The following is a 57,671-nucleotide window of genomic DNA, read 5'->3' on the forward strand; positions in this document are numbered from 1 at the left end:
TGCATGGAATCGAGTACAGCGAGCAGACCGATGTTGATTTTGAAAGTACGCTGTTCTTCTGGATCAAGCTGTGGAAATTGCTGCGCATCTTTGGACATTGGGATCTCATCTGCGATCCAGTAGTTCAATAAGAGTACTTTGTACAATTTATACATATGCGGCATCCGAATGTCATTCCAGTTCAGGATCCCGGAGCTTTCTCCGTTAATGATACGTGTTGATTTATTTGGCGCTTCTGTATTGAAAATATTTTGGACTTTCATGGTCATGATACTTCCTCCTTAAGATTCGCAAGATTCACATTCGTTCTCAATCGTGAGTGCACGGCTTCGTACATAGTAAGTGGATTTAATACCCGCTTTCCATGCATGAAGGTGAAGTTCCAGGAATTCTTTTGCCCGAATATCAGGGCGAACGTACAGGTTAAAGCTTTGTGCTTGGTCAATGTGGCGCTGGCGTGCAGAAGCCATATTAATGGAAGCATGTTGATCCAAGTTAAATGCCGTTTTGTAATACCAAATCGTTTTTTCGGAAAGATCTGGCGCCGGGTTCGCGATTTTGTAAGTTGTTTTCTCTTCATAAGAGAGAAGTTCGTACAGTGGATCGATACTAGCGGTAGAACCAGCAATGATGGAAGTCGATGCATTTGGAGCAATCGCCATCATCCAAGCATTCCGCACCCCATGTTCTTTAACTTCAGCAGCAAGCTCATTCCACTGTGCTGTCGTTACAAATTTGCCTTCACGAGATCCATCCGTATAGTTACGTTGTGTGAAGTAGTTGCCATTTTCCCAATCAGAGCCTTCAAACTTCGGATATTTTCCTTTTTCTTTGGCAATTTCCATACTGGATTTGATGGCAAGATAGCTGATTTTTTCGTACAGATTATCATTGTATGTGACTGCTTCTTCCGATTCCCAGCGAATGCCTTCGAGAGCAAGCAGATGATGAAGTCCGAATGTACCGAGACCAATCGCACGATACTGACTGTTTGTATATTGTGCTTGCAACACTTGAATGTTATTGATGTCAATTACATTATCGAGCATACGCATTTGAATCGGAATCAAACGATCCAGCACATCATTTGGTACAGCGCGAGCAAGATGAATGGAGTTCAGGTTACATACAACGAAGTCGCCTGGTTTTTTGGTAATTATAATCCGTGTCTCTCCATCTTTCGTAACCAGTTCTTCTTGTTCGATAACTGTAGCTGATTGGTTCTGCATAATTTCCGTACAGAGGTTGGATGAGTAGATCATTCCGCTGTGACGGTTTGGATTCGCACGGTTTACGGTATCGCGATAGAACATGTACGGTGTACCCGTCTCAAGCTGAGACTTCATTACACGTTTCATAATATCAATCGCAGGGAGCGTAATCCGGGACAATTCCGGGTGATTCGATGCTTCTTCATATTTATCACGGAACGAGCCTTTGCCGAATTCTTCATCATAGAAGTCTTCGAGTCCGAGGGCACGGCCATGTTTGTCTTTCCAGCCCATCACTTTTTTCACTTCATGAGGGTCGAACAAGTTCCATTCTCCGCGCTGTTCTACACGTTCCATGAACAAGTCGGGAATTGTGATGCCGTGGAAAATATCATGTGCACGCATCCGCTCGTCACCGTTATTCAGTTTCAAATCAAGGAACGCTAAAATATCTTTATGGAATACATCAAGATAGACAGCGATAGCGCCTTTACGTGTACCCAGTTGGTCTACGCTTACGGCAGTATTATTCAGCTGGCGAATCCAAGGGATGACACCTGAGCTGGTGTTTTTGTGTCCGCGGATATCAGAACCTCTAGAGCGAACTTTACCTAGGTAAACACCGATACCGCCGCCCATTTTACTTAGGCGTGCTACGTCTGTATTGGAGTCGAAAATACCTTCAAGCGAGTCATCAACAGTGTCGATGAAGCAGCTGGAGAGTTGTCCTGCTACTTTTTTACCTGCATTAGATAAGGTTGGTGTAGCTGCTGTCATGTACAGGTTACTCATTGCCCAGTAAGCTTCTTTAACAAGCTCCACTCGTTTTTCTTCTGGTTCTTTGTGCATCAGATACATGGCGATAACCATATATCGCTCTTGCGGAAGTTCCATTACTTTTCCATCAAAATCATGTGCGAGGTAACGCTCTGTCAGCGTAAGGAGTCCGATGTAATCAAACAACAAGTCATTTCTCGGTTCAATCGTGCGTCCAAGATCTTCAATTTGTTCTTTGGTGTAGCATTCTAGCAGTTCTTCGCGGTAGATGCCTTTTTTGACCATACTGGCGATCAGGGGCTGAAAAGCACCATAAGGCTTATCTGTATATGCTTTGTATCTGCGATTATTCGCAGCTTTTTTATATAAAGAAGTGAGCAGCGAACGGGCTGCAGCGAACTTCCAGTTAGGTTCTTCTTTAGTTACAAGTTCAAGGGCGGACATAGAGAAGGCACTACTAATCTCTTCACCGGAAACTTCTTCACGGCGGAGTTTGGAATTTACACCGCGTAAGAGTTTTTCTTTGTCGAGCATAGGGAGATCTGCCAGGATACGATCTGCATATGTAGAGATACGATTTTCGTCAAATTCGAGTTGACGGTTGTTTGGTTTGGAAACGACTTGTGGCATGGAGAGCCCTCGCTTTCTTCTTCAAAATAATAGATATAAAAATGTTAAGTCCCATTACATTTGCGGATGGACTTTACATGCTGTCAACCTTTTTCACAAAATTGAACAAGTCCGACTGAAAAAAGAGCCTGACTTTCCATAAGATTGAAAAAACCAGGCTATAAACCAGCCTATTTTTTTCACAAGATTGAACAAGTCCGGCTTTAAAAAAAGCCGGATTTGTTCAATCAAACAAAAAGCATTTCCCAACCCAAAGGTCAGATAAATGCCAATAAACCTTTATTTCCCGGCTGCTATCCACCCATCATCTCACGATGAATCGGTAAAAAGGAGCACTGATGTTGTGTAAGAAAAACAATAAAAACAAACTTTGTCAATTACATTCTTCTTTTAGGCCGATGCCAATAGTTTGTAATAGATCGGGGTTTTTCCTATTAAAAATAACTTGACAAAAATAATAGTGTTGTTTTCGCCGAATTTAGCTGTCACACTACATTTGGATATGTATATAAACAGTACCCCAATATATTGTGTTTGTAAACAGTCTAGTAACATTGAAATGCAATTGCGATTATAGCAAAAAAGCCGAGATACCGCAAAGGAAAAGGGATGGAGGATTTGTGTCCAACCTCTAAAAAATTTTTTTGTGCGTGGTTTCGACATGATACAATATGCTTATCGTTTATAAGGGGATAATCTAAAAGGAGGTTTGTTGAATGGCAATAGCAGAAGTAACAATTATTCCGATCGGAACGGGAAGTACGAGTCTTAGCAGTTACGTTGCTGAACTGCAACAAGTGCTTGCTGAGCAACCTGGCATTACCTACGAACTAACATCAATGAGCACGATTATTGAAGGTGATATTTCAGATGTACTCGCTGCGATTGCAGTGCTGCACGAGACCCCTTTTGCAAGCGGAGCTCAGCGCGTCTCCACCTCTGTCAAAATTGATGACCGAAGAGACCGGGTATCATCCAGTAGGCAAAAACTGCAGTCTGTCAGAGAGAAACTCCAATAAAGGAGAACCACAGTTTCCTTATATGTCCAATATCTAAACGTGGCTTCATGAGCCCAATTCTTACCTTTTCCCCTTTGAACCCAGTCATCTTTGCGAAAGAAGCATAAGATACACTGTACCAAAGGAAAAAGGAGGAATTACAATGAGTGAAGTTGGATACGGAAGTTATGGTGGAGGAAACTATGGCGGTGGAAACTACGGTGGTGGAAACTACGGCGGTGGAAGCTGTGATGGAGGAAGTTACGGTGGATTTGGTGGAGGTTTTACATCCACAGCTGGGATCCTCGTATTGTTCATCCTTTTGGTAATCATCTCTAAAGCATTTATGTCTTACTAAAATTTGATTATGTCTTTCCCGGAGCCCGTTCTGCTATTTGCAGAATGGGTTTTTTTATTGAAGCGAGCTGAACTTTGTCCGATGGATGTGGGAGCTGTACAGCATTAAGAAGACAGTCTGAAATAAACGATGGTAAGACTTGATTCAGATCTGCTTCTGTGCTAGATTATAGGGAATTCAATAAGAGAAAAGTTTTCTAGGGTTCCGCAGATGAGGAAAAATGATCTGGACTGGTCCGAGGGAAAACGCACGAATATAGTAGGATTCGTGTTATCACGGAGGGACAAAAGCCCGGGAGATCTTGTCATTATGACGAGTCTCCCGGGCTTTTTTTGTTTCAGTATTTGTATGAATCCTCCGGATATTTTCTTGTTAAGGATTAATCCATCAACAGAAAGGATGAAGAAAATGAACTCAAACTGGCTAAAGGTGCTAACAGCTGTAATCTTTGAAATTGGCTGGGCTTCAGGTCTTAAACATGCAGAGCTTTGGTGGGAGTGGGGCGCAACAGCCATAGCTATCTTTCTAAGTTTCTATTTACTTATCTCTGCGACCCGAGTTTTGCCTGTGGGAACAGCCTATGCCATCTTTGTCGGACTAGGTACGGTAGGGACGATGCTCGTTGATGTCTTGATTTTCGGCGTGGATCTGAATGCTGGGAAAATTCTATTCGTGATCACACTGCTTACAGGTGTTGTAGGTTTGAAACTTGTAACTAAAGATCATGAAAAAAAGGAGGTCTCTTAATATGGACTGGGTATATTTGATACTGGCTGGACTGTTTGAAATGTCAGGTGTCGGTATGATTAATCAATGGAACCAGAAGCGCAGTGCACGTGCAATGTTACTGTTAGTAGGAAGTTTTGCAATCAGCTTTGCCTTCCTTGCACTTGCGATGATGACGCTGCCCATGGGTACGGCCTACGCCGTATGGACTGGAATTGGAGCATCAGGGGGAGCGCTGCTTGGGATGATATTCTATGGGGAGGCCAGGGATGCTAAGCGTATCTTGTTTATTGCAATGGTATTAGTGTCTGCTGTTGGTCTAAAGTTTGTTTCGTAAATAATATTTGTTGAAATAAAAATATTGCCAGAATTAAGCTATTCACAAACAATAGCTGATTCTGGCAATAAAGAGGATCATGTCATCTATGTAATTTATACTGCTTTGTTAGTTTCCTTCCAAGTTAGAAGTGTGCCGATACAATGGTAGAAGCGTGTTTAATATGATCAAGCGGCACCGGGATCTTCCCCTGATCGCAAGTAATTACAAGATTCTTAGTATCATTGTTGATATCTATCTCGCCTACATAGGTGTCCCCGTTCTGCAGTACGAGACACACCGTATAGCCTTTCTTCTCAGCGTATCGCAACGAGTGTAACAGCATGTGATCCCTCCATCTCAAAGATACAGACTGCAATATATCTCAACCATCTGGTCGTATATGATAATAATGGAACATAAATCAGCCAGTGGATAATATTTACAATATATAATGTAACATCTTTATTTTTGTGAAGTAAATGAAAAATTTAAATAAAGATGAAAACGTTTTTACCTTAGTAGGTTGATATCTTCGCTTTCATTATAGTTGGGATCGTTACTATTAAACTGTTTCCAGGCCACGTATAAACCTATCCCAGAGACAATAAGTCCAAGAATCGCGGCAATGAGGGTAAGCTGGTCCAAGGTAACAAGGTTGGAATCTACATTGTTGTTATTTTTTCTGCTGGCGTTTTTGTTTTTGTTTTTGACAGTGGCCTTCACTTCGTTCACCTTCCCGCATCCCAGGTATTCTTCCTTCTATATCTTATGTTATGAAATGGTATGAGTTCGTAAAAAGGGTAATTCCCTACGCCTTGAAATCAAAAGCGGTGCCTGCTCATTTGTAGTCAGATTGTGGGTTGTGAAGGACAGGAATCGAAGGATAGGGTGAGAGCCCAAAAAGAAGAAAGTTGGATAAGTGCCCGGTCCAAACCGGCCTGAATGACATAAGTTAGAGTGTAGGAAGCGGAAAGGAGGAGTTAAAATGAGTGGATACGAATATTGTGGTGGCAACAATGGTTGTGGAAATGTTGGCGGATCTGGCCACGGAGGCTGGACATCGATAGGAGCAATTCTTGTACTCTTCATTCTCTTGGTTATCATTTCTAAAGCATTTACTTGTTACTAATATTCTCTTGTTTTCAGTAAAAAGAAGCTGCCCTGATATTAGGGCAGCTTCTTTATTTGCGTCTTGTACACGGTCCCAAACAAAATATTCAAGTTCAAGGCAAGAGCCCGGACGTCGGAAATCCTTTTTACATATGTATAGGGAGAAGCCTAGTAGGCGATATAAAGGGAGGAATATTTAATGAATGAACAATATAGTTGTTATCCGATGAATTCCAATTATATTTCAGGGTACCCTGTATCCGGTTACGAACGGATGTATCAAACTTACGGAGGCAAGTGGGAGGAACCCGTGAATTCCTATGCCATGCCGTACTGTGGGACTCCATATGTTCATAAATCCCCCGACTATTTGGCGGGAATCCTGCTCGTATTATTCGTCTTGCTTGTTATTATCTCAAAGACCTTTTTCTAGAGCGCGCTAAAATTGGATAGCCCCCGTACCTAGGGTCCGGGGGCTGCTATGTGCAAGGTCGCCCGCGTCATGTCGATCGCGAACAGCTTGCGATTATTTAATTGATTTAACCTGTGGTTGCTAAATGCAGTAGCTACAGATAGCTAACGATTCCTCTGGTGAACGATGTCGTTCACGCTTGCCGAGAATAACTGACTTTCATACAACAAAAGCCCTACCTCTCTTTTGTCCTTGCGGCTCCGAAGACCGCGCCAGTTTGAATGAAAATAAAATCTAAAATCTTTGTTTGGGTTATAACGCGATTCTTACTTCATGAGGTTAAATGAAGGAATTATTCTACTTTGAGGAATATGAATGGGGTTAAATACTACATTACTTCTTATTATATCATAGTACAAGCTATAACACAAATATATACTATGTGATACACCGATATGATGTATTTCCGGATTCATGGAAATCTCTCCTGGTTAATAATACAACAAGCAAGTAACAACATCCCTAGAGCTCAGGGTAATGGATTACAACAGTGAAAAACGACAGAAACATTACTATAAATGACGAGGAGATGAACGATCATGGATAACAACGTATTTAAAGGAAAATGGACGCAAATGAAGGGTGAAGCTAAAAAACAATGGGGTAAACTGACAGATGATGATCTGGATGTAATCAATGGTGAGAAAGACAAATTGATTGGTAAACTCCAAGAAAAATATGGTCACACGCGTGAACAGGCGGAGACTGAGTACAACAACTGGAGCAATACGAACGTACGCTAATAACTTAGCTTACTTACAATGAAGAAGAGGATTGATTCTGCGGAATCGGTCCTCTTCTTTGTTTATGTAGAATTAAATCTCTACATGGTATGATTTCTTGTAAACAGATCAGACATATTCATATGCTGATAAAGAAGGGACCGATGAATTTTGCTGGAACAGACTCGTAAAGCGATCGTTATTGGAGCAACCGGGATGGTTGGTCAGCAACTGGTTACTGGGCTGCTTGAACAAAAGCCTTACACGGAAGTCGTTATTTTAGTGAGAGAATCACTAGAGTTTACTCATCCCAAGCTGAAACAAGTGGTCGTAAATTGGGATGAGCTTGAGAAATATGAATCCGCCTTTCATCAAGCAGATGATTTATTCTGTTGTTTAGGTACAACAATCAAAAAGGCAGGATCACAGGCAGCTTTTCGCAAAGTAGATCTCGAATATCCCGTTACTGCCGCGAAGATAGCGGAGCGCCATGGAATAAAACAATTTATTGGGATTTCTTCGATGGGTGCCGATGCAAAATCGCGTGTTTTCTATTCGCGTACGAAAGGCCAGTTCGAAGAAGAGATTAAGAAGACGGGAATCCCTTCCGTACATTTCGTACGTCCTTCACTGCTTATCGGAGATCGCAAAGAACATAGAACAGGGGAGAAGATGGGTGAAATTCTCCTTGGGCTCTTAGATCCATTATTAAAGCTTGGAAAAGGGCAGAATTATCGTGCGATACCAGGATCACTTGTAGCTACTGCCATGATTCGTATTGCCTTACAGGAACAGAAGGGGATACATATCTATTCCAATCAAAAGATTAGGGAGATCGCAGAGGCTGAGCCACTGTCTCAGAAATAGACAAGCCTCGCACATTTGACTACAATAACGTATAGAAAAGTATGGAAATATTAAAGGAGGTTCATCCGTATGAGCAAAAACACGATCACAACCGAAAAAGCACCGGGTGCCATTGGGCCTTACAGCCAGGCTGTAGAAGCAGGCGGATTTATTTTCACATCAGGACAACTTGGTATTGATCCGGCGACGGGAGAGTTTGGAGCGACTGTAGAAGAGCAGACCCGTTTGTCTCTGGAGAATGTAAAAGCGATTCTTGAAGCGGCTGGGGCAGGACTTACCCAAGTTGTGAAAACAACGGTCTTCTTAAAAGATATGAATGATTTTGTCCGTGTGAATGAAGTGTACAGTTCATTTTTCGAACAGCCATACCCAGCGCGTAGTGCAGTAGAAGTAGCTCGTTTACCAAAAGATGCGCTTGTTGAGATCGAGACGATTGTAGTAAAAGGGTAAGACCTTATACAAATGATGTTATTACTGAATTAATTCAAAAAGAGACCAACGCTTTGGCGAGGCCACTGAAAAAGTCCACTCATAAAAAAAGGTACTGATCCTCAAAAAAGTTGAGGATCAGTACCTTTTTTTCGCTTATAATTAATGCATCATTAAAAGTAGGTGAGCGGATGATTCGACAACAACAAACCTTGGTTCTGAGTCCTTATGCGGCACTGTATGACATTGTTGTACCGAAGGACAATATGCTTCGTCAAATCAATGAATTGGTGGACTTCACTTTTATATACGAAGAGTTGGAAGCAAAATATTGCTTAGACAATGGACGTAACGCCATTGACCCGATTCGCATGTTTAAATATTTATTACTGAAAGCTATATTTGAACTCTCTGACGTAGACATTGTTGAACGCTCTAAGTATGACCTGTCGTTTAAATTTTTTCTTGGCATGGCACCAGAAGACTCGGTAATCGATTCAAGTTCTCTAACGAAATTCCGCAAACTACGTTTAAAAGATATGAACCTACTCGACATGCTTATCGGGCAGACCGTAACCCTTGCGATTGAGCAGGGTATCTTAAAGAGTACTTCTATTATCGTAGATGCCACGCATACGAAAGCTCGCTACAACCAGAAGTCACCGCAAGAAATCCTGCAAGACCGTGCGCGGAAGCTGCGCAAAATGGTTTACACGATGGATGAATCGGTCAAAGCCAAAATGCCAGTAAAGAACGTGAACCATGTGCTCGAAGACGAAATTGTGTACTGTCAAAAACTTGTCGCTTTCATCGAAGAAGAATCCGGAATCGCACAGGTGCCAAAAATTGTAGAGCCGCTTAATCTTCTGAAAGAGACGATTGAGGATGATGTAGAGCAACTGCGCCTTGCAGCAGATCCAGACGCGCGCGTAGGACACAAGAGCGCAGATAGCGCCTTTTTCGGTTACAAAACACATCTAGCGATGACCGAGGAACGACTAATAACGGCAGCTGTCATTACGACGGGCGAAAAAAATGATGGCAAGCAATTACAGACACTGATCGAAAAAAGCCAAGCCGCCGGGATGCAGGTCAAAACGGTAATTGGTGATACGGCGTATTCTGAGAAGGATAACCTGATCTACACGAAACAAAACGAGATTGAACTTGTAGCGAAACTTAATCCACTCATTACACAAGGTGCTCGTAAGAAAGAGGACGAGTTTCTGTTCAACAAAGATGCTGGCATGTACGTTTGTCCAGCCGGACACATGGCGATTCGAAAAGCACGACAAGGGAAAACAGGCATCAGTAAAAACCAACAAGACACCTATTTTTTCGATGTGGAACTCTGCAAACGCTGTCCGTTTAAGGGAGGCTGTTACAGAGAAGGAGCCAAGAGCAAAACGTATTCCGTGACAGTAAAATCCGATGAACACTTGGAACAGAAGGCGTTCCAGGATACAGAATATTTCAAAACAAAATCGAAGGAACGCTACAAAATTGAAGCAAAGAACAGTGAACTCAAACATGGGCACGGGCATGATGTAGCCACATCCTCGGGTCTGCTTGGCATGCAACTGCAAGGTGCTATGACCATATTCGCTGTAAATCTCAAACGAATACTGAAATTAGTAGACTAAGAACTACTAGTGAATACAGCATTATGAAGACAAAAAGAAGACATTCACCTCCAAAACGCGGAGTGAATGTCTTCTTTTTACACTATTTGCACAGCCTCCGAAGAAAAGCGCAAGTTCTTCAGTGGCCTCGCTTTGGCGATGGTCTCTTTTTGCGTTATTATTTTTTCTTCCGTAAGAAAATCCATACTGCAAATAAGAAAATGACAATGGCGAGCCCAATTGCTGTATAGGAAACAGCAAGGATATCCGATTGTTTTACTCCGATAGCAATATAGGCCCATACGAATACAAGCGGCATGATGAAGTCGTTATATCGGTAGCTAACTGCAAAGGCAACGATGCTGCCAAGCAGAAGCAGAATGATAGCCCACGTTTGATCTCCCAGGTTAAATCCGCTCCAGCCGAGTTTACTCAGCCATACGGTCACGTTTATCAGCGTCGCTACACTAACCCACCCTATATAGATGCTAAATGGAAGTTTGACAAACCAAGTTTCTCCGAGCGTAGGGGAAGGGATGTCTCGTGTACGCAAATACATTTGAATAAGGGAGAACAATAAAATGAATATGACAAGTACGGACCATCCGATCAAAAGGTTCTGCCAGAGGATGATCCAGCCTGCGTTTGCTAAACAGCTAATGAAGAACCAGATTCCGACACGAGCTGTTGTATTCCGATTTTTTTGAGAAGGCAAAAACTGAAAAATAACAAAGCAGGCAAGGAGGATATAAATGACAGACCAGATGATAAATGCATATCCAGCCGGAGTAATTAATACCGGATAAAGTTCAGATACTTCCTGTGTTGTTCTTCCCCCGATCGGTAATATATTCGCGAGTGCGTTGACTACAATAACAAGAATCAAGCCTACTACATTTAACCATTTGTAAGAGTTGTGTTTGCTGTTAATTTGCATACGATAACCTCCTGTAATTAATTTTGAAGAGGGTGAATATGTACTGACCAACGAGTCATGCAATACTTACCCTTCTCTTACATTTTTCAATCAAAAGAATATGCACTCCCTGGAGGTACCCCTATGAAGAATAAGGCGGCAAATCACTTCAGAAACAGGCATGATCCTGCTCCATTTTCTATATTATGTAATTATATCCCTAAAATATCATTCAATTTCCTTTAAGTGGGTTATATATACAATAAAGTGGTTAAAGAAAGGGGGGTTCATCCATGAACCGAAAATCTTCACAGATGATGCAGCAATTTATTTTTGTGGGTCCTGCTCTATTTTTCTTTATGCTCATCATTGCAGCACCGTTTCTGCTGGGGATGTATTACTCCTTCACGGAATGGAGTGGTGCCTCAAAAGATCCCGTTTGGGTGGGGTTCGCTAACTTCACCAAAATATTTACAGATGACCCTGCATTTTTGAAATCGTTTACATTTACAGCTTTGTTTACAGTGGTAGGGGTCCTGCTCACCAATCTTATTGGATTTTTTCTTGCTTACTTTTTAACGAAGCCGCTGAAGACTAAAAATGTGCTGCGGACCGTATTTTTTATGCCGAATGTCATCGGTGGACTCTTGCTCGGATTTATCTGGCAATTTATATTTGTCCGCGGTTTCGCTTCTGTGGGTGAAGTGACAGGGCTTGCTTTTTTTAATCTGCCTTGGCTAGGGGATGAAACGACTGCTTTCTGGGCCATCGTCATTGTGTTCGTATGGCAGACCGCAGGCTATTTAATGGTAATTTACATATCTTCACTGAATAATGTACCGACAGATGTTTTGGAGGCTGCTCAGATTGATGGAGCCACCCGGGGACAGATGTTAAGAAGTATTATCGTTCCGCTCATTATGCCGGGAGTAACAGTCTGTCTGTTTCTTGCCATCTCTTGGTCGTTCAAGATGTTTGATCTAAACCTCTCGCTGACCAAAGGAGGACCGTTCCGCTCCACGGAGTCTCTTGCGCTGAACATTTATAATGAAGCATTCGTGAACGGAAGATACGGACTTGGTACAGCGAAGGCACTCATTTTCTTCATCGTGGTTGCGATTATTACCAGCATCCAGGTTCGTCTGACGAAGAGCCGGGAGGTGGAAGCCTAATGGAAACGAGTAAAAACTACCGTTTTACTACACTCCTCACCGAAATCATTATGATCTTGATCGCTTTATTGTTTCTCGTTCCGTTCTATTTCCTGTTTGTGAACTCTGTTAAAAGTTTTGGTGACCTGCTGACGAATGCGGCAGCATGGCCGAAAGTTTTTGAATGGGGCAATTATCAGCGAGCGTGGGAGATTACCAAATTTCCAAAAGTATTATTCAACTCTCTGTTTGTAACGATTGTCAGCAATTTATTGCTTGTCTTGTTTAGTTCCATGACAGCCTACCGGATGGTAAGGCACAACAGCAGGTTTAACCGCGTCCTCTTTACGCTGTTTGTTGCTGCCATGGTCATTCCTTTTCAGTCGATTATGATCCCGCTCGTTAAGGTGACAAGTACCGTTGGGCTGATGAACAGTCACTATGGGCTTATAATTTGTTATCTCGGTTTTGGCATACCGATATCTGTATTTCTGTTCCATGGTTTTGTGAAGTCCGTTCCTATTGAGATTGAGGAAGCAGCGAGGGTCGATGGAAGTAATGCGTACGGGGTGTTTTTTCGAATCGTATACCCGCTTATGCGACCGATGTATGTGACGATCATTATACTGAACACGCTTTGGATCTGGAACGATTATCTATTGCCGTCGATACTTCTGCAGAATAGTTCACTTCATACCATTCCAATTGCCACGTATGCTTTTTTTGGGCAATACACAAAGCAGTGGGATTTAGCTCTGCCTGCGCTAGTGCTCGGCATTACACCGGTCATTATTTTCTTCCTGTTAATGCAAAAGTACATTATCCAAGGAATAACCGCAGGATCAGTAAAGGGATGACAGCTAATTTTATAAGATACAGGAGGGGTTTATATTGAGAAAAAAAGGGATGTTTGCACTCACTTCATTATTACTCTGTTCACTGGTTGTTGCCGGTTGCGGTGGAGGTAAAGACGGCGGTTCTGCAGATGGAAAGAAAACAATTAAAATCTTTCAATATAAGGTAGAGATTGCGGAAGCCTTTAATCGTCTGATTGCTGAGTATGAGACGGAGCATCCAGATATCAATATTGAGATCGAAACGGTGGGAGGCGGCAGTGATTATGGGGCTGCGCTAAAAACAAAATTTGCCGGTACCGAACATCCGGATATTTTTAATGTGGGCGGTTACCGCGAACTAGATACCTGGATCGATAGTTTGGAAGATCTTTCAGAAGAACCGTGGGTAAGTGATGTGCTTGATGTGGCCAAAGAACCCATGACAAAAGACGGCAAGCTGTATGGTCAACCTTTGGGACTTGAAGGATATGGATTTATATATAATAAAGATTTATTTAAACAAGCCGGGATTACAGAATTACCGAAGACGCTCAGTGAGCTACAGGCAGCAGCCCAAAAGCTTCAGGATGCGGGAATCACTCCATTTTCGAATGGATATCAGGAATGGTGGGTACTTGGCAATCATAATGTAAATGTAGCGTTTGCGAATCAAGCGGATCCTGTCGCTTTTATTCAAGGATTAAATGAAGGAACAGAGAAGATTCCAGGTAACCCCGTGTTCGAGGATTGGATGAAGATGCTGGATCTGACACTGCAGTACAGCAATAAGAATCCGCTGACAACGGACTATAATACCCAAGTTACGACCTTTGCTACAGGAGAAGCAGCGATGATGCAGCAGGGCAACTGGACACAGGTACAAATTGACGGGATTAATCCAGATTTAAACTTAGGTATACTGCCGATGCCGATTGGAGAAGATGCAGAGGCATCTGATAAACTTTTTGTTGGTGTACCCAATTTCTATGTGGTGAACAAAGAGTCTAGTGTGAAAGACGAAGCAAAAGATTTTCTTGAATGGCTTGTGACTTCGGAGACAGGGAAAAGATACATGACGGAAGAGTTTAAATTCATTCCTGCATTTAAGAGTATTACGGCAGATTCCGAAGCGCTTGGGGATCTTGCTGCTGACCTAATTCAATATAGTGATGATGATAAAGTGCTTAGTTGGAACTTCAATCGCTTCCCAGAAGGAGTGCCGCAAGAGTTTGGTGCCGTGATGCAGGCCTATGTGGCGAAGCCGGATCCTGTGAAATTACTTGAGAATATGCAGAAGAGTTGGGACAGCCTGAAAAAATAAAATGAAGGAAGATGATCTCGGCTTCGTTCGGGATCATCTTCCTTTATAGCGTTTTTATTTCTCCTCCTTGAACATACTAAGCTTATCCATTTTGTTCTAAAGCAGGAGGAGAATATAAGATGAGAAAGTTTGTTTGGATAGGTGTGATTGTAGTGCTTTTATTCATGCAATCCGCTAATGTCATGGCAGAAGAACGTACGACTCATACAAATTTTTTAAATCCAGCACTTGTGAACTTACTGCGTCAGGGCGGATATATTTTGTATGTAAGGCACGGAGAGGCAACGGTTGGAGAAGATCAGCCTAATTACGTACTCAGTGATTGTGCGACTCAGAGAAACCTTTCAGCACAGGGTAAACAACAAGCTACACTTTACGGACAGAAGGTAAGGAATTTACAAATTCCATTTCAAACACCGGTGATCGCAAGTCCTTTTTGCCGAACAAGAGAAACTGCCGAACTCGCTTTTGGAGCTGGAAATGTTCAAGTGGACCCTTTTTGGACGAAAGTTTATAAACTAAGCGGTCAAGTAAACGCGGAAGAACGCGAGAGTACACTATCAGGCCTGACTTCTATTTTAGAGAAGAATCCTCCTGAGGGTATGAATAAAGTGATCATAGCCCATAGTTTTCCGCCGGGGATTGGGCTTGGGGAGATTCCTTTCTTAGGAACGGTCATCATCAAACCAAAAGGGCAAGGAAATGGATACGATATCGTAGACCTAGTTTCCTTTAATGAGATATTAGGTTTATAATGTAAATTTACAGCATTTCAATGTAACTCATAGATATCACATAAAAATCGGTTCAAGCTTACAGGCTATAACCGATTCTTTTTTTGTCTCCTATAGAAAAAAAGTAAGGTTTTGATTTTTAAATTGAACGATTTTCGTATATGATGAAGAGTAACAATCTAAAAGGGCTAACGGGTGACTTGCGATGAATCAACCACTATATGGAATTTGGCTCGGAGACGTATTTTTTTGTTTTTCTGGAGAAACGTCGGAACCCAGGGTCGATGCCTGGAGCCATGGAATACGTAAAATGAAATTAAAAGGCGGTACCTACCGTCCGTTTCAACATGCAGCCTTGCGTCTTGCAGAACTAAGATGGCAGACCAACAAGGTACAGACCTCAAGTGCAGATACAAACAAGAAAAAACGAATGGGAATGGGACGGACGCTGGAAGGACTGGCGCTTAACCCGAAAGACGCATTCGAATTATTAATACACTGGAACAAAGAAGAGGCAGCCGGAGCAGGATTTGAAGCCGGAGAAGAAATGGAATATTGGTCTAAAGCAGCTTTATTTGCTTTGGAATTACTGCTCCGAGGTCAGATTGCTCCGGGGGTCGCTCCGGTGACAGCAACAAGCGGAAGAAGACGAGGGAATCAATCTGCCGTAAAAGGTGCTTGGCACCCGAGACTTACAGAGAAAGAAGACATAGAACGTTTTGCTATCCTTGCGGAATCCATTCCTCCGATCGCTCTGACAGCTACTATTGTTTATGCGGATACGGAAGCAGGGTCTGTTAAAGAAGCGGGCGGTGCCGTGCTTTACTCTTTCCTTAGTCAAATGATCCATGCAGCGGTTTCTTCTGAAATTGCTGCGGTAGAAAGCAGTTTGTCTAAATATCGTGTGAATTATCGCAGAGGATATTCCCCATTATCGGAACTATGGTGGAATAGTCTGCTTACCGGCTCGCGAGAACTAAGCGTGCAAGGAACAATTCAAGAAATCGAAGAATTGTCAGATGCGGTTAGTGAGGCAGGAGAAAGTTCTCCTCCGCTTATAGAGAGTGAATCTTCTGGACCTGCGGCCGGGAAACTTCGACTGGGGCTCCGGTTAGAACCCTCAGAGGCGGGTTCCGAATGGAACGTTAGTTTTTGGGCTGAAAGTGAAACAGAGTCCGATTTTCGGGTTCCGATTGAAGCGATATGGTCTCACCCTTCTCAAGAAGTAGACCGCGGTTCAACCGTGTATGAATCCATACAGGAACAGATGTTAATGGCGTTTGGCAAAGCATGTGAACTGGCTCCTGCTCTAGAATCAGGATGGAGTGGATGCCCCACATCTGTCAAAATGAATACAGAAGTGTTCTATGATTTTATGGCGCATGCTGTCCCTAAACTGCAGAAGAGCGGCGTGACGGTGATGATGCCTTCAAGATGGAGTAAGGATGGGAAACGAAAAACAGGACTTAAATTAAAGATGCTTCCACACCCAGACCGCGTCGGATCTGTAAAACGAACCACAACACTCGGGATGGAGCAGCTGGTTGCTTTTGAAGCAGAGGCCATGCTGGATGGGATTCCGGTTTCACAAGAAGAACTTGCCAGACTTGCGGCATCTACGTTTCCTTTAGTGGAATTCCGCGGAGAATGGATTGAGATTGATCCTAAAGAAATCCGTCAGGTACTTCGCTTCATGAAAAAGAATGAAGAAGGTACGATGGCATTATCGGAGTGGATGCATCTAGTCGCAGAGGATGAGGAAGATGCGAACTGGAAAGGCCTTTCTATCTTTGGTGCAGAGTCCTACGGGATGTTGTCTTTCTTGCTTGAAGGGCAAGTATTAAAAGGAATAGAGCCTAAATCGGTACCTCCTTCTCTGCATGGTAATTTAAGACCTTATCAGGAACGGGGTTTCCAGTGGCTGTCTGCTATGCGGGATCTTGGTTTTGGGGTTTGTCTTGCCGATGATATGGGACTTGGAAAAACCATTCAGGTCATTACCTGCCTGCTTGATTCCAAGCTCGCAGCGAAGGAGATCAGAGAAGCAGAACGTAAGCTTGAAGGAATAACAGAAGATGAATTTGATACAGAAGGTCCTGCACTCATCGTGTGTCCTACTTCACTGCTGGGCAACTGGCAGCGGGAACTCGCACGATTTGCTCCAGACTTCAAATTATATATCCATCACGGCACCCAGCGTTTGCATGGCGACCGCTTCCGTGAGCAGGCAGAAGAACATGATATTGTCCTGACCACGTATCATTTGGCTGGCAGGGATGGGGCGGATCTCGCTTCCATCCACTGGTCTTCTGTGGTGCTTGATGAAGCGCAATATATTAAAAACTATCGTACGAAGCAGGCGCAAAGTGTGATGAAACTGTCTGCTCCGCACCGCATTGCGATGACGGGAACACCTGTGGAGAATCGGCTTAGTGAGCTGTGGTCTATTTTTCAATTTCTTAATCCGGGATATCTCGGTACGGCAGCTTCATTCCGGCAGCGTTATGTAGCTGGCGGTGAGGAAGGGGCGCAGTCCCTTCGTGAACTGCATAAGCTCGTGTCTCCGTTTATGCTTAGAAGGCTCAAGAGCGATCCTGATATCCGTAAGGATCTTCCGGAGAAGCTGGAACTGAAATCATATTGCTCCTTAACTGTGGAGCAGACGGCCCTTTACAAAGGGGTAGTTGATCAATTGCTTACAGGTATAGAAGGGCAAACTGGTTTTACGCGGAAAGGTGTGGTTTTGTCCTCTCTAACTAAGCTTAAGCAGATCTGTGATCATCCTGTACTGCTGGAGCCGAATCGTAAAGAACAGAGTGGGCGGGTGGAACTGTCAGGCAAGCTAGAACGTTTGATGGAGCTTACCGATGCGATTCGGGATAATGGAGAATCGGCACTTATCTTTACGCAGTATGTCTCCATGGGAGATATTCTGGTGAATCAATTGACTCAGCGCTACAATGAGAAACCTTTCTTCCTTCATGGAGGAATCTCCAAAGCAGAGCGTGATGCGATGGTGGATAGTTTCCAAAAAGGCGAAGGTCCGTCTATCTTTGTTCTTTCCTTACGTGCGGGGGGTGTCGGTCTTAACCTTACCCATGCGAGTCATGTCATTCACTATGATCGCTGGTGGAATCCAGCCGTAGAGAATCAGGCAACAGACCGTGTATTCCGGATTGGACAGAAGAGAAACGTTCAAGTTCATAAATTGATCTGCCAAGGTACGCTGGAAGAGCGAATTGATGAATTGATAGAGAGTAAGAAACAGCTGTCCGAGCAGGTCGTAGGTTCAGGTGAGAACTGGCTTACGGAAATGTCTGACGATGAACTGAAAGGGCTTGTTACCTTACAGGGAGAAATGTGGATGTAAGTCGTCGAATTTGATTTAGGAAAGGGTGAGGTGAAGGTGAACATCGAAGTGAAGGAATTTCAGCTGGAGCCTCACGGATGGAAGGCAATCGTATCTAGTGCAGTGAGGGATTCAGAAGATAACGATGTGGAATGCAAAGGGCATGTGAACCCCCTTGATGACAGTGAGAAAAAAACGTTGCTTGAGCAGTTAGCAGAGTCTGCATATCTTGTGTACAAACTGATGGAAAATAAGCCTTTACCGCCTGCAGAAGCGGAAACGCTGATTCCCTTCGCTACTGAGATGCAGGTGACCTGCAGCTGTGAGAGCGAAGCATGCGAACATGCAGAAGCGGCTAGAATAGCCGCCGCTTCCTGGGCAGCCCGTGAGCCACTGGCATTCTTAAGCCTACTAGGCATTACACGCACGGCGCTCCTTGACAGTGTATTCGGCTCTTGGGCAGTCGAATCAGAAGGAAAAGCACTGCCGGGGGCAGCGCTGTTGCAGCGTCCGGCTGCGCGAGCAGGTGGCAACGTCTCTGCGATCATGGATTACATCGCAGAGAGTGTCCAAGACAGCGCGCTCCACAAACCTGGCCATAGGCTGACGGAGGTGGAGCTGCGCCTGAAGGCACCTTCCAAAATGGTGCCTCCTCCAAAACTTGCATCTTTGCTGCCTCAGGCACCTACGGAAGCTGCACTGACCCATTTACGAGAACAGATGTCTAAGCGTGCAACAGAATGGGCACCCAGTTCAGCTCAGGTAAAGTCTGGGAGCAAGACGAAGTAAATAGGATCATGACAGAGCATAAGAGATCTGTGTCTCATGACAAGCATTGTCAGGGGGCGTCAGCGTTCTTTTGCTCTGTTTATTTTTAGTCTACAATAGAGCATGGACAAGCTATATGTGGATGGGGGAGTAATAGATGATAACTACGAAGATGAAAAGACACCGCTGGACAATTGCTCTGCTGTCTACACTGTTGGTCAGCACCGTTCTACTCACGGGCTGTGAAGTAGGTGGACAAGGTCAGCAGGAAGGACAGAACCTGAATGCTCCGGCGACAGGTGATACTTCTGAGGAAGTAACCCCAGATGGAACAGATGAGAATACGGACGGTATAGAAACCGGTGAAGATAATACAGAAACAGACAGCATCATGGCTTTGCGTGCACAAAGTTCACTGCAGAGCAGTATACAGCAGGAAGGCGACCGAAGTGTTGTAACGAATGCTGAATCAGTGACGGTCATTGTGAATAAAGAGCGAAGTCTGCCGGAAGGATATGAACCGGATGATTTGGTTGAACCAAATGTGCCGTTCTCTTTTGACGGGCCTCATGAGAAACGTCATTTACGTAAGGAAGCTGCGGCTGCCCTAGAAGAATTATTTGCTGCAGCAGAAGAAGATGGTATAGAGCTTCGAGCTGTGTCAGGGTATCGCTCTTACGAACGACAAGTGTCTGTGTATAACAGCAGTGTAGAGCGCAACGGTGAAGAATATGCAGCGCGAGTAAGTGCGAAACCAGGTTACAGTGAACATCAGACGGGACTTGCCATTGATGTCTCTAGTCCAAGTGTCGGCAATGTGATCGAAGAGGTGTTTGGCGACTCAGAAGAAGGCAAGTGGCTGGAAGAGCATGCGCCGGAGTACGGCTTTGTGATTCGTTATCTGCAAGATCGGGAAGATATCACTGGTTATGTATACGAGCCATGGCATATCCGCTATGTAGGTAAAGAGTTAGCACCGGATATCGCAGAGAGTGGTCTTACACTGGAAGAGTACTTTGATGATGCGAATATTAAACTGTAAGTTGAATAAGAGATAGAAGAAGGCAGCCCTGAGGGGCTGCCTTTTTGAATATGATTTTCCTATTCAGCTGCTTGTTCTACAACCAGTTTCATCGCGTTCGCAATAGGAGGAAGGCTGCGAGTCGTAATGCCGTTATAAACGCCAATTACATAGTCTTTTTCCTTCAATGTAGAAGGATCAATTGCTTCCCCTTTAGTATCTACTACTTTCGTTTCTGAACTGATGTTGAATACGATGCCGCTAGATGGCGCTTCGTCTACACCTTGACCTTTAAGAAGGATGCTGCGTTCGCCAGTATCCGAAGTCGTTACTTCACTAATCGCACCTTCCGCGATAACAAGATCCGCTTTTGCTTGCTCGGTTACGGTGATCTTGTATACCGGAGATTGTGGAGGAAGGCTGAGAGTTGCAAACATCGCGTGTTCAGCTTCAACCTGATCGCCAACTTTGAGATCTTTAAATTCAAGAGCATCACCGCTTGCAAGTGCAAACTTCGTATCTTCACTCACATTAAGAACGATTCCTTTTGCACCATTTCCATTGATATGAACGGAAAGCTTACCTTCTTCAGAAGACAACGAAGTGATGATTCCGCTTGCTTTTGTTACTTCTTGTTCAGAAGCACTGACATTATCTGTAGTAATTGTAATTTGACTCCCTTCTACCGTTACGTTGCCGTACAGAACTTCGCTGACAAAGTTCAGAGGAACATATTGCGTATTGTTCATTATTTCAGGAGCTTGACCGAGACGGACAAGCATCTTATTTACATTATAAGCATCTTCCCCTGTCATAATGGAAGTCCATACAATACCTTTAGTAAGTTCACTTGCTTTGGTGTCTGGTACCCATTTTACTTCCATTCTAAGTGCTTCTGCTAGAGAACGTACAGGAATCATCGGTTGAGCAGCGGTTGATACTTGGTAACCATCCTCGATAGCCTGTCCATTCACCGTAATGGTAAATGTTTCTTTAAGATTACTTGAGATTGGCACTGGAGTACTCGCGTCCGCATATGCGTAGAGGGAACTACCGCCTAAAGCAATAGTTAAAGCTGCAGCAGCTACGCCGGTTTTCATTCTTTTGTTCATGTGTCTTCTCTCCTTCACTGTTGTTTTGTCATAAGATGATGACATCTTCTAGACGAAAAATACGGAGTAAGGTTGCACTCGAGCAAAGGGTCTAGTACGTCAAATCTGGTTCCTGTCATACCTAGTATGTATTTAACCTGCTCAGAAATAACGAACAGAAATTTAGATAAAAATATAAAAAAGGTGACCAACGATTAAGCTTAAGGAATATAAAAATTTAGCATACCTCAATGGCAATAAAGTAAAACTGCACAAGGTACATTAATTACTAATGGTACTGAAGGTTAGGGTTCAATTTTCACATTAGTAGCATACCAATGCCCATTCTTAAGCTTCAAATCCATGGTCAGCGGTTCCTTAAATCCGAAGTCAGTCTGATTGTATTCGTGAGTTACAAATACTTTAGAAACAAAAAAGAAATGGAGCGGAACCACGATACCTGCTTTGTGTTTGGAAGAGTCATAGGAAAAGTCTGCCGTAGTCGCTCCACTTGTAATCGGATTTATTCTATTAAAGACAGACGGATCCATGTATTCTTGATCATTACGATCTGCTGCCATAGCTTTATTCAGAATAATTTTAGTATCCTTCGCAATCCAAAACCCAAATAGAATGTACAGTAGTGCAAATGAAGCGATAAAGATTGTGATCCACAGCTTTTTATTCATTTTTTTCCCTCCTTAATGATTAGTAGATATTATAGTCCTTCACCAACTTTTAGTGAATTATAAACTATTTTATAAAAATATGGGTATAAGACTTTATAACGATCTTGTTTGAAAAATAGATTAATGCCACAAAAAAAGCACCATCAACGATTAAGATACAAAAAATAAGGGAGCCTGGGCTTACAGCCCAGGTTCCCTATATTTATTTTACAGTCATAGAACGCTATGGCTCCCAAACTACCGTGGTATAAGGAAGTGTGTCGTTACTGCTGGCCCAATAATACCCAGGAGACATAATCCGGCGAGGCTGGAACCCGATCTCTCCAGAAGGAGCACTTACCGTTTCGGAGGAGGATTGGAATATTCCATTTGCGGTAGTCTTGGCGGTAACATATTTTCCGGCCATTTGTGTGAATCGACCGCTAACCGTAGCACTAAGCGGTGCCCCGGTTTCAAGATCCACAACTCGTAAGGTTACGTTAGCTTTGCCATCCGTATATTCAAATGTCATTTCATCGATAATCATTGGTTTCAGCGTAGAAGAGGTCGTTGTCGCAGAGATGGCTTCGCTAGGGGAACTTTCATTTCCCTGCAAATCGACCGCTGTGATTTTGTAATAATAAGTGGTATCTGCAAGCAATCCTTTATCTTTGTAAGATAATCCTTTAGCTGTTCCTGCATAAGTAAGAGGTCCCGTTGTAAAATCAGGTTCTGTGCTTCGGTAGATTCGGTAGTCGTTCACTGCTGAATTGTCGTATGCCATCCCATAACGCACATCAATCCGTTCGTGATCAAAAGTTATCGCTGAGAGGTTGCCGTTGACTGTGCTTGGAGGTTCCAGATCCGATGGAGGAGACCACTTGATTCCACCAGGTCCCCACTTACTTGGGAAGTCGATGAACGAGGTGTAGTGGTGAATGGCGATTCCGCCAAACGCCGGGCTTTCTTGCATAGCCGCATACACTTTATTCAGTTCATCCTCCATAAAGGTTCTGCCTTCCTCATGGAAGCTGATCGTTTCGGGATCTCCGCCATCGGCAATATCTTTGGTTTCTACACCGATAATGACGGAGTTTGGCTTGCCTATGGATTCCGCGTATGCAATTTCCCCAAGTGCTTGTTGGATAATACCTGCACTTCCGTCTGCCTGATCACGGTAATTCATAATAGAGATATAATCAGCCGTATCCTGAATGTGTTCGGACAGCCATTTTGTTGATCCATTCCACGGAATCGCACTGGCATCAGCTGAACTGTCATACCATCTTGGAATGGCTGCGCCTACTGGGAAAGTAATACCCGCAGCGTGTTTCCGTTCCATTAGTGCAGCGAGCATATCAAGATACTGGATCTGGACAGACGGTTTTTCTGTCTTAAAATCAGGCAGGATATACGGCTCGGTATCGAGATTAATGCCATCAAACTTAGCGGAAGCTTCAGAAGCCATATTATAGTTCAGTACTTTTTCAAATTCCCGAACCGCTTGAGTGCGATATCTCTCGTATGCTCCATAATAGGGTGGTGTTGTACCGCCAGCAATCAGCGCCTGTACCTTATACCCGTTATCATGAGCCCAAGTGACAAACTGCTGTACTTCTTCACGGTAGTCTTCTAGCATCGAAGCTCCATTATACCGGTCAACACCTAGATAGAGTGTAGTGATGGGACGGTCACTAAAGGTGGTTGTATCGGAAGTGAATTTGGCAAAAGTGTCCCAGGAATTTGGATTCAGTATCAGATGATAGGATGCCGTTTCCCAGATCCAGATCGCTCGATCTTGAATGGGAAGAGGCTCAGTTTCTCCATAGGTGCTGTTTGTTACCGTTCCGGGATCTCCAGAATTAGAGGAGGAGTTACCTTGACCGATGGATTGTGGATTGGGCGCTAGATAAGTAGTGAGGCTGTATCCAGTGTTACCGTTTTGATCTGTTGCCTTTGCCTCCAGGCTATACTTTTGTTTTTTGTTTAAATGAGCAACTTCCCAAGCATATTTATAAAAGCCTTCTGCTTCCTTGTAGACAGCAGGTTCCCAAGGACCTCCGTTAATTCGAAGTTCAACCTGAGTTATCGTATTTTTGCCTTCTGCAGAAATATGAATGGGAATCGCACCTTTGTCACGAGGTAAGGGAGCATCCGTCTCAGCCGGACTTACAATCCGTACTTCAGGTACACTCGCGGCTGGATTATCTACGTTGAGATGAATAAAAGGGGACCAAATCCCGTATCTCGTTCCGATATCTTTGGATTTGAGCGCAATTTCAATAGAACCGTCTAATGAGGACGTATCTAATGAATAAGACCATGTTCCCTTGTTATCAGCATCAGGATCATCCATGTGAACGTCATTTACCAATTGACCATTGACCACAATTTCGACGTCGAATACATCTGTGTACGTACCATGAAGTTCCTCGACTCCTGGGGAAACGTTCTGTTCATCTTGATGAGAATCAAAGGTCACACGGGCGGCAGCTTTTACGGGAAGAGAGGGGAGGAGCATCGTAAATAGGAAGAACACCAAACAAAGTAACCCACATTTTCGCGAAAATGAAGTCATGTTCATCTCACATCCTTGTCAGTATGATGTAAATCTTATTGACGACATCTACTGGATAAAACACGAATACGACGAAGATGCGAATCCAAGTGTCAACTTAAAGCGGTTACTTTTAATTATTACAAGAAAATAGGGATTAGAACCGACTGGGAGATTCATGGCAGGTTATTTTTGCGGAAACATGAAAAGACCCGATTCATAATCATGAACCGGACCTCTTTATTCTTCTCATTTATTTCCCTACTTATTAAGGGGGGAATCTTCATAACCCGTATCCTTGTAATCCGTGTGATCTAGCTTATTCAGCACCTTTTGCTGACGAATCATTGCCTTCGTTTGCTCCGTTCCCGTGTCATAAATAAGCTGATACAGTTCTTGAATGCGGGCGGTAAATTGCTCATTTGCATCATCATGATCTGCTGATTTGTATGGAACCGGTGTTCGCTGGAATGTATATTCGTCCTCTTTGCTAATCGATGACATCAAATCCTGCATCTGAGCAAGTTCATCTTGAGACAGTTTTACCTCATAGTCGCCAGATTCAATCGGTTCTTGATGAATGAGCTGCTGTGTAACGGAAACATAATAAGTGTCCATTGCTCTTTTCCCCTCCCTATCTCATAGATATCCAGATAAAAGATGATTTACCTGTTTTATACACTAATAGAACAGGGGATGAATCATTTGCATAGATAGATTACTTAAGATGTCTCGGTAAAGCAGGCACTTCCCGCATTGCTTTTTTCATTTTTGATTTGCAGAGCGGGCAAGGGGGTGCTTCCTCCTTCGGTTTGCCGGAATGCTGACGAATCCAGGCAGGACAGGTATCTGATGTACATGACCATACCGGAACGGTTTCCATTCGCTGCGAGCTTCCTTTTATACGAGAGGAAGAAGAGTTTTGTACCTTGCTTTTCGAGTGGAAGCGGTCTGTATCCGTATTTAAACGTTCTTTGGCACTCTGTTTCTTGTGGCCAGTATCTTTAACACCGAAGGCTTCCAGCAGAAATCTGGAGACAGGAGCAGGTTTACCGTGCTGGCTAGCAGGAGAGGTAATAAACAATCGCTGCTTCGCACGCGTGACAGCAACATAAGCAAGTCTGCGTTCCTCTTCAAGCAAAGCTTCGTCCACTTCTTTGGCAGCTGCGCCCGTCAGTGCTGCTTTTCGGTCTTCGGGCACTTCTTTGGTCAGAGCGGAACTATGCGGCAGAATCCCTTCACTTGCACCAATCCAGTATACACAAGGGAATTCAAGACCTTTGGCCCGGTGAATCGTCATCAGCTGTACCGCATCCTCATTGGCTGCTTGAAGAGCTTCCATTTCTTTATGTCTTCTGGACAGTTCGTCTGCAAAAGTAACAAAACTCTCCACCGTCTCAAACCGTTTTACTGATGCCTCGAGCTCATCGAGTGTTTCCATGATCGTTTCTTTATAGTGCGTGTAGATGCTTGGATCGCCGCTCTCAAGATACGAATCGTAGAACTGCCTGCGCATTTCCTGAATCGCCGCAAGCGGCGTCATTGTTTGTAGCTGCTTAATCAGTTTAATCCGTTCCTTGACCTGTTCTTGTTGAAAAGGTTTCAGACGATCCCATCTCGAAAAATGAATGAGCGGATATTTTTTAGGTTGTTGTTTCTCTTGCCCTGCCAAGTATTCGAGACCTGCTTCGCGCGAGATATATAAAGGTCCAAGTGTACTTGGGATGGCATCGAAATTACGCGGGTGAAGAGATAATCTTAGGTGGTCCATCAGCGGCTTCACTAAAGTCTGATCATAGAAGACAGGCGTAGCCCCGTATTGTACAAAAGGAATTTCTTTTAGAACAAGTTGTTCAAAAATAGCACGGCTGCTGCTTGCTGTCCGGTGCAAGATCGCAATATCTTGGTACGAAAGTTGTCCTTCTTCTATAATCTCCTGAATATGGCTGACGACCATCGCTGCCTCTTCTTCCACTCCTGAAGGAGTAGCAAACAACGGTTGATACCCAGGCTTTCCAGCGGAGACCAGCTTTTTATACCGGCGTTTCTTGTTATACCGCACAATTTCTGTGCCAAGACCAAGAATGCGAGCGTCGGAACGGTAATTAATATCCAGCGTAACGATAGATGCCCGAGGATAGATTTTATCAAAATCAAGGATCGCTTCTTGTCTTGCTCCATTAAAGGTGTATATCGTCTGGTCGTCATCACCGACTACCATCAGGTTCCGGTGGGAAGCTGCGAGTTTACGTACAATCTCGTACTGAAGACTGTTGGTATCTTGAAATTCATCCACCATAATATATTGGAATCGTTTCTGAAGCGGACGCAGAATGGCAGGATCATTTAACAGTTCCGCAGCCCGCAGCAAAATATCATCAAAGTCCATCTTGTGACGTTCTTTCTTCCATGCTTCATATCCGGTAAGAATCTGTTTAACGTCTCTTTCTTCCTGTGACGTCTCAGGAAGATCTTCGGTCCGTTTTCCTTCCATCTTCCAGGAAGAAAGGGAAGAGAGCAGGCTTTCCGGCTGAAATGCATCGCTTAATCCATGTTTACGCTGAATCATTTTAATGACGGTATGCTGTGCTCTCGTGTCACCAAAAATATCTTCGGTTACCCCGTAGTGACGCAGCAACATCAAGGCGAAGGAGTGGAAGGTCCTCGCTTGTACTGCTCGCGCAGCAGCAACGCGAATGCCAGGAAGCGTCGAGATACGAGATTTCATCTCTGCAGCGGCTTTACTAGTAAAAGTGACGAGCAGAATACTGCCGGCAGGTACATTTCCAACTTGAATGAGGTATCCGGCTCTTGCAGCAAGCACGGTCGTTTTACCGCAACCAGCTCCTGCCAGAGTTAAAATAGGACCGTCGCCATGCCTTACGGCTTTAATCTGTGGACCGTTCAGCAGAATACCGGCTTCCTCCAAAGATCGGAAGTATTCGGCATCCGGGTCCGTATCACGAACGAGTTCAAGGCTTGTTTGTTTGGGCGCTTCTTTCGCCTTGGGAAGCCGGGCACTCGATGGGACCCCTAGAGGGCGAGGGTAAAATATAGGATTTGTGCTATACATAAATGGTGTACACCTCATCTAAAATCAAAGTAAAACATTGCCCTTTTCACAAGAGGGTTGTAAATTTGGTATGATAGAGTCATAAAAACATCTGATGATTGATAAACTTTAGGATAGATTACATATAAGATGAATCATAGTCTGCATGTAACAAACTGTTCTCTATTATACCGAAACTATCAATTCAAGCGAAGTATACGGTATAATTTGACGATAAAGTTTAGCATAGGGTGTTATTGCTGTAATAAGGTACTGAAAGCTTTAAGCTGCGATGTCTGCAAAGTGCAGCTTGTTACATGGAATGAGGAGGAATTAATCGCATGAACTTTTTACAACGAATTAAAGACGGGGCAGGCCGTGCGACTGAAAAGGCGCAGCATGCTGTAGAGATTAACAAAATCAATTCGCAAATTGCGAACATCAAGCACGACATGTCCGTGAACTATACAGAAATGGGCCGCATCTTCTACGAAGGGTATCGTGCACAAGATATGTCTTTAGCAGAAGAAAGAATGATGGAACTTTCGGCAGATTGCGACACGCTTCAGGATGAGATTGATGAACTGCGCGAGAAGATTGCTCTGCTGAGAAACGAGCGGGTTTGCGTCTGTGGTCATGTGTCTGACCTGGATGCTAATTTCTGTCCAAAATGCGGCCGTGCTTTAACAGGAAACGAGAAGTCGGCTCCGATAGCGCATGCACAAGCAAAACCGGAAGCAGCAGCAACCGTTGCTGAAGAAGAAATACAGGAAGAAGAGGAAGAAGAGCTTTTCCCGGATTTGCTCTTGTCCGAGGAGGAAGAGATTCCTAGTGAAAATTACGATCTAGGAGACTTCCTGCCAGAAGAGAAAGAAGAGTTTGACGCAGAGTGGGAACGCAGACGCTTGGAAGAGATGCAACGCGAAAGCGAGAGGCAACATGAGCTGGATGAGCGTATAAGGTACTGGAAAGAAAACAATCAGCACCAAGAAACGGTAGAAACTGAACTTCCGCGAGAAACTGTAAAGTGTCAGATTTGTGCAGCTGAGCTGCCAAAAGGCTCTAAATGGTGTCCACATTGCGGAACAGAACAGATTTAATCTGCGGGTGACCTGATAAACATAAGCATCAACGTTCCTGAACAGCATGGGAGGACAAAGGAATATGGACCAGTTGCTGCAGCATCTAAGAAGTCTTGGATTTACAGAGATGGAATCAAAAATCATGGTGCACTTGTCAAAGGAAGGGGCTTCTTCCGGATACGAAGTGTCCAAACGACTTGGGGCATCTCGCTCTAATGTATACGCAGTGTTGCAGCGGCTGCATGCGCGCGGAATTCTCTGTTGCAGTGACAGTGAACCTGCGAAGTATACCATGCTGCCGGCAGATGAGTTCACACTTATCATTTCTAATCATGTACAAGAATCGCTTGGGTATGTTGAGCAGGCAATGCCAAAACAGAAGACGAGCTCCCCTGAGTTTGCAACGCTGCAAGGAGATCGCCCAATCATGGAGATACTTGCCAAGGAAATAGCCACGGCCGAATATGAAATTATCATTGATCTTTGTTCGGAGGAAGCTTCCTTATTTCATGATGTGCTGAAGGATGCAGAAGAGCGAGGGGTTAGGCTGCTATGGTCTTGTGATGCAGGGAATGGAGAAAACAATCCCTTCTTTGGATGGCATCCATTTACAGATCAAGAGACTCCGTCTCTATTCAAAGGTCGAACCTTTTCATTTATTATCGACCGGAAGTGGAGCCTGCTTGGCAGCCGCGGGAATGAAACGGATACGATAGGGCTTGTAACGGAACATCCCGTAATGATTCGGCTTCTTCTCGGATATTTTGCCCAGGAACTCATTATGTATGAATTGGAACAAGATTTAGGTCCGGAGATTCAAAGTAGATATGGTCCTCATTATGAACAGATTTGGAATAAGTATAGATAACGTCTAAAAAACCCTTCTTTTCTATCCGAATAAGGATAAAGAAGGGTTTTGCCTGTTCTGTGCAGTTGACTAAGTTACCTTTTCATTTCCTTTAGTTTCTCAAATATGGTGAGATAGTAACTAGGCTGCCTTGTCACAAACTGTTCTGCTTTAATGGTTTCCATGAAGAGTGCTTCTGGATTACCTTCGTTCTGACTATGAATTCCAATTGCTTGCACTTCGGATACTTTGTTCTGGAACAACTCCATCAGATCGGATAGAAGAGCTTCGTAAAGACCTTGTACTTCACTTTGCTGCAGATGATATTGATATAGCGGCTGAGCATGATGATAACCAAATACGGTGCTGATTTCTAGATCCTTGAAGGGAATCCCGTTTACTTCGCCATATAACTCCTCCTTTACCTCAAGCAGAGGGGTAAGCTGAGAGTAGGGAACGGCAAGTCCCAGTTCTTCTTCTAGTTCTCTTGCGGCATCTTGTACCGTTTCGCCTGCAGAGAGGTGTCCTGCTGCGGTAATATCATAGCAGGAAGGAAAAGTATCCTTACCGCTTACCCGTTTTTGAAAAAGAAGTTTACGCCCTTCTTCTGTATCTCGTATGAGCCAGCAGTGAAACGATTTATGCCAGTATCCTTTTGCGTGTACTTCAGAACGGGGGGCGGTGCCGATCCACTTTCCATCTTCATTGTAGATATCAAATTGCTCTTCTATTATCATGAGTTTTGTACCTCCCGTGTAATAATAACGTCTTACTACAGATTTACTCAGTTTTCTGTTAGCATGATTACATACAGTTTGGGGAAATGTAGTTATCATATAGGTTTAAACGAATAAGGGGGAGATAAAGAATGGAATGCATCGTTCGTTTTCAGGTCATCTACAAAAATGAAGAGACCAAGCACTTAAGAGGTCTTATTATGCTCGGAGATAAACAGGAAGCATCTACAGAACAATTGATCCCAATGTTTAAAAAAATAGGATTTGATGTCATGGTTGAAAACAAAGATGATCTTACTTTTAAACCGGTTCGTCCGGATGAACCGTATACTCGAATTCGTGTCACAGAACTCGATACCGGGGAAGAAGTCTACCGGGAAGATGCAAATCTAAGACAGATCCTCGAAAATCTCATTCCCAGATCTCCCGGACTTTAAGCTTTTGCCTTTTCTGTCCCAAGGATTGGTTCAACCAAGGATGTACAGTGTGAACAGCGTGTCGCTTCAAGCGGTATATCAGATATACAATAAGGGCATGCCCGCGTCGTTTTCTTCGGCTCGGGTTTTTCTTCTTTACGTTTAAATCGGTTAATCGCCTTGATAAACATAAAGATGCAGAAAGCCACAATCATAAAATCGAGAACAACATTAATGAACTGACCGTACCGGAGCACAGGGATTTCTTCTGCTTCTGCCATTGCAAGCGTTGTATATGTACTTCCTTCAAGGGTGAAAATTCCTTTTTCCAGCGGCAAAAACAGCTGCTCAAAACTGCGATTTCCTAGGATCAGCCCGATCGGCGGCATGAGTATATCATTAACGAAAGACGTTATAATTTTTCCGAATGCCCCACCAATAATGACACCGACTGCCAAATCAATGACATTCCCTCGTACGGCAAATTCTTTAAATTCACTTATGATTCCTTTCAAGCAGATACACTCCTAACATCGAATTATCGCTACCTTCATCTATTTAATCATCTGATGGACTCTCTTGGAAAGCGATATGCGAAAAAAATTCGGAAAATAACACTTTCTTTTGCAGTATCAATTCGGTATACTTCTACCATCGACCTAACATAAGCTGTCCGTACCTGAATCCAGGTAGATAAAGAGACGGCTTACATTAATTACTAAATACACTTACGTTATCTCGTATATGTGCTGGAATAGGCCAGCATGTCTCTACCCGATCACCGCAAATGATTGGACTACGGGAGAATCAATATAAGGTTACGATAGATAGAGACTTTATCGCTATTTTACCGTCACTTCTGACGATAATTAGAGATGATTTTTTTGATTGTATCAGATACCTATGTTCTTCTCCCTTGCTTTTCTGCCGGTTGGGACGGTGGAAGAGAAGGGACTTTTTTGCGTTTAGAGATAACAAAAACGATAGCACCGAGGAGGAACAGATGATGAAACTATTAAAAGAAAAAGTATTGAATGAAGGAATTGTATTGTCGGATCAAGTATTAAAGGTGGATTCTTTCCTGAACCATCAGATGGATCCGATCCTGATGAAAGAGGTAGGCCGTGAGTTTACTCGGAGATTTGAAGGAGAAGAAATTACTCGTGTACTGACGATTGAATCCTCCGGTATTGCACCTGGCATTATGACAGCACTTGAACTAGAAGTACCGCTTATCTTTGCACGCAAACAAAAATCACTGACTCTTCGTGAAGATATTCTGGTTGAGAAGGTATACTCCTTTACAAAACAGGAGTCCAATGAAATCACTGTTGCTAAAAAGTTCATGAAGCCTGGGGATAAAGTACTTATTATTGATGATTTCCTTGCGAACGGCGAAGCGGCTTTTGGGCTTGCTCGGATTGTAGAGCAGGCAGGAGCAGAGGTTGTTGGTATTGGTATCGTGATCGAGAAGGCATTCCAGCCGGGAGGTAAACTTTTGAAAGAGAAAGGGTACCGTGTAGAGTCACTTGTTCGTCTAGCTGCACTCAATGATGGACAGGTTACTTTTGCAGAAGAAGAGGTTAACGTCTAATGTCCCGTGAGCGAATATTCGATCGTCATCGTCATCCTGCGAAGACATTTTCACTTGGTCTTCAGCACGTTCTGGCTATGTATGCCGGGGCTGTCATTGTTCCACTGATCGTGGGCAGTGCGCTTGAATTATCTTCGTCAGAATTAACTTACCTCATTGCAATTGACCTGTTGGCCTGTGGACTTGCCACGTTAATGCAGGTATGGGGAGGTAAATATTTTGGTATCGGACTTCCGGTTATGCTCGGTTGTGCATTTCAAGCCGTGGCTCCCATGATTCTCATTGGAAAAAACTTTGGCATGTCCTACATTTATGGGGCGATTATCGCATCGGGATTATTCGTTATGATATTTGGCGGATTCTTCAGTAAGCTGATCCGGTTCTTCCCGCCTGTTGTAACCGGATCGGTAGTGACCATCATTGGTCTTACCCTGATTCCAACTGCTTTGAATGATCTTGGGGGCGGTCAAAATCAGCCCGATTTCGGAAGCATTCAGAACTTGTGTATCGGGTTTGGGGTTCTTATTTTCATCATTCTCATGAATCGTTTCACAAAAGGTTTCCTGCAATCTATTTCGATTCTGCTCGGTCTTGTCGTAGGTACCATCGTTGCAGGCTTCTTCGGTAAGGTTGACTTAACACCGATGCTAGATGCAAGCTGGTTCCGTGCGCCGCAGCCGTTTCATTTCGGGACACCGAAATTTAATATCTCTGCCGTTCTAACGATGATCCTTGTCGCTATTGTCAGTATCGCAGAATCGACAGGTGTGTTTATGGCTCTGGGTAAAATCTTGAACAAAGATCTAAGTTCGAAAGATCTAGCCCGCGGATATCGTGCAGAAGGTCTTGCGATTGTTGTCGGTGGTATTTTTAATTCATTCCCTTATACAACGTATTCTCAGAATGTAGGGCTTCTGCAGATGAGCCGCGTGAAGACACGCGACGTCATCGCGGTGGCTGGCGGACTGCTTATTATCATTGGTTTTGTACCGAAGATTGCAGCAACCGCTCAGATGATTCCTCATTCGGTACTCGGCGGCGCTACGGTAGCACTATTCGGTATGGTGGTATCTTCCGGTATTCGGATGCTAGCTGAACAGGTGGACTTTAATCGCTATGAGAATCTGCTGATTATCGCTTGTTCTGTAGGAATGGGTCTTGGTGTTACGGTTGTTCCTGAATTATTCGCACAGCTGCCAGAAGAGGCAGGGATTCTATTAAACAACGGAATTGTAGTGGGTAGCTTCACGGCAATTTTCATGAATCTCATCTTTAACGGGCTGGGTCCGGCAAAAGAAGTTCCTGGAACCAAGTCTACTGGTGAAGAAGCGGCTTAAGGCATGACACTCATATAAAAAGCAAAAAGCCGGTTACATGATCTCTTTCAGATCATGTAACCGGCTTTTTAATTACATTAAACATTTATCTGATGAAAGACTAAGGTGTTTAATGAGATGATACATCCTTTATTACAGTTTACGCATTTGTTTGTCGGCTAAATCCCCAACAAGAGGCAGTTTAAGCCACTTTCCTTGCAGTGTCGCTACTAACATCACAATCCATATTACAAAGCCGAGCAGAGATAACATCGCTGCGAGGAGTGGGCCAAATAGAGGGACAAGTCCGCTTAGAATGTGGCCAACTACGATAAATCCAAAAGCAAACAAAGATTGCAGAGCATGAAACATCACATATCGGCTGCGTTTCTCCAGTGCAAGCATCACAATTGCTCCTATAAAGGTGAATAGGTAGCAAATTGCAGCAGCAATATTCTCATCAAGACCTGTAGATGATTTGAACGGAGACATCTTTTTCTTCCTCCCTTTGTACAAGGTGCTATAAGTTAGCATATGACGGGGGAGGAGATATTTGAACACAATACTTGAGAAATGTTTCATCTAAATAAAAGCGTTTAGGAAGGATCTCCGCCTTGACGCTGACGTCTTGGGTTAGTGATTTTCCCTTGTTTGTCTGTGTCATTTTCTTTCGGTACCAACCTAGGATCCGTGATACCCTCATGATGATTCTCGAATGTAAACTCGGTTAGTTCCCACTCTGTCACACCCAGAACAGGATCTGAGGGGAAATGTTGACCTCTGTGAAGATGTTCTGTAAGACCACGTTCATTGGTATAAACTCCGTCAACCTCAACTGTTTCCTTGGATATCGGGAGCATGTCCTTGTCTTTTCCGCTCATGATTGGAATGCCTCCTTGAAAGAAGTAGTAAATCATTATTTCATTAATATCGTGAAGCACCAGGCTTCTGGCTCTAAGGTAACCAGTTTCAGACATAATTATTCCAAGTGGAGAGACAATAACCATAAAGGAAAGTAAAGCTGATAGAGACAAAAAATCGAACTCTGGTAGATAAAATGTAAAAAAATTACTTTTTATATAGTTGTAAAGCTGTACGACTGCTTTGAATATGATACAATAGAAGTGTGATTCAATAAGAATCATATCGGGTATGTATAGTGTCAGGTACCTGTCTTCTCAGGAGTCCCGGCCTAAAGCTGAATATTGCCGCGCACACTTCTTCATGGTATCAATTTAGATCTTTCTTTTTGCATCTCTAAACGGAGCATTCACTTTCAACGTTTTGGGAGGGAGTTATCATGGCAACAAAAGGTCATAATGAGGTCAAAGAAAGTTTACGGGAAATGACTCGTATATTCAGGCCGAAGGATCCTAAAAAATTCGTGAAGGAGTATGTGAAAAAATACCGGATAACAGGAGGGTATGAAGAGGAACTGACGCTTGTGGTTGAGCGTGAATTAACTAGACTGAATTCCTCAGTCTCCTGATTCGTTTTTTGTAAGGCATTCCCGTTGTATATGCTGATTATATTGCTTTGTTTTGTATAGAACCGCCACCCTGATGAATTTGAAAGCAGAGAGGCGGTTTTTTTTGCGCCCTTCTCAGCATATATATGGAAAGGATTCCATAAATGTAGAGGGGGCGGCCGAATGTCGGTGAAGCTTAAAACAAAAGAAGAGATCGGTTACATGCGTGAGGCCGGACGAATCTTAAAAGCATGTCATCGTGAAATTGAGGAAAAACTTGCCCCAGGTACCACAACCAAAGAGATTGATGAATTCGTAGAAACCTTTCTCGCTCGAAATGGAGCGGTTCCTGAACAAAAAGGTTATAAAGGTTATCCCTATGCAACCTGTGCGTCGGTAAACGATATCGTCTGTCACGGATTTCCGAGTGAAAAGCTGCTGAAATCTGGGGACGTTGTCACCATTGATATGGTTGTTAACAAGGATGGATGGCTCGCAGATTCTGCGTGGACCTATGCCATCGGAAAAATTGATTCAAAAACCCAGCGTTTTCTTCGTCGGACCGAGAAAGCCATGTTCTTGGGTATTGAAGAAGCCGTTCCGGGTAAAACGATAGGTGACATTGGATACGCCATTGAGAAAAATGTAAAACTATGGCGTTACGGCATTGTTAAACCGCTTGTTGGACATGGAATTGGCAGGTTGATGCACGAGCAGCCGGATGTATTTCCTTATGGAAAGAAAGGAACAGGGATGAAACTGGTTGAAGGTATGGTGATTACCGTCGAACCTGTTCTAACCATGGGAAGAACCGGCGCTGTTTATTGGGAAGAAGATGGCTGGACAGTCAGATCAGCAGATGGAAGTATCGGTGCTCAATATGAGCACACGGTAGCGATTACCAGGGATGGTCCGTTGCTGCTAACAAGCTAACCGACCAAGTCGCAGGGAAGTGGATAGGAATCCCGCTCTATCACGAAGCGGGTTTTCTTTTTTTGTGGTAAATGATGGATAAATATAGAAAATACTTGGAGGATAATTGGGCATCACCGCATAGAATAGGGAGTAGACTCTATAAAATGATACTAGGTTTAATATCTATTTATTTGCACTAAAATACATAAATTAACTTACTGGAAAAATAACTCGAAACCTCCCGTTTTATCCGTAAATTGGAAGAAAACAATGGACAAACTCCGGTTCAGAGTGAACTGAAATCGTTAACAAATCGGCCAGTGGCGCGGTTTTTTAGACTTAGTGAACAATTTGTGAACATGTGTCTAAAGATTGACAAAAACATGACGTCAACTTATATTTAATAAGTGATTGTATTAATTGACAGGATTACAACAAAGGTACTAGAACAGGTAGAATAATCGCTTTCTGGAACCAGATGGTAATCAGCGAAAACGGGAAAAGTGGGGTAGATAGGTGATGAAAAGGTGGCAGTACGGAAAACGGATCCTCCTTTTACTGACAGCATTCTCTTTATTGTTGTTGTCCGCTTGTGGTCGAGAGGATTTATCTGTAATGAACCCGCAAGGTCCTGTAGCGCAAGGTCAGCTTGATTTGATGAAACTTGCTATAACGATCATGATCGTCGTATTGCTTGTGGTATTTGCCATAGCAGCTTACGTATTGGTCAAGTTCAGACGCAAAAAAGGACAGACTGAAGTACCGGAACAAGTTGAAGGCAATTTCAAGCTTGAGGTGATCTGGACTGTGATTCCGCTCATTCTTGTTATTGTACTCGCTATTCCTACAGTTGGACAGCTCTCCGCACTCGGTAAAGACTACACCAAAGACGAAAATGCCCTACAGGTCAAAGTAACTGCTCACCAATACTGGTGGGAATTTAGTTACCCAGATTTGGGTGTGACGACCGCACAAGATCTTATTATTCCAACGAACAAGACGATTTCTTTTGTCCTTGACAGTAATGATGTAATTCATTCCTTCTGGGTCCCATCCCTTTCCGGTAAGATTGATACCAACTTTGCAGGGGATGACGATACAAAAGGGACAACAAACAAGTTCCATTTCTCCGCACCAAATGAAGGCGTTTACCGGGGTAAGTGCGCAGAGTTATGCGGACCATCTCATGCTTTTATGGAATTCAAAGTCAAATCAGTTAGCCCGGAAGAATTCGATAACTGGGTTGCTTCTATGAAAGCTCCGGCCGTTCTTCCTGAAGATGAAATGCTCGCAGAGAAATTTAGATCTGCTTGCCTAACATGTCACGCTGTAGGAGATCAAGGGACAGCAGTCGGTCCAAATCTTACAGGAATCGGCAACAGAGAATCGGTAGCCAGTATGCTTCTGAATGAACGTGAAGGTCAAGAGGGAGCTTCTGTTGAAGATAACATGAAGCAGTGGCTTCATGATCCGCAAAAAGTGAAACCAGGCAACAAAATGCCGGATCCTATTGATCTTGGACTCACGACAGAAGAAATTGATGCCATTGCGGAATACTTGGCGAGCTATAAGCTCGATTATGAAACAAACAGTGCGGACTGAGAAGGAGGTACACAACGTTGGCTCACGCTCATACGGTTAAACGGTATACCGGACTGATGGATTGGATTACGACGGTTGACCATAAGAAAATCGCAGTACTTTATTTAATAGCAGGCGCTCTGTTTTTTGGTATCGGCGGTATTGAAGCGATCTTGATCCGTATCCAGCTGATGGAACCATATAGCGAGATCGTTACTACACAGGTATTTAATGAACTGATTACTATGCACGGTACAACGATGATCTTCCTAGGCGTTATGCCGATTATCTTTGCTTTTATGAATGCAATCCTCCCTCTTCAAATCGGAGCACGGGACGTAGCATTCCCATTCCTTAATGCATTAGGTTTCTGGACGTTTCTCTTCGGAGGAATCCTGCTGAACCTAAGCTGGGTGATGGGTGGAGCTCCGGATGCCGGATGGACTTCTTATGTGCCGCTGGCAAGTTCCGCTTACAGTGAGACACATGGGGTTGATTTTTACACCATTGGTTTGCAGATTGCAGGACTTGGTACGTTGATCGGGGGGATTAACTTCCTCGCTACGATTATTACGATGCGCGCACCAGGGATGTCCTTTATGCGGATGCCGATGTTTGCTTGGACTACTTTTATTACATCCGCTATCATCCTATTTGCTTTTCCAGCTATTACGGTAGGGCTTGTCCTGCTAACTTTTGACCGGATTCTCGGCGCGAACTTCTTTAGTATAGAAGGCGGCGGTAACCCTGTATTATGGCAGCATATATTCTGGATCTTCGGGCATCCCGAAGTGTATATCCTGATCTTGCCGGCTTTCGGTATTATCTCGGAAGTTATTCCTACCTTCTCAAGAAAAAGATTATTTGGTTATAGCTCCATGGTATTTGCAACTATCCTAATTGCATTCCTGGGATTCATGGTATGGGCGCATCACATGTTTACGACCGGTCTCGGTACGATTGCTAATGCACTCTTCTCTATTTCTACCATGCTGATTGCGGTACCAACCGGTATCAAAATATTTAACTGGCTCTTTACGATGTGGGGAGGACAGATTCGCTTTACAACAGCGAACTTGTATGCGATCGGTTTTATACCTACTTTTGTAATGGGCGGGGTGACGGGTGTTATGCTCGCATCTGCACCTGCGGACTTCCAGTTCCATGATACATACTTCGTTGTAGCACACTTTCACTATGTTATTGTGGGTGGTCTCGTACTGGGGATATTTGCAGGACTCACGTACTGGTGGCCAAAAATGTTTGGACGTCTTCTTAATGAGAAGCTTGGCAAAATTACATTTTGGTTCTTTATTATTGGGTTCCATCTCACTTTCTTCGTTCAGCATTTCCTCGGTCTCTTGGGAATGCAGCGCCGGGTTGCAACCTATGCGCCGGATCAAGGTTTTGATGAACTTAACTATATTAGTACCATCGGAGCATTTTTGATGACTATCGGCGTTATTTTGTTCTTAATTAATGTCGTTATTACTTTCAGAAAACCAGCGGATGCACCTAATGATCCTTGGGAAGATGGCCGTACACTGGAATGGTCCATTCCATCTCCGCCTCCAGAACACAACTTTACGCAAATTCCGTTGGTACGTGGTCTTGATGCTTGGTGGAAAGAAAAAATGGCAGGCAATACAGAAATGACACCTGCAGAGCCGCTTGGTCCAATTCATATGCCTTCTGCCACACCGCTTCCATTCCTGATGTCTGTAGGGATTTTCATCGCAGGTTTGGGTTTCATGTTCTCAAAAGACGAGTTTGGCAACGGATTTATGAACTTCATGTTCCATAATTATATCGTAGTTATCATTGGTCTTCTCATAACATTCGGATCTATGGCAGTACGTTCCTTGTTCGATGATCATGGATGGCATATTGATCCGGAGGAACTGGAAGATAAGGGGGCTAAGCTATGACATCGCCACATACAGAAGCTGTAAACGGTCAGCTGCCTCACGAACCTGAAAAAGCAACACTGGAAGGACGTAACAAGGTCCTTGGTTTCTGGCTTTTCCTTGGAGGAGAAGCGGTACTGTTCGGTACTTTGTTTGCTACTTTCCTTGCGCTTCGTAATCAGACAGTAGAGGGTCCTACAGCAAACGAACTATTCCATCTGCCCCTTGTGGGAGCTGCCACTTTTATTCTGTTAGTGAGTAGTTTAACGAGTGTTTTCGCTATTCAAGCCATGCACAAACATGATGTTAAAAAACTGATTCTCTGGCTTATTGTTACAGTTATCCTTGGTCTCGGCTTTCTTAGTTTAGAGATCTATGAATTCTATGAATACATTGTTCACAAGAACTTTGGTATGACAACAAGTGCTTTTAGTTCCGCCTTCTATACACTTGTTGGATTCCACGGTGCTCACGTAGCATTTGGTATAGCTTGGATTAGCATACTAATAGGGCAACTGTACAAAAAAGGGTTGACGGTCGTCACCGCACCAAAGATCTATGTGTCGGCAATTTATTGGCACTTTATCGATGTGGTATGGGTATTCATCTTTACGGTCGTTTATCTGCTCGGAAAGGTGGTTTAATCCATGGCAAGTCATGAACAGGCTGGCAATAACAGTGTCAAGCATCGCCACCGCCCGGAAGGGCCGCAAAAGCATGTGGTTGCCTTCATTTTCTCCATAGGTTTAACTTTGATCGCTTTTGGAGCAGTGGCTGCAGGCGGAGTGAATAGTACCTTTACGGTCATTCTCTTGCTCATCATGGCGGTCCTGCAAGTGGTTGTCCAGATGGCATACTGGATGCACATGAAAGACAAAGGACATTTTATTCCTCTCATCTTTATGGCATTCGGATTTTTCGTGGCCTTTACGGCCATTATTACCGCTTTATTTTGGGTATGGTGGTAAAGACAGTAGAAGGCGGCGAATCTTTTTCGCTGCCTTTTCTCCTTTTCATAAATCCATTTATTTACTGTCATGAAGCAAGGCAGGAGGGAAATTATGCTCGGACTAGAATACTTTAGTTTTGAGGACGTATGGAGTCCATTATTTTTGGCTTTGATGCTTATATTGACAGCACTTTATTTTGTATTGGTTGGCCCACTTGCTTATGGTGCAGGAATTGCGGAGAAGACGACCTCACGGCAGAAGGTCATGTTTGTATGCGGGATGTTTATTCTCTATATGGCACAGGGCGGTCCGATTAGCTTGCTGGGACATACCATGTTCACCTTTCATATGATCAGTATGGCGCTGTCCTATATCGCTGCACCGCCGCTGCTTATGAGAGGGATTCCGTCCTGGGTTTGGCGTAAAGTTCTTGACTATCCACTGATAAGATTTTTTTCTTTTCTAGGAAAACCGATTGTGGCAGCACTTTTATTTAACGGACTATTTTCGGTCTATCATATACCGGTCGTGCATGACTACGTCATGCTGAACTTTGCGGTTCATAGACTTTATTACATTGTTCTATTCATTGCGTCGCTCCTGATGTGGGGATCATTAGTGCATCCTGTTCCTGAGCGGGACAGGGGATCGAGCCTTGCTAAGATTGGGTTTATTTTTCTGAACATGGTACTGCTTACACCTGCCTGCGGACTTATTATCTTTGCTTCAGAACCGCTTTTTGCAACTTACAGTGATCCAAACGTCTGGGCAGCTGCGATGGGATACTGTTACTCGGGTGATCCTCAGATCCTCTTGCAATCTGTTGGCGGACCCTCTTACTTTAATTTGTTACCGAATGCACAGCAGGATCAGCAGGTAGGCGGAGTGATCATGAAGATGATCCAAGAATTGATTTTTGGAATTATGCTCGCGTATGTCTTTTTTCAGTGGTACAAGAAAGAACGACTCGAAGAGGAAGAGATTATACCAAACGTATCGTAAGCAGGTAGACAGAATATAGGGGATTGCGTAAGATTCACCAGCATGAAGAACACGGGGGGAAAGAACATGGATTTATATTTTTGGCTGCCTACACTAAGTACGGCTTTTATCGTGATAAGTGCAGTACTGGTGGGGATCGGATGGGTACTTATTATCCGTGGGAAACGAGAAGCGCATAAGAAAATGATGCTTGCCGGTGCCTGGGCAGCGATTCTGTTCTTCATTATCTACAGTTCGCGCACAATCATTGTAGGAAATACAGCTTGGGGCGGTCCAGATGATTTGAAATTATTCTATCAAGTGTTTCTTATTTTTCATATTGTAATGGCTACCGTGGGAGCTATATTCGGAATCACAACTCTTTTATGGGGCTACAAAGAAAAATATGCGAAACATAGGCGGCTCGGTAGAGTAACCTCCATGATCTGGTTTTTTACTGCCACAACGGGGGTCCTTGTGTATACACTGCTCTATATCCTTTATCCAGGAGGACATACGAAGCCTGTCTGGGAAGTTATTATAGGTGCTTAAAGATATAAGGCATGAATGATTAATGGTGTGAATGAACAAGCAAAAGAATAATGAAATACGAGCAAAGGAGACAAGCGTCTCCTTTTTTTGTGCGAAAAAATGCGGTTCTTATTACTGTCCTGGTGTTCTTACTAGGTGTTCATAGGCTTTATAGTCATTTTTTTATTTTATGAAAAAAAAAGGTTGACGAGGACAAGCTATAGTTTATATACTGTGTATAAAGATATACACAGTAATCACACCTAGTTTCGGTGAAGGGGATGGAATCATGAATTCGACAACATGGAAGCAAGCTTGGTGGTTGACCAGAACGGATTTTAAGCGAGATCGGCTGAACTGGATCTGGACAATTTTATTCACTCTATACTGCGCTGCAATTACCGGAAGCTTCCTTACCGGTACGGGGTTAAGAGAAATGAGAGCGCAGGATTATACGTTGGTAGTGCATAATATATTCCTATTGTTTGTCCCGTTTTTAGGTTTCTTCTTCTCGAGAAGATCATTTCGTTATATACAGGATGACTCCTACACACAGATGTTATCGTATATGCGAAGATTACCCATTCCTGCATCTACCATTATATGGAGTCGTATATTTCAGATGCTGGTTGCTTTTGCCGTAAATAGCGTTATCTTTTTTACTGTGATCTATTTTCTCACCCTGCGGGCAGAACATTTTAGGTTTGATCAGGTTCTCGCCTTTTCACTACTATGGATCGGGTATGGAGTTGTTGCTAACGCCTTTTATATATACTCAGAGTTCGCAGTAAATGGGAAATATTGTTTTTTGTTAAGCGTCGTTAGTTTTGTATTTCTATCTTTCGTTGCACTCACGGCAGCTATACTTGATTGGAACCTGATTCAGTTTTCGATAGAGCATAGTCAGAAGTGGGGGTTGCTCGCTCCAGGGATGTGGATCATGCTCGTTTCTGGAATCCTCCTAATGACATTCTCTTTTAAGCGTACGAAGAAAAAATTGTTACTACGAGATGTAAGCTAATATCTGTCTTCACTTTATTCGAGGACAGGAAGTGAATCTGAATATAGTAGAGAAATATAAATTATTTTTATAGAGAAGGGGGATGCATCGCGTGCACATACCTATACAAATCAATGAGAACAGCGCTGAACCCTTATATTCCCAGATAGAGAGTCAATTGCGATCGCTTATTATTACTGGCCAAATCAAGGAGGGGACATTATTGCCCTCGATTCGTGAATTTGCAGGCAATCTTAGCTGTAGTGTCATTACTGTCCGAAGAGTATATCAAGATCTGGAGAATGAAGGTTTGCTCCGTACGAAGCAAGGTACAGGAACTTTTGTTGCTCAGGTAGGGATAGATAAAAAAGAAGATTATAAACAAGCTGCAGTAAGAGAGGCATTGATTCAGGCCGTGAAAGTAGGCAGATCGGTCGGCAGCACTCGTGAAGAACTGGAACACTGGTTCTCTGAAGTGATGTATGAATTCTATACGGAGAAGGGGGAGACAGAGAAATGACCGAACACTCAGTAATCTCCATGCAAGGGGTGTATAAATCAAGAAAGGGAAAAGCGATTGGACCCATTCATCTAGAACTTCTTGAAGGATATATTTATGCTCTTGTCGGACCGAATGGTTCAGGAAAAACGACCCTTCTGAGTATGCTTCAGAAAGTTGTGCTTCCTGAAGCAGGACACATTTTATGGTTTGGTGAGCAGTATGATAAGAAGGAACTTCCTCCAGAGATTCGTGAAAAAATAGGATCAGTCACCGAGTATTCAAGTCCAGAGGAAGATCGACTTACGGTGGAAGAAGCAGCCGAATTCCGAGCATTCTGGTATCCCCGCTTCGATGCCGCTTTATTCGAAGAACTGCTTACCAAGTTTGAGGTACCCCGAGGCAGCAGATTAAAGAAAATGTCCAAGGGAGAACGGCGCAAGTTTGAGTTAGCCGCCGCGCTGGCTGTTCGGCCTAAACTGCTGATTTTGGATGAACCCTCTTCGGGGCTCGACCCTTTCGCATGGAAGCAGATGCTTACGGAGCTTCAGCTGTTCATGCAGCGAGGAGACAGTACGATTATTATTGCGACTCATATCGTTGATGAGATCAGAAAGCTGGCAGATTACATTATCCTCATACACAAAGGACAGACGCTCGGTATGGTGGAGAAGGATCTTTTGCTGGATAGCTGGCGAGAGATTTGGTACGAAGGGGAGATCAAACCGGCTCATTTGCCTGGAGTTTTGGAATGGTCAGAGGAAACAGAACGAATTCGTAGAATAGTAACAACGCGTGCAGCTGATGTACTTGAAGTGTTAGAGGAAGCGGGGCTATTGCCGCTGAAAGCAAGAGTACTGGAGCTGGAGGAAATTTTAATGTACTGGATTCAGGGGCACGGACCTGCAGGGTGGGAAATGAAAAAGGGGGAGCATATCAAATGAATCGACTCGAACTGAACCAAGTAATGAAGCAGTATGGAGACAAACTTGCCGTAAATGGGGTCACTCTTTCGGTGAAAGAAGGGGAAATCTATGGATTGCTTGGTGCCAATGGGGCAGGGAAAACGACAACGATGCGTATGGTGCTTGGACTTATTTATCCTGATGGGGGACAGATCAGCTACAACGGCAAATCATTCAGTCCTGAACTTCAACACCTGATGGGTTACTTGCCTGAAGAACGTGGAATGTATCCGAAGGTGAAGGTAAGTGAACAGATTAATTATTTGGGACGTCTACGGGGAATGTCAGCAAAAGAGGCAGACGAGAGCTTAAAATACTGGCTTGAGAAATTTGAGGTACCCGAGTATTACGACAAACGAATTGAAGAACTTTCTAAGGGGAATCAGCAGAAAATGGGATTCATCGCTGCCGTTGTCCATCGCCCGCAAATCCTGATTTTAGATGAAGCATTTAGTGGTCTTGATCCCGTTAATGTGGAACTGCTGAAATCAACGGTAAAAGAAATGCGAGATGAAGGGACTTCCATCTTGTTCTCGACACACCGAATGGAGCACGTCGAAGAGCTGTGTCAGAATATCACCATACTTCACCGCGGTAATTCCGTAGTAGAGGGGAGTATTAGAGAGATTAAATCTAGATACCCGCGGGAACAGGTACGTCTGATCACTTCAGAAGAGGTGAGTGGACTGGAGCTGCTTCCGGGTGTTACGAAGGTGGAACAAATGGAGCGGGGCTATCTGATTACAATTCGTTCCATGGAGGCGGCTCAGCTTGTGCTGCAAAAAGCATTACAAACCGCCACAGTGGAGCATTTTGAGATCAAAGAACCTACACTGAATCAAATCTTTATCAAGGAGGTAGGAACAGGTAATGAATAAACTGGGGACGATTATCGGATTTACCTACAAGCAAAAGGCAAAGACCAAAGCTTTTAAAGTGACGACCCTCATCCTTGTGATTCTGATGACGATTGGTATGAATCTTCCTTATATTATTTCCTCTTTTACAGGTGAAGAAAAAGAGAACAGCAACGCTACACGTGCGGAGGTTCCATCCATTGGTCTTGTGATAACAGATCCTGAGCAGCAAGCTGTTGGGGATGAACTAAAGCTCTATACAGACGGTCTCCTTACTCCTGTATTTAAGCTTGTATCCTACGAATCAGCGGACGAATCGAAGCTAAGCCAGGATATAAATGATGAGATTATTGATGGATATGTAACCCTTGAGAATATGGAAGGATCTGCTTCACCTATAGCAACCTACTATTCTCCGGGTGGGGATGTATCTTCCGAAGTGGCAACGTGGCTGCAACTTGCCATTCAAAATGCGAAAACAAAAGTGATCGCACAGAACTCGCTTACCGAACAACAGATTGCAGATATCAGCACACCGGTATCTCTGATTACGAAAGAAATCAATGTAGAAAATAGATCAGGCACTGCAGATACAGAGGATGCCGCTTCACAAGGTGTAAACTATGCATTTGTCTATGTGCTCATGATTCTATTTTTCTTCTCTACCGTAATGACAGGGAATATGATTGCTTCCGAAATTACCGCAGAGAAAAGCTCACGGATTATGGAAATCCTTATCACCAGTGTGTCTCCACTGACACAAATGTTCGGTAAAATTATCGGTATTTTCTTGCTGAGTTTGACACAGATTGGGATCTTCGGACTTACCATCTTCGCAAATCTCATGTTGCCTCATAATAAAGAAATGCTCAGTTCCATGAACATTGATTTAACTTTACTTAATCTTGATGTGCTCTTTTACGGTCTATTATTCTATATCTTTGGTTATTTCTTGTATGCGGTTCTGTTTGCTGCGATTGGTTCCATTGTCAGTCGTACAGAGGATTTAGGTCAGGCGCTTACGCCTATGACGATGCTGTCTCTGGCTGCTTTCTATATCGGGATCTTCAGTATGGGAACGCCGAACAGCTTACTTGTTCAAATCTCAAGTTATGTTCCGTTCACTGCTCCAACGGTGATGATCCTTCGGGTCGGAATGGGAGAGATTGCAGTTTGGCAGATTTGGGTATCGTTAGTCATCTTGATTGCAGCGATCTTAGGTTTCGGCTGGTTATCAGCGAAGATTTATCGTACGGGTGTACTGATGTATGGTAAACGTCCGAGCGTAGCGGAACTTCGTAAGGCGATGAAGGCTTTTAAAATGTAATAAAAATGAGTTGATTTTTTATTTAAGGTACTACTGGATTACATTCTATTATTCATAAATGAAGGAGAATCTAACATGAACCATTGGAAAAAATCGCTCTTATCGCTCATTATTTCAGCAGGTATGCTCGCCACAGCGGCCCCTGCATTAGCTGCACAACAGCAACCGGTACTAAAGATAAACGATCAAAAAGTTGAATTTGCAACAAGTACACCTATAGTTGACCAGGGCACAACGATGGTGCCGCTGAGAGCAACACTCGAGGCTCTAAATGTTAAGCTGTCCCATGTCCAGGATGGAACTATTCAAGCGGTTGTAGACGGCAAGCAGATCACGCTGAAAAGTAAGACGAAGCTGATTAACGGTGTAACCTATGTCCCAATTCGTACGGTGGGAGAAGCCGCAGGTTACGAAGTACACTGGGATAGAAACTCCCGCACTGTACTTTTGGTTTCCAAGACAACGGGTGAAGCTGCTCGCGGTTTCATGTGGGAAGTGAAGAACAACGGGAATACCGTGTATCTCGTAGGATCGATGCATATTGCGGATGATAGTTTCTACCCACTGCGTTCAGAGTATGAGGAAGCTTTTGCTGAAGCGGATTATTTAGGTGTAGAGATCGATATTAGCAAAGCCGTAGATGAAGAGCAGCAAAAATTGATTACGAATATGGGAATGTACCAGGATGGAACTACGCTGAAGGACCATGTGTCCAAGGAAACTTATGCGAAGCTTGAAGAAATTCTAAAGCAAAATGGAATGGAAAAGAACGCACTAGATGCATATAAGCCTTGGGTAGTCGAGACAACGATCACTACACTGAAAACAATGACAGCAGGGTACGAAGCGGCTGCAGGTATTGATCTGTATTTCATCCAGAAAGCGATGGAGCGCAAAATACCAGTTCTGGAGCTAGAATCCTATGAGTCCCAACTTGGCATGTTTGATGATTTCTCCAAGGAGCTGCAGGAGCGGAATTTGAAGACTGCGCTAGACGATTTTGATACCCTTGATGTTAGTGTGGACCAAATGGCCGATATGTGGAAATCAGGGAATGATGAAATGTTACTTGAATTCACCAACAGCATGGCTGTCGAACCAGAGTTTTATAAAGCGATGTTGATTGATCGAAATATCTTGATGGCGGATAACATTGACGGTTACCTGAAAAGCGACAAGAAAGAAGAGTATTTCATCGTTGTTGGCGCAGGACACTATTTGGGTGAACATGGCGTTATTAAGCTACTTCAGGATAAAGGGTACACAGTGGTTCGCAAATAAAGGATGGAGAATGATTTTCCCAATGGTTTTAAATAGCAAGTACACAATAAGTCTTGATAGCTGAGTGTGAGGGATACCAAGATATAGCATACGGAGAAAAATCACAGCCAGGCGACTATAATAGTCGCCTGGCTGATTGACGTATTTTTAATTTATATCTTCGTTGCAAGCCTATAGATACTCGCATCTGAAATTAGAGAATTCAGCAATAGAGCCTGTACCACAAGCATATAAACCGATAATTACCCCTGTAAAGCCTCCTGCTACTTCGGAGGAAAGATATTTTGTTTGTGCTTTGCCAAAGGGTATTAAGTTACTGCCTTCTTGGATATAAAAACGGTAAAGCTCATGTTCAGCCTCTATAACTAAGGTAGCATGATCGTCATTATTGATAGAGACCATTTTTTCAACAGACTTAATGTCTCCGATATTCAGGCGTTCAATGATCTCATAGTTATCTTCATTTTTGCGTATAGCCAGATCATAATGATGATTCTCATCCATATAAAGTGTGATACCAGCCTCTCCATCTGAGAGGGTTATATCGCAAGAAATGCGCGCTTTGAAATCTTTCTGCCGAATACCAATAAAAGAAGGGGAGTCCGCCTGATCCAGCGTCACTTCCGTTCCCATGAGCTTCAGGCTGTCACTTTTAAACAGATAATTCTCAGAATGAGGCAGACGAAGATAACACCAGTCTATATCCCAGTTCGTATTTTCGAAGGTATAGCATTTTTTCTCTTCCTGAACCACACGACCTGGAATACGGTCTGTTTCAAAAGAGGTGATCGTGGTACCTTCGTGACCTGCGGTAAACCAACCATCCTCACCGAAGGTAATCGGAGTAAGGAATGTTTCACGTCCCAGATGATGATAAGGAATCCATTTGCCGATCTGACGGAATCCAAGGTGAAGGAGCCACCAGTTTCCATCGTGATCTTGGATAAGATCTCCGTGCCCGACGGCTTGTATCTCATATCCTCCTAAATTACGATTTGTCAGAACAGGGTTGAGGGGATACGCTTCAAAAGGTCCATTAGGTGATTTCGAACGGGCGTATGTAACCATATGACCGAATTCAGTTCCACCTTCAGCAGCCATCAAATAATACCAGTCGTTTATTTTATACATATGCGGGCTTTCTAAAAAGCGTCCGCCCGTACCTCTCCAGATGGATTGGCTTGCAGTTAACTTTTCACCTGTTTCAATGTCGATCTTACACTGATTAATAGCACCTATGCCATGTTCGTCTGATCCGTTGCTCATAAAATAGACATTGTTATTATCAAAAAATAAATCAGGGTCAATTCCGTCTTGATCGATATAGACGGGTTCAGACCATTCGCCATAAATATCATCAGTCCATACATAGAAATTCTGATGTGTCGTATCGTTAGTAGTAGTCATATAGAATCGTCCGTTGTTATGACGGATGGTAGGGGCAAATACACCACCAGAACTATTCACTCTATCAAGCATAATCTGACTTTTTCTTGTTAGACAATGACCGATTTGGTTCCAGTTAACAAGGTCCTTACTTTCGAAAATGGGGACTCCGGGGAAATATTGCATGGAACTGCACACAAGATAGTAGGTATCATCGACTTTACAAACACTAGGGTCTGGGTAAAAACCTTTAATAACGGGATTATTATACCTCATAGTTCACCTCGGCAATATAATTGATAACGATTACATCATAACCAAAAACGTTTTAGAAAGATATGATATCAGAATGATTATTATCATTAATCCGATGCTGACTCAGCTGTGTCTTCATTCGAACACACTTGGAGTCATATCAAATAATTATCTTCAAATGAAATAAAGGGATAATTCACTTATTTTGAACCAGCTCATTTTATGAGTTGGTTTTTTTATTTCGGAAAAAAACTCTTTACTTTTCTGAAGAAATTTGGTTTTGTGTATAAAGAAAATCATAAGGAAAGAGGTAAGCCATGAAACGGATGAACGTCGAAGGGTATCTATTAAAAATGAAAGGAGCAGGCAGCAGTCCACTGCAAATTGATGTGAAAGATTCACTAACTGGACTGATCGGGGGATTCTTAACCATCTCGATTCTAGCATTTCTCACAAGCATGACCTCTTCTGAATGGTTAATGGCTCCATTTGGAGCAAGCTGTGTACTCGCATTTAGTGTATGGAATGCTCCTTTATCTCAGCCCCGTAATATTATCGGCGGTCACTTTGTATCGGCACTCGTTGGGTTAGCAGCCTACCATCTCATTGGTGCTAAACCTTGGGCGATTGGACTTGCTGTGGGCTTAGCAATTTCACTGATGATGTTAACAAAGACGACCCATCCGCCAGCTGGAGCAGACCCCATCATTATTATGCTGGGCGGATATGGTTGGAGTTATCTTGTTTCACCTGTACTTATTGGTTCTCTGATCATCGTGCTCATCGCACTCATCATCAACAACATGCGGAGTAATCGTGCATATCCGACTTTTTGGATCTAGTTATAAGAAGATATAGATGAAGAGGAAGTAAGTAACTCAATTAGTTTTTGAGCGGACTTGCTGAGATAATGCTGCTTTAGCCAGATCACGGCAGAACTAGAGGTGGCTTGAGGACCATTAATTTCATATGTCTGAATATCACGGTTATCATATCGGTGTAATGAGGAACGCGGGAGTATAGATGCCCCAAAACCGGAAGCTACAAGTTCTACCAATATCCCTATATCGGAACATTCTCCGACAATAGCAGGGGAGAGTCCCCGAGCATGAAATTGATCCAAGATTAAATGATAGAGTCCAAGTCCCTCCGTGCTAGGGAGGATAAGTGGATATTCCGAAATGGCCTCATAGGAAATAGCACCGTTTGCTGTGACCGATTGAGGCGGGGAATCCTCTTTTCCTGTGACAAAGTATAAAGGTTCTGCGCCTACAATCGCGTAATCATAATCTTCAAGTGAAATGGGGAGGCGCACAATCGCTACATCAAGGATCTTTTCTTTTACTAATTTGGCGAGTATGTTTGTCTCATTCTGCTGAATTTTGAAGGTTACTTTGGGATAAAGGGTGCGAAAAGCACTCAAAATTTCAGGGAGCCGCTCATCAGATAGTGTATTAATTCCTATAGAAAGTTTACCTCGTACACCAATTCCCGATTCTTTCACTTCAGCTTTCGCTTCTTCCATCATCCGTGTGATGCTGAGTGCATGCTCATACAGTGTTTTACCCGCAGAGGTAATCTCAAGGTGACGTCCATTTCGATGAAACAGCGGTACACCGAGTTCCGTTTCCATCATCTTTAGCTGCTGACTAAGCGGAGGCTGAGACATGTGGAGTCTTTGTGCAGCGGAAGTCACCTGCAGTTCTTCTGCAAGCGCGATAAAATAACGTAATTGCTTAATATCCATAGGTATGCTCTCCTTATCGATATCTATATGAATTCCATATACTTTTGCAAGGTATTAAATATTTTTAATATAGTTATGCTCATGATACCATACAAACATAGCATAGGGATGGAGGGATAATGTGAGGTTGCCTGGAGCAGGAATCATTTGTGTACTTGTACTCATGCTTTTAGGTTGTAATCATCCTTCGAATGAACCATCCAGGGAAGAAGTAAACAAGGAAGGTGGAGAAGTGATGCCAACAGAACTAATCAAGGCAGCTGAACGTGGTAAAACAGACCGAGTCTTAGCGTTACTAAAATCAGGTGTAGATATAAATACAACAGATGCCAAGGGACGGACAGCGATCCTGGCAGCGACTCATAACGATAAGCAAGATACGGTAAAAGCATTGATTGAGGCAGGGGCTGATCTCAATCTCCGGGATCAACGGAATGACAATCCACTGCTCTATGCAGGTGCCGAGGGAAAGTTAGAGATCGTGAAGCTCATGGTGGAAGCTGGAGCGGATACCCGCATAACGAATCGTTTTGGCGGAACTGCTCTTATTCCTGCTGCTGACCGAGGTCATGTGGAGATTGTAGAGTATTTACTTCAGCATTCGGATGTAGATATTGATCATGTCAACAATTTAGGATGGACTGCTCTGCTTGAAGCTGTCATTCTAGGCGATGGCGGGGTAAACCATACCCAAATTGTGAATCTGCTTGTCTCTCATGGAGCGGATGTTAATCTGGCCGACAATGATGGGGTTACGCCTTTACAGCATGCCAAGAGGCATGGTTACACTGAAATCATTTCCATTTTAGAACAGGCAGGGGCTAAATAAAGATATACAGGATTACGTAATTATGATAGTGAAAGATGGGAAATAGAAATGATGGATCAGTTGAAATCAAGATATTCATTTAGTGTGCTGCTTGCCGGTGTGCAGTGGCTTTTCTTTTTGTTTACAAACACAGTTATGGTACCACTATCCATTGGTCATGCACTTGGGCTTGCGCCGGGTGAGATTGCGGGGTCGATGCAGCGTTCCTTCATACTGACCGGAATTCTCTGTATCGTACAAGTGATATGGGGGCATCGTTATGCACTGATGGATGGGCCGGCTGGCGTGTGGTGGGGACTTGTGCTCAGTATATGCGCGTCTGCACCTGCGATGGGGCTTTCTCTCGGTTCGGTAGCAGCAAGTTTAACCAGCGGTTTTGTTTTATCAAGTATACTCGTAATTATCCTTACGCTGTGCGGCTTTCTTAAAGTGCTTCAGCGTATTTTTACGCCAATTGTTATGGGTGTGTACTTGCTTCTGCTCACATTTCAGCTGGCTAACACCTTTTTTAAAGGCATGATCGGATATGATCAGACAGGGAAATGGGATTTGTCGCTTGCCGGTTTGTCACTCTTTATTATTGTGGTTGTCGCCATTATTCATATTAAAGGGAAAGGTAAATTCGGACAGTTCTCTTTGCTGAGCGGAATTGTTGTAGGCTGGATTGCTTATGCGATCTTATTCGGAGGTGGAGAGAGTGCACGCTCTGTTGCTGAAGGAGCAAATGGAGTATGGCACTGGTTCCCATGGGGAACACCGCAGCTGGAGCCAGGAATTATCGTAGTTGGTCTGATCGCGGGCCTTGTGAATATGACGAATACCTTAACGAGCTTAATTGCAGCGAGTAAAATGTATCAGAGAGAAACAACAGAGAAACAGTACAGAAGATCATTTTTGTTTACGAATCTCTTTTCCATTCTGGGCGGTTGTCTCGGTCTGATTCCTTTTGGTACGTTTGCTTCCTCTATTGGTTTTCTTGAAAATACGAAGGTATTGCGGCGAGCTGCACTATTCGCAGGCTCCGTCATGTTTATCTTGGTAGGGGTATTTCCTTCTCTCAGCGGATGGTTAGCGCAGCTTCCTTTATCCGTAGGAAATGCAGTGCTCTTTGCAGCTTACTTGCAGATGTTTGGTACAGCGATTCGGACGTTCCAAGGGGCAGTTTTCAATCCCAAAACGATCTATCGTGTGGCTCTTCCGGTACTCATAGGAATCAGCATCATGAATATACCGTCTTCTGCGTTTACCGAGTTTCCACCGCTGCTAACACCAATTCTATCTAATGGACTGATCATTGGCGTCGTCATGGTGATTATCCTAGAGAATTTTGTGCGCTGGGATAAATATGAGACGAAAGCAGCAACAACAGCAACTTTGCCTAAGACAAAGCCAGCGGCCAATTCTTCTGCTAACTGAAAAAACAGCCATTTCCCGGTACCCTATCGGAAAATGGCTGTTTTTAATAGGTTGAAATTACTTCTGTATCTTCTTTATTTGCCACATCTTCTTCATGATCTGCGGAATCTTGTCCGGAGCCGAGTACTTCTTGAACATATGCTTTTAGTTCATCTGGGTCTTTGACGGTAAGAACAGCTGCACCGCCAATCTTTGTCTCTTTAATCAAATTCATAGGAGGTATTTGCTCAGTAGCTTGGAGATTGCTTTGAACCCCAAGAGCGGCAAGCTTCCAGATATCATTAAATGTAAGGTTCGTATCAATATATGGGTTGACTTCCTTCAGGATCGAGGGAAGCCTTGCAATGGATGATGTTGTTTTCAGTTTCTCAGCAATGGCTCCCAGCAGTTTACGTTGTCTTTCCGTTCTAGAAAAATCCGACATCGCATCATGTCTAAAACGGACATACATTAATGCTTTTTCTCCATCAAGATGCTGATATCCCTGTTTGAGATCAATATCGTATTCATGGTTATCTGCCTTGCTTACATAATATAAATCTTTTTCTACATCGATATCCACTCCGCCCACTGCATCCACGAGTTTGATGAAGCCTTGGAAGTCGGTATACACATAATACTGAATGGAGATTCCTAAAAGATCGCTTGCCGCTTGCATTGCTATGTCTGGACCATGGGTAATGGCCGTATTAATTCGATTGTTTCCATGGTTCGGTATTGTGGTGTATGTATCACGTAACAAAGAGAACAAGGAGATTTTCTTCGTAACTGGATCTATAGAAGCCACTAGCATCGTATCAGACCGTGGGATCTCGCCCTCAGAGAAACCTCTCGCATCCACCCCCATAAGAAGCACGTTTACAGACTCATCGCCTTCCCAAACTGGGGGCTCCATGGCAGAGTCCTGATCTACCTTTTCAATATTGTAAAAAGGCGAGTCTTCTCCTGTTTTTTGTAAGTCTCCGAGTTCATTTGCGATAGAAATAAAATAGTAACCCCCCGCGAGTAAAGCAGCCAGTGCAATCAATGTGATAACACTAATTAGGGTTCGTTTTGTTTTCTTGGTCATCAGGTATTATCCTTTCAAATCAAGTGGGATTAAAATCCTTAGGTTAAGGGTCATTTACCAATTTTAATTATAATGAGATGCAAAGATGACGTGCTAATCTTTTAACTTACAGTTCTCTTACGAAATTGTAATATAGGTAAGTTTAGAGATTCTTAGATTATATGGTATCGTTGAAACAAGCAAACCGTTACGTTGAGCTGTATGGTTTTCTTGTTTTATTCATTATGGAGCACAAAAAAGGAGGTAGAACTCATTGGGAAGGCGTTTTTGCATTTTTATCAAATTGCGGATGTAAACCGATTCGAAAATGGGCTGTGGAATCATTTATATGCATCCACATTCCAGGCGGGTAGTCTTCTTTATGCTACCGACAGTCCAAAGAGGATAATGAACTCACTTAGAATGAAACTATTTTTGGAGGTGAATCCCTCAGCCTGAGGGAAGTCATTGGATATTGTAACCATTACGAATTTATTTTTGCTTGTTATATTAATTGGACTCACTGCTTTTTTCGTTGCATCCGAATTTGCTGTTGTTAAAATACGTATGTCTCAAATCGACCAACTCATTGCCGAAGGCAATAAAAAAGCAGTCTTGGCGAAAAAGGTCGTCGCGGATCTAGATTATTATCTTTCAGCCTGTCAATTAGGTATTACGGTTACGGCGCTCGGACTTGGGGCTCTAGGAAAACCGACGGTTGAACGCTTATTATATCCATTATTTAATTATCTACAAGTACCAGAATCGATTGCTTCTGCTGCTTCTTATGCGATTGCTTTTATTTTCGTAACCTTTCTGCATGTGGTAGTGGGAGAGATGGCACCGAAGACAGTAGCGATTCAATACGCCGAGAAGATGACGATGCTGCTTGCTGCACCCCTTTATTGGTTTGGTAAGGTGATGTATCCATTCATTTGGACATTAAATGGGGCGTCACGTGTCCTTCTTCGTGCTTTTGGTGTTAAGCCTGCGGGACACGATCAGGCCTATTCGGAAGATGAGCTGCGAATTATTATGAATCAAAGTTATGAAGGCGGCGAGATTAACCAGACGAAGCTTGCCTACATGGAAAATGTTTTTTCTTTTGACGAACGCGTTGCCAAAGACATCATGGTTCCTAGGACGGAACTGATTACTATAGATCAGGATATGGAGTATGTAGATATCATTCCTATTCTAGATCAATACAATTACTCCCGTTATCCTGTCGTTGAGGCAGGGGACAAAGATCGGATTGTTGGGGTAGTGAATGTGAAGAAAATGCTGCCTTATATTGTTGCTAAAAAAGAAAGCAAGCTTTCGGATTTCATTCGGGAACTTCCCTATGTTGTTGAAAACACAAGAATTCAGGATGCCATGATCAAAATGCAGCAGCAACAAGTGCATATGGCCGTCGTTATTGATGAATATGGAGGGACATCCGGCATTCTTACTATGGAAGATATATTAGAAGAAATTGTAGGCGAAATTCGTGATGAATTTGATGCGGATGAAGTAGCGGATATACAAAAAACAGGGGAGCATGAGTATGTGATTAACGGTCGTGTCCTCCTGGACGAACTAGAGAAGCAGTTTGGTTTCATCTTTGAGGGTGATGAAGAGTTGGACACCATTGGAGGTTGGATTCAATATCATAAAGGTACGACGGTTGAGACCGGTGATGTGATTGAACATGGAGAATTTACATGGACTGTCGCAGAGATGGATAATTTTCAGATAAAACAAGTTATTCTTCAGCATGTTCATCATAAATAGAGGGATTCTCTTTAGATGAAAAAAAGTAAGATCAATTTCTTGGAGGTGAATCCCTCAGCTTGAGGGAATGAATTGGACGGAATAATTGCATTAAACTTAGTTTTGGTCGCTGTATTTATTGGACTCACCGCTTTCTTTGTCGGAGCGGAATTTGCAATTCTTAAAGTACGGATGTCCAGAATCGAACAACTGATTGCGGATGGGAATAAGAAGGCGATAACTGCCAAAAAGGTAGCACATGATCTTGATTATTATCTATCAGCCTGTCAGCTCGGTATTACCATTACTGCGCTTGTACTTGGTGCGCTGGGTGAACCGACGGTTGAAAAAATACTGCATCCGATATTTAATCATTTTGATGTACCAGCAGCTCTAGCAACGGTGCTATCCTACACCATTGCCCTCGCTATTATTACATTTTTGCATGTTGTTATCGGTGAATTGGCACCAAAGACACTAGCTATTCAGTTTGCAGAAAAGATGACATTACTACTTGCTACTCCGCTTTATTGGTTCGGTAAAGTCATGTATCCGTTCATTTATGGACTGAATGGTTCTGCTCGGATTTTGCTTCGTATGTTTGGGGTGAAACCTGCTGGTCACGATACCGTGTATTCAGAAGAGGAGCTCAAGCTGATTGTGAATCATAGCTATGAACGTGGAGAGATCAATCAGATAGAACTGGATTACCTGGAGAACATTTTTGCATTTGATGAGCGATTGCTTAAAGAAATTATGATCGAACGCGAGCAGATCGTTACTTTAAGTAGCGGAATGTCCCTTCATGAGATGATAGAAGTTCTAAACCAGAATGAATACACGCGGTATCCCGTTATCGAAGAGGGAAATAAACATCGATTTATCGGATTTATTAACACGAAAGAAATGCTGACAAGTATGGCTGCAGGCAGAGAATGTAGAATGGGTGAATTTATCCATGATATGCCTCGCTTCCCGCAGAACGCTTCAATTAAAGATGTTCTCATCAAAATGCAGCAAAGTCGTGTTCATATCGCGGCTGTAACGAACGAAGAAGGAAGTACGATAGGGCTCGTTACGATGGAAGATATCTTAGAAGAAATTGTAGGGGATATTCGTGACGAAGCTGTGTTGATATAATCGTTATATCTAATAATGGCCTGCCTAGATCTTTTGATGATCGGGCAGGCTTATTTTTATGAATCGAAACACTTATCTTAAATTTAAAATAAAAAGATTGCTTATTTATCAGTTGAGTAGTAAAGTGATAATAGAA

General features: G+C 43.3%; 57 protein-coding genes, 1 pseudogene and 2 riboswitches (1 of these 60 running past the window's edge). Of the genes and pseudogenes, 41 read left to right on the plus strand and 17 right to left on the minus strand.

Features of this window, described 5'->3' with window-relative positions; translation table 11 throughout:
* Positions 1–263, minus strand: the 5' end (the start) of a protein-coding gene (locus tag H9647_RS11795) for a ribonucleotide-diphosphate reductase subunit beta (protein WP_191800347.1). It extends 769 nt beyond the left edge of the window; only the first 263 of its 1,032 coding nucleotides appear in the window; the start codon lies at positions 261–263; its stop codon lies off the left edge, out of view.
* Between the two features lie 18 nt (positions 264–281).
* Positions 282–2,618: a ribonucleoside-diphosphate reductase subunit alpha gene (locus H9647_RS11800; RefSeq protein ID WP_191800073.1), complete on the minus strand. Its 2,337-nt coding sequence runs from the start codon at positions 2,616–2,618 to the stop codon at positions 282–284.
* Positions 2,619–3,334: 716 nt separating this feature from the next.
* Here H9647_RS11800 and H9647_RS11805 point away from each other — a divergent pair.
* The 4 genes and pseudogenes from H9647_RS11805 (at position 3,335) to H9647_RS11820 (ending at position 5,037) form a co-directional block, all read left to right on the plus strand.
* A complete protein-coding gene (locus H9647_RS11805; protein ID WP_191800075.1) occupies positions 3,335–3,637 on the plus strand; it encodes an MTH1187 family thiamine-binding protein in 303 nt (100 codons plus the stop codon).
* Positions 3,638–3,869: 232 nt separating this feature from the next.
* Positions 3,870–3,974, plus strand: a pseudogene (locus tag H9647_RS26310) (YjcZ family sporulation protein); the annotation flags it as partial.
* Between the two features lie 185 nt (positions 3,975–4,159).
* Positions 4,160–4,274, plus strand: a riboswitch (guanidine-I (ykkC/yxkD leader).
* Between the two features lie 108 nt (positions 4,275–4,382).
* The gene (locus H9647_RS11815; RefSeq protein WP_191800079.1) at positions 4,383–4,721 is read left to right on the plus strand and encodes a DMT family transporter; all 339 of its coding nucleotides are present in this window, start codon (positions 4,383–4,385) and stop codon (positions 4,719–4,721) included.
* Between the two features lies 1 nt (position 4,722).
* Positions 4,723–5,037: a DMT family transporter gene (locus H9647_RS11820; RefSeq protein WP_191800081.1), complete on the plus strand. Its 315-nt coding sequence runs from the start codon at positions 4,723–4,725 to the stop codon at positions 5,035–5,037.
* A 124-nt stretch (positions 5,038–5,161) separates the two neighbouring features.
* Here H9647_RS11820 and H9647_RS11825 read toward each other — a convergent pair whose 3' ends face one another.
* Positions 5,162–5,362 (minus strand): hypothetical protein, encoded by a 201-nt coding sequence (locus tag H9647_RS11825; protein ID WP_191800083.1) that lies wholly within the window; start codon positions 5,360–5,362, stop codon positions 5,162–5,164.
* A gap of 167 nt (positions 5,363–5,529) precedes the next feature.
* Positions 5,530–5,751, minus strand: a complete 222-nt coding sequence (locus H9647_RS11830) for a hypothetical protein (protein ID WP_191800085.1) — start codon at positions 5,749–5,751, stop codon at positions 5,530–5,532.
* A gap of 253 nt (positions 5,752–6,004) precedes the next feature.
* On the opposite strand from H9647_RS11830, the gene H9647_RS11835 reads away from it, so the two are divergent.
* From H9647_RS11835 to H9647_RS11860, 6 genes are all read left to right on the plus strand, one after another.
* On the plus strand, positions 6,005–6,148 hold the full coding sequence (locus H9647_RS11835) for a sporulation protein YjcZ (protein ID WP_191800087.1): 144 nt from the start codon (positions 6,005–6,007) through the stop codon (positions 6,146–6,148).
* Between the two features lie 180 nt (positions 6,149–6,328).
* Positions 6,329–6,562: a hypothetical protein gene (locus tag H9647_RS11840; protein WP_191800089.1), complete on the plus strand. Its 234-nt coding sequence runs from the start codon at positions 6,329–6,331 to the stop codon at positions 6,560–6,562.
* A gap of 578 nt (positions 6,563–7,140) precedes the next feature.
* Positions 7,141–7,344 (plus strand): CsbD family protein, encoded by a 204-nt coding sequence (locus tag H9647_RS11845; protein WP_191800091.1) that lies wholly within the window; start codon positions 7,141–7,143, stop codon positions 7,342–7,344.
* 150 nt (positions 7,345–7,494) lie between these two features.
* Positions 7,495–8,190 carry an NAD(P)H-binding protein gene (locus H9647_RS11850; RefSeq protein ID WP_225229241.1) on the plus strand — a complete coding sequence of 232 codons (696 nt, stop codon included), beginning with the start codon at positions 7,495–7,497 and terminating at the stop codon, positions 8,188–8,190.
* 69 nt (positions 8,191–8,259) lie between these two features.
* A complete protein-coding gene (locus H9647_RS11855; protein ID WP_191800093.1) occupies positions 8,260–8,640 on the plus strand; it encodes a RidA family protein in 381 nt (126 codons plus the stop codon).
* A 170-nt stretch (positions 8,641–8,810) separates the two neighbouring features.
* On the plus strand, positions 8,811–10,262 hold the full coding sequence (locus H9647_RS11860) for an IS1182 family transposase (RefSeq protein WP_191800095.1): 1,452 nt from the start codon (positions 8,811–8,813) through the stop codon (positions 10,260–10,262).
* A gap of 157 nt (positions 10,263–10,419) precedes the next feature.
* Here the strand turns inward: H9647_RS11860 and H9647_RS11865 are convergent, their stop codons facing one another.
* Positions 10,420–11,178: a TspO/MBR family protein gene (locus H9647_RS11865; protein ID WP_191800097.1), complete on the minus strand. Its 759-nt coding sequence runs from the start codon at positions 11,176–11,178 to the stop codon at positions 10,420–10,422.
* 272 nt (positions 11,179–11,450) lie between these two features.
* Here H9647_RS11865 and H9647_RS11870 point away from each other — a divergent pair, with 272 nt between their 5' ends.
* From H9647_RS11870 to H9647_RS11900, 7 genes are all read left to right on the plus strand, one after another.
* Positions 11,451–12,329 carry a carbohydrate ABC transporter permease gene (locus H9647_RS11870; RefSeq protein ID WP_191800099.1) on the plus strand — a complete coding sequence of 293 codons (879 nt, stop codon included), beginning with the start codon at positions 11,451–11,453 and terminating at the stop codon, positions 12,327–12,329.
* Positions 12,329–13,165 (plus strand): carbohydrate ABC transporter permease, encoded by an 837-nt coding sequence (locus H9647_RS11875; RefSeq protein WP_191800101.1) that lies wholly within the window; start codon positions 12,329–12,331, stop codon positions 13,163–13,165. Before H9647_RS11870 ends, H9647_RS11875 begins: the two co-directional genes overlap by 1 nt.
* A gap of 34 nt (positions 13,166–13,199) precedes the next feature.
* Positions 13,200–14,465, plus strand: coding sequence for an ABC transporter substrate-binding protein (locus H9647_RS11880; RefSeq protein WP_404822621.1), 1,266 nt, complete (start codon positions 13,200–13,202; stop codon positions 14,463–14,465).
* A gap of 119 nt (positions 14,466–14,584) precedes the next feature.
* A complete protein-coding gene (locus tag H9647_RS11885; protein ID WP_225229242.1) occupies positions 14,585–15,220 on the plus strand; it encodes a histidine phosphatase family protein in 636 nt (211 codons plus the stop codon).
* A gap of 184 nt (positions 15,221–15,404) precedes the next feature.
* Positions 15,405–18,569: a DEAD/DEAH box helicase gene (locus H9647_RS11890; protein WP_191800103.1), complete on the plus strand. Its 3,165-nt coding sequence runs from the start codon at positions 15,405–15,407 to the stop codon at positions 18,567–18,569.
* A gap of 30 nt (positions 18,570–18,599) precedes the next feature.
* Complete coding sequence (locus H9647_RS11895) at positions 18,600–19,337, plus strand: hypothetical protein (RefSeq protein ID WP_191800105.1); 738 nt, start codon at positions 18,600–18,602, stop codon at positions 19,335–19,337.
* 151 nt (positions 19,338–19,488) lie between these two features.
* Positions 19,489–20,358, plus strand: a complete 870-nt coding sequence (locus tag H9647_RS11900) for a M15 family metallopeptidase (RefSeq protein ID WP_191800354.1) — start codon at positions 19,489–19,491, stop codon at positions 20,356–20,358.
* Positions 20,359–20,417: 59 nt separating this feature from the next.
* Here H9647_RS11900 and H9647_RS11905 read toward each other — a convergent pair whose 3' ends face one another.
* The 5 genes from H9647_RS11905 to H9647_RS11925 form a co-directional block, all read right to left on the minus strand.
* Positions 20,418–21,449: a copper amine oxidase N-terminal domain-containing protein gene (locus tag H9647_RS11905; protein ID WP_191800107.1), complete on the minus strand. Its 1,032-nt coding sequence runs from the start codon at positions 21,447–21,449 to the stop codon at positions 20,418–20,420.
* A gap of 284 nt (positions 21,450–21,733) precedes the next feature.
* Positions 21,734–22,117, minus strand: a complete 384-nt coding sequence (locus tag H9647_RS11910) for a hypothetical protein (RefSeq protein ID WP_191800109.1) — start codon at positions 22,115–22,117, stop codon at positions 21,734–21,736.
* 223 nt (positions 22,118–22,340) lie between these two features.
* The gene (locus H9647_RS11915) at positions 22,341–24,674 is read right to left on the minus strand and encodes an Ig-like domain-containing protein (protein WP_191800111.1); all 2,334 of its coding nucleotides are present in this window, start codon (positions 24,672–24,674) and stop codon (positions 22,341–22,343) included.
* A 240-nt stretch (positions 24,675–24,914) separates the two neighbouring features.
* Positions 24,915–25,271 carry a hypothetical protein gene (locus H9647_RS11920; RefSeq protein WP_191800113.1) on the minus strand — a complete coding sequence of 119 codons (357 nt, stop codon included), beginning with the start codon at positions 25,269–25,271 and terminating at the stop codon, positions 24,915–24,917.
* A gap of 100 nt (positions 25,272–25,371) precedes the next feature.
* Positions 25,372–27,726, minus strand: a complete 2,355-nt coding sequence (locus H9647_RS11925; protein ID WP_191800115.1) for a UvrD-helicase domain-containing protein — start codon at positions 27,724–27,726, stop codon at positions 25,372–25,374.
* 320 nt (positions 27,727–28,046) lie between these two features.
* Here H9647_RS11925 and H9647_RS11930 point away from each other — a divergent pair, with 320 nt between their 5' ends.
* The gene (locus tag H9647_RS11930; RefSeq protein WP_191800116.1) at positions 28,047–28,805 is read left to right on the plus strand and encodes a zinc ribbon domain-containing protein; all 759 of its coding nucleotides are present in this window, start codon (positions 28,047–28,049) and stop codon (positions 28,803–28,805) included.
* A 64-nt stretch (positions 28,806–28,869) separates the two neighbouring features.
* The gene (locus tag H9647_RS11935; protein WP_191800118.1) at positions 28,870–29,655 is read left to right on the plus strand and encodes a TrmB family transcriptional regulator; all 786 of its coding nucleotides are present in this window, start codon (positions 28,870–28,872) and stop codon (positions 29,653–29,655) included.
* Positions 29,656–29,729: 74 nt separating this feature from the next.
* On the opposite strand, the gene H9647_RS11940 is transcribed toward H9647_RS11935, so the two are convergent.
* Entirely contained in the window at positions 29,730–30,371 is a 642-nt protein-coding gene (locus tag H9647_RS11940) for an NUDIX hydrolase (protein ID WP_225229244.1), read from the minus strand.
* A gap of 131 nt (positions 30,372–30,502) precedes the next feature.
* Between H9647_RS11940 and H9647_RS11945 the strand changes: the two genes are divergently transcribed.
* Positions 30,503–30,808 (plus strand): hypothetical protein, encoded by a 306-nt coding sequence (locus H9647_RS11945; RefSeq protein WP_191800120.1) that lies wholly within the window; start codon positions 30,503–30,505, stop codon positions 30,806–30,808.
* Here the strand turns inward: H9647_RS11945 and mscL are convergent.
* A complete protein-coding gene (gene mscL, locus H9647_RS11950; RefSeq protein WP_191800359.1) occupies positions 30,805–31,308 on the minus strand; it encodes a large conductance mechanosensitive channel protein MscL in 504 nt (167 codons plus the stop codon). The two genes, H9647_RS11945 and mscL, sit on opposite strands and share 4 nt — an antisense overlap.
* 197 nt (positions 31,309–31,505) lie before the next feature.
* Positions 31,506–31,606: riboswitch (purine riboswitch) on the plus strand.
* Positions 31,607–31,793: 187 nt separating this feature from the next.
* Between mscL and H9647_RS11955 the strand changes: the two genes are divergently transcribed.
* On the plus strand, positions 31,794–32,381 hold the full coding sequence (locus tag H9647_RS11955; RefSeq protein WP_191800361.1) for a xanthine phosphoribosyltransferase: 588 nt from the start codon (positions 31,794–31,796) through the stop codon (positions 32,379–32,381).
* Complete coding sequence (locus tag H9647_RS11960; protein WP_191800122.1) at positions 32,381–33,718, plus strand: nucleobase:cation symporter-2 family protein; 1,338 nt, start codon at positions 32,381–32,383, stop codon at positions 33,716–33,718. Before H9647_RS11955 ends, H9647_RS11960 begins: the two co-directional genes overlap by 1 nt.
* A 132-nt stretch (positions 33,719–33,850) precedes the next feature.
* Here the strand turns inward: H9647_RS11960 and H9647_RS11965 are convergent, their stop codons facing one another.
* Complete coding sequence (locus H9647_RS11965) at positions 33,851–34,189, minus strand: DUF4870 domain-containing protein (RefSeq protein WP_191800124.1); 339 nt, start codon at positions 34,187–34,189, stop codon at positions 33,851–33,853.
* Between the two features lie 104 nt (positions 34,190–34,293).
* Positions 34,294–34,578, minus strand: coding sequence for a transposase (locus H9647_RS11970; protein ID WP_191800126.1), 285 nt, complete (start codon positions 34,576–34,578; stop codon positions 34,294–34,296).
* A 419-nt stretch (positions 34,579–34,997) separates the two neighbouring features.
* Between H9647_RS11970 and H9647_RS11975 the strand changes: the two genes are divergently transcribed.
* The 14 genes from H9647_RS11975 to H9647_RS12040 all read left to right on the plus strand — a co-directional run bounded on the left by H9647_RS11975 (position 34,998) and on the right by H9647_RS12040 (position 47,959).
* The gene (locus H9647_RS11975) at positions 34,998–35,186 is read left to right on the plus strand and encodes a hypothetical protein (RefSeq protein ID WP_047911489.1); all 189 of its coding nucleotides are present in this window, start codon (positions 34,998–35,000) and stop codon (positions 35,184–35,186) included.
* 162 nt (positions 35,187–35,348) lie between these two features.
* Positions 35,349–36,098: a type I methionyl aminopeptidase gene (gene map, locus H9647_RS11980; RefSeq protein ID WP_191800128.1), complete on the plus strand. Its 750-nt coding sequence runs from the start codon at positions 35,349–35,351 to the stop codon at positions 36,096–36,098.
* Positions 36,099–36,596: 498 nt separating this feature from the next.
* Positions 36,597–37,682: a cytochrome c oxidase subunit II gene (gene coxB / locus H9647_RS11985; RefSeq protein WP_191800130.1), complete on the plus strand. Its 1,086-nt coding sequence runs from the start codon at positions 36,597–36,599 to the stop codon at positions 37,680–37,682.
* A gap of 56 nt (positions 37,683–37,738) precedes the next feature.
* The gene (ctaD, locus tag H9647_RS11990; protein ID WP_191800363.1) at positions 37,739–39,589 is read left to right on the plus strand and encodes a cytochrome c oxidase subunit I; all 1,851 of its coding nucleotides are present in this window, start codon (positions 37,739–37,741) and stop codon (positions 39,587–39,589) included.
* Complete coding sequence (locus H9647_RS11995) at positions 39,586–40,212, plus strand: cytochrome (ubi)quinol oxidase subunit III (protein ID WP_191800132.1); 627 nt, start codon at positions 39,586–39,588, stop codon at positions 40,210–40,212. Before ctaD ends, H9647_RS11995 begins: the two co-directional genes overlap by 4 nt.
* Before the next feature lie 3 nt (positions 40,213–40,215).
* Positions 40,216–40,536: a cytochrome C oxidase subunit IV family protein gene (locus H9647_RS12000; RefSeq protein ID WP_191800134.1), complete on the plus strand. Its 321-nt coding sequence runs from the start codon at positions 40,216–40,218 to the stop codon at positions 40,534–40,536.
* A 93-nt stretch (positions 40,537–40,629) separates the two neighbouring features.
* Positions 40,630–41,520: a cytochrome c oxidase assembly factor CtaG gene (gene ctaG, locus H9647_RS12005; protein ID WP_191800135.1), complete on the plus strand. Its 891-nt coding sequence runs from the start codon at positions 40,630–40,632 to the stop codon at positions 41,518–41,520.
* Between the two features lie 66 nt (positions 41,521–41,586).
* Positions 41,587–42,051: a DUF420 domain-containing protein gene (locus tag H9647_RS12010; RefSeq protein WP_191800137.1), complete on the plus strand. Its 465-nt coding sequence runs from the start codon at positions 41,587–41,589 to the stop codon at positions 42,049–42,051.
* 268 nt (positions 42,052–42,319) lie between these two features.
* Positions 42,320–43,051 (plus strand): ABC-2 transporter permease, encoded by a 732-nt coding sequence (locus H9647_RS12015; protein WP_191800139.1) that lies wholly within the window; start codon positions 42,320–42,322, stop codon positions 43,049–43,051.
* 91 nt (positions 43,052–43,142) lie between these two features.
* Positions 43,143–43,550: a GntR family transcriptional regulator gene (locus H9647_RS12020; protein ID WP_191800141.1), complete on the plus strand. Its 408-nt coding sequence runs from the start codon at positions 43,143–43,145 to the stop codon at positions 43,548–43,550.
* The gene (locus tag H9647_RS12025) at positions 43,547–44,473 is read left to right on the plus strand and encodes an ATP-binding cassette domain-containing protein (RefSeq protein WP_191800143.1); all 927 of its coding nucleotides are present in this window, start codon (positions 43,547–43,549) and stop codon (positions 44,471–44,473) included. Before H9647_RS12020 ends, H9647_RS12025 begins: the two co-directional genes overlap by 4 nt.
* Positions 44,470–45,372 (plus strand): ABC transporter ATP-binding protein, encoded by a 903-nt coding sequence (locus H9647_RS12030; protein WP_191800145.1) that lies wholly within the window; start codon positions 44,470–44,472, stop codon positions 45,370–45,372. The genes H9647_RS12025 and H9647_RS12030 overlap by 4 nt, the downstream gene beginning before the upstream one ends.
* Positions 45,365–46,678, plus strand: coding sequence for an ABC transporter permease (locus H9647_RS12035; RefSeq protein WP_191800147.1), 1,314 nt, complete (start codon positions 45,365–45,367; stop codon positions 46,676–46,678). Before H9647_RS12030 ends, H9647_RS12035 begins: the two co-directional genes overlap by 8 nt.
* Before the next feature lie 75 nt (positions 46,679–46,753).
* The gene (locus H9647_RS12040; RefSeq protein WP_191800149.1) at positions 46,754–47,959 is read left to right on the plus strand and encodes a TraB/GumN family protein; all 1,206 of its coding nucleotides are present in this window, start codon (positions 46,754–46,756) and stop codon (positions 47,957–47,959) included.
* 171 nt (positions 47,960–48,130) lie between these two features.
* Here H9647_RS12040 and H9647_RS12045 read toward each other — a convergent pair whose 3' ends face one another.
* Positions 48,131–49,621 (minus strand): glycoside hydrolase family 43 protein, encoded by a 1,491-nt coding sequence (locus H9647_RS12045; RefSeq protein ID WP_191800151.1) that lies wholly within the window; start codon positions 49,619–49,621, stop codon positions 48,131–48,133.
* Between the two features lie 296 nt (positions 49,622–49,917).
* Here H9647_RS12045 and H9647_RS12050 point away from each other — a divergent pair, with 296 nt between their 5' ends.
* The gene (locus H9647_RS12050) at positions 49,918–50,442 is read left to right on the plus strand and encodes an HPP family protein (RefSeq protein ID WP_191800153.1); all 525 of its coding nucleotides are present in this window, start codon (positions 49,918–49,920) and stop codon (positions 50,440–50,442) included.
* On the opposite strand, the gene H9647_RS12055 is transcribed toward H9647_RS12050, so the two are convergent.
* Positions 50,439–51,347: a LysR family transcriptional regulator gene (locus tag H9647_RS12055; protein WP_191800155.1), complete on the minus strand. Its 909-nt coding sequence runs from the start codon at positions 51,345–51,347 to the stop codon at positions 50,439–50,441. The two genes, H9647_RS12050 and H9647_RS12055, sit on opposite strands and share 4 nt — an antisense overlap.
* A gap of 235 nt (positions 51,348–51,582) precedes the next feature.
* Here H9647_RS12055 and H9647_RS12060 point away from each other — a divergent pair, with 235 nt between their 5' ends.
* Positions 51,583–52,176, plus strand: coding sequence for an ankyrin repeat domain-containing protein (locus H9647_RS12060; protein WP_191800365.1), 594 nt, complete (start codon positions 51,583–51,585; stop codon positions 52,174–52,176).
* 48 nt (positions 52,177–52,224) lie between these two features.
* Positions 52,225–53,592, plus strand: coding sequence for a uracil/xanthine transporter (locus tag H9647_RS12065; RefSeq protein WP_191800157.1), 1,368 nt, complete (start codon positions 52,225–52,227; stop codon positions 53,590–53,592).
* 43 nt (positions 53,593–53,635) lie between these two features.
* Here the strand turns inward: H9647_RS12065 and H9647_RS12070 are convergent, their stop codons facing one another.
* Positions 53,636–54,661, minus strand: coding sequence for an LCP family protein (locus H9647_RS12070; RefSeq protein WP_191800159.1), 1,026 nt, complete (start codon positions 54,659–54,661; stop codon positions 53,636–53,638).
* A gap of 447 nt (positions 54,662–55,108) precedes the next feature.
* On the opposite strand from H9647_RS12070, the gene H9647_RS12075 reads away from it, so the two are divergent.
* Positions 55,109–56,416: a hemolysin family protein gene (locus H9647_RS12075; protein WP_191800161.1), complete on the plus strand. Its 1,308-nt coding sequence runs from the start codon at positions 55,109–55,111 to the stop codon at positions 56,414–56,416.
* Between the two features lie 72 nt (positions 56,417–56,488).
* Positions 56,489–57,535, plus strand: a complete 1,047-nt coding sequence (locus tag H9647_RS12080; RefSeq protein WP_191800163.1) for a hemolysin family protein — start codon at positions 56,489–56,491, stop codon at positions 57,533–57,535.
* Positions 57,536–57,671: the final 136 nt, after the last annotated feature.

It is taken from the genome of Paenibacillus gallinarum, from assembly GCF_014836635.1.
In the GTDB taxonomy this organism is placed as follows: Bacteria; Bacillota; Bacilli; order Paenibacillales; family Paenibacillaceae; genus Paenibacillus; species Paenibacillus gallinarum.

Bases quoted from the DNA above. Each gene is read 5' to 3' on its own strand.
- H9647_RS11875 (WP_191800101.1), top strand. From the start codon at position 12,329: ATGGAAACGAGTAAAAACTACCGTTTTACTACACTCCTCACCGAAATC.
- H9647_RS12030 (WP_191800145.1), top strand. From the start codon at position 44,470: ATGAATCGACTCGAACTGAACCAAGTAATGAAGCAGTATGGAGACAAA.
- H9647_RS11840 (WP_191800089.1), top strand. From the start codon at position 6,329: ATGAATGAACAATATAGTTGTTATCCGATGAATTCCAATTATATTTCA.
- H9647_RS11955 (WP_191800361.1), top strand. From the start codon at position 31,794: ATGAAACTATTAAAAGAAAAAGTATTGAATGAAGGAATTGTATTGTCG.
- H9647_RS11825 (WP_191800083.1), bottom strand. From the start codon at position 5,362: ATGCTGTTACACTCGTTGCGATACGCTGAGAAGAAAGGCTATACGGTG.
- H9647_RS11860 (WP_191800095.1), top strand. From the start codon at position 8,811: ATGATTCGACAACAACAAACCTTGGTTCTGAGTCCTTATGCGGCACTG.
- map (WP_191800128.1), top strand. From the start codon at position 35,349: ATGTCGGTGAAGCTTAAAACAAAAGAAGAGATCGGTTACATGCGTGAG.
- H9647_RS11845 (WP_191800091.1), top strand. From the start codon at position 7,141: ATGGATAACAACGTATTTAAAGGAAAATGGACGCAAATGAAGGGTGAA.
- H9647_RS12050 (WP_191800153.1), top strand. From the start codon at position 49,918: ATGAAACGGATGAACGTCGAAGGGTATCTATTAAAAATGAAAGGAGCA.
- H9647_RS12040 (WP_191800149.1), top strand. From the start codon at position 46,754: ATGAACCATTGGAAAAAATCGCTCTTATCGCTCATTATTTCAGCAGGT.
- H9647_RS11930 (WP_191800116.1), top strand. From the start codon at position 28,047: ATGAACTTTTTACAACGAATTAAAGACGGGGCAGGCCGTGCGACTGAA.
- H9647_RS11910 (WP_191800109.1), bottom strand. From the start codon at position 22,117: ATGAATAAAAAGCTGTGGATCACAATCTTTATCGCTTCATTTGCACTA.
- H9647_RS12015 (WP_191800139.1), top strand. From the start codon at position 42,320: ATGAATTCGACAACATGGAAGCAAGCTTGGTGGTTGACCAGAACGGAT.
- H9647_RS12065 (WP_191800157.1), top strand. From the start codon at position 52,225: ATGATGGATCAGTTGAAATCAAGATATTCATTTAGTGTGCTGCTTGCC.
- H9647_RS11995 (WP_191800132.1), top strand. From the start codon at position 39,586: ATGACATCGCCACATACAGAAGCTGTAAACGGTCAGCTGCCTCACGAA.
- H9647_RS11890 (WP_191800103.1), top strand. From the start codon at position 15,405: ATGAATCAACCACTATATGGAATTTGGCTCGGAGACGTATTTTTTTGT.
- H9647_RS11960 (WP_191800122.1), top strand. From the start codon at position 32,381: ATGTCCCGTGAGCGAATATTCGATCGTCATCGTCATCCTGCGAAGACA.
- ctaD (WP_191800363.1), top strand. From the start codon at position 37,739: ATGGATTGGATTACGACGGTTGACCATAAGAAAATCGCAGTACTTTAT.
- H9647_RS12055 (WP_191800155.1), bottom strand. From the start codon at position 51,347: ATGGATATTAAGCAATTACGTTATTTTATCGCGCTTGCAGAAGAACTG.
- H9647_RS11915 (WP_191800111.1), bottom strand. From the start codon at position 24,674: ATGACTTCATTTTCGCGAAAATGTGGGTTACTTTGTTTGGTGTTCTTC.
- H9647_RS12035 (WP_191800147.1), top strand. From the start codon at position 45,365: ATGAATAAACTGGGGACGATTATCGGATTTACCTACAAGCAAAAGGCA.
- H9647_RS11940 (WP_225229244.1), bottom strand. From the start codon at position 30,371: ATGATAATAGAAGAGCAATTTGATATCTACAATGAAGATGGAAAGTGG.
- H9647_RS11900 (WP_191800354.1), top strand. From the start codon at position 19,489: ATGAAAAGACACCGCTGGACAATTGCTCTGCTGTCTACACTGTTGGTC.
- H9647_RS12060 (WP_191800365.1), top strand. From the start codon at position 51,583: ATGCCAACAGAACTAATCAAGGCAGCTGAACGTGGTAAAACAGACCGA.
- H9647_RS11905 (WP_191800107.1), bottom strand. From the start codon at position 21,449: ATGAACAAAAGAATGAAAACCGGCGTAGCTGCTGCAGCTTTAACTATT.
- H9647_RS11945 (WP_191800120.1), top strand. From the start codon at position 30,503: ATGGAATGCATCGTTCGTTTTCAGGTCATCTACAAAAATGAAGAGACC.
- H9647_RS12070 (WP_191800159.1), bottom strand. From the start codon at position 54,661: ATGACCAAGAAAACAAAACGAACCCTAATTAGTGTTATCACATTGATT.
- H9647_RS12045 (WP_191800151.1), bottom strand. From the start codon at position 49,621: ATGAGGTATAATAATCCCGTTATTAAAGGTTTTTACCCAGACCCTAGT.
- H9647_RS11865 (WP_191800097.1), bottom strand. From the start codon at position 11,178: ATGCAAATTAACAGCAAACACAACTCTTACAAATGGTTAAATGTAGTA.
- H9647_RS11920 (WP_191800113.1), bottom strand. From the start codon at position 25,271: ATGGACACTTATTATGTTTCCGTTACACAGCAGCTCATTCATCAAGAA.
- ctaG (WP_191800135.1), top strand. From the start codon at position 40,630: ATGCTCGGACTAGAATACTTTAGTTTTGAGGACGTATGGAGTCCATTA.
- H9647_RS12000 (WP_191800134.1), top strand. From the start codon at position 40,216: ATGGCAAGTCATGAACAGGCTGGCAATAACAGTGTCAAGCATCGCCAC.
- H9647_RS11965 (WP_191800124.1), bottom strand. From the start codon at position 34,189: ATGTCTCCGTTCAAATCATCTACAGGTCTTGATGAGAATATTGCTGCT.
- H9647_RS11925 (WP_191800115.1), bottom strand. From the start codon at position 27,726: ATGTATAGCACAAATCCTATATTTTACCCTCGCCCTCTAGGGGTCCCA.
- H9647_RS12025 (WP_191800143.1), top strand. From the start codon at position 43,547: ATGACCGAACACTCAGTAATCTCCATGCAAGGGGTGTATAAATCAAGA.
- H9647_RS11805 (WP_191800075.1), top strand. From the start codon at position 3,335: ATGGCAATAGCAGAAGTAACAATTATTCCGATCGGAACGGGAAGTACG.
- H9647_RS11855 (WP_191800093.1), top strand. From the start codon at position 8,260: ATGAGCAAAAACACGATCACAACCGAAAAAGCACCGGGTGCCATTGGG.
- H9647_RS11935 (WP_191800118.1), top strand. From the start codon at position 28,870: ATGGACCAGTTGCTGCAGCATCTAAGAAGTCTTGGATTTACAGAGATG.
- H9647_RS11870 (WP_191800099.1), top strand. From the start codon at position 11,451: ATGAACCGAAAATCTTCACAGATGATGCAGCAATTTATTTTTGTGGGT.
- H9647_RS11970 (WP_191800126.1), bottom strand. From the start codon at position 34,578: ATGAGCGGAAAAGACAAGGACATGCTCCCGATATCCAAGGAAACAGTT.
- H9647_RS12010 (WP_191800137.1), top strand. From the start codon at position 41,587: ATGGATTTATATTTTTGGCTGCCTACACTAAGTACGGCTTTTATCGTG.
- H9647_RS11820 (WP_191800081.1), top strand. From the start codon at position 4,723: ATGGACTGGGTATATTTGATACTGGCTGGACTGTTTGAAATGTCAGGT.
- H9647_RS11815 (WP_191800079.1), top strand. From the start codon at position 4,383: ATGAACTCAAACTGGCTAAAGGTGCTAACAGCTGTAATCTTTGAAATT.
- H9647_RS11975 (WP_047911489.1), top strand. From the start codon at position 34,998: ATGGCAACAAAAGGTCATAATGAGGTCAAAGAAAGTTTACGGGAAATG.
- H9647_RS11800 (WP_191800073.1), bottom strand. From the start codon at position 2,618: ATGCCACAAGTCGTTTCCAAACCAAACAACCGTCAACTCGAATTTGAC.
- H9647_RS11835 (WP_191800087.1), top strand. From the start codon at position 6,005: ATGAGTGGATACGAATATTGTGGTGGCAACAATGGTTGTGGAAATGTT.
- H9647_RS11885 (WP_225229242.1), top strand. From the start codon at position 14,585: ATGAGAAAGTTTGTTTGGATAGGTGTGATTGTAGTGCTTTTATTCATG.